The following is a 57671-nucleotide window of genomic DNA, read 5'->3' on the forward strand; positions in this document are numbered from 1 at the left end:
CTGCGGGTGGAAGGCATTATTGTCAACCACTATCAGGCTCGCGCCCGGTTGCCGGTGCGGATGGTCGAAGAACTTCGCGCCGAAGGATTGCCGGTGCTGGACGCTTTTCTGTCCGCTTCGATCAAGATCCGCGAATCGCACGCTCAGGCGCTGCCGATGATTCATCTTGATTCCAAACACAAGCTGAGCCGTGAATTCGAGGCGCTTTACCGTCTGTTGGCAGTCTGATTCAGCGCCTTCATTCTTTCCACGTTCTGCTATGAGACCACGCTCATGATGAAAGAACCCGATCCTGCCGTTGTTACCTCCATCGCCGATGAAATGCGCCGCGCCCGCCGTTTGCTGTTCATTACCGGCGCGGGCATTTCCGCGGATTCCGGCCTGCCGACCTATCGCGGGATCGGTGGGCTGTATAACGATAAGGCCACTGAGGAAAATTTTTCGATTGAAACCGCTCTGTCCGGAGGGATGCTGGAGGCCAATCCGGCGATCACCTGGAAATATCTACATCAGATTGAAAATTCCTGCCGGGGCGCCCGCTTCAATGACGCTCACGCCATTATCGCCGAATGGCAGGATCATTTCGATGTTTGCGTGCTGACCCAGAATATCGATGGGTTCCATCGGGATGCGGGCAGCCGAAATTTGATCGAGATGCATGGCGATATTCACGATCTGCTCTGCACCCGTTGTGATTATACGGTCACCGTACCTGACTATAGCGGACTGGAGATGCCGCCATCCTGCCCACAGTGCAAGGCCCTGGTGCGGCCACGGGTGGTGCTGTTTGGCGAGGCGCTACCTTCTCACGCCATCCAGCATCTTTACCGGGAGTTGGATCAGGGGTTTGATCTAGTATTCAGCATCGGCACCACCAGCGTATTTCCCTACATCGCTGGACCCGTGGCGCAAGCCAGCCAGATGGGCATTCCCACGGTAGAGATCAATCCCACTGATACGAATGTGACCCGTTTTATCGATTACAAACTGGCCTCGGGTGCAGCGGCTAGCTTGCAGGCGATTCGCGAAGCGTGTCGGTAGAGACTTTCAGAGGTCAGGGGTCAGGCCGGTTTTTCTCATTACCGGTTATCGGGGTCGGCGCGGCGGGGGGTTGACATATTGGGGGGATGGACGATCACGTCGCTCGACTCGCGCCGCGTTATTGTTGTTGTTATAGGTCAGGGCCTGCTCGACATCTTTTAGCCCACGCTCGATCTCTACGCCTACCGATGCGCTGGTCCGGCTGACCTGTTTGGTGAATTCTTCCATACCGCGGCGGATTTGTGTTGCAGCGCGTGCGGCGTCTTTTTGAAATTGCGTAATTGGATTAGCTGTTCGACGCGCCGGTTTTCTCGATGTGGCAGCATGTCGAACGGGCTTTGGCTGGGAACGCGCCGTACTGGCGACAGGGGTTGGTGCGGGGGTGGATCGCGAGCGCTGGACAGACGCCGTTGTTGATTTAGGATCGGTGCGACTGACAAGCTGAATGGGCGGCAACGTGGACGACGTGGATTGCTGGCGAGATGTCAGCTCAATCGGCGGTAGAGTGGGGCGCGCTGGCTGTGAACGGGCGGTCAGTTCAATAGGCGGCAACGTAGGCGGCGTGGACCGCGAACGGGATTTCAGTTCAATCGGCGGCAATGCTGGCGGTGCTGCCCGTTTCGAGCGTGGTTCGACACGCGCAACGGGCGCAGCCGGTGTAGCGACCGGCGTACGGGGTGTAGCAACAGGCGCGGGCCGGCTTGCGGGCGGAGAAGATGACGGAATCGTTTTAACGGCCTGATCGGTGCGCGCCGCGGGCTTGGCGATGCGCTCCTGACGCGGCTTAGGCGCTGCGACTTTAGCCGTAGTCGGCGACGAACGATGCATGACCGATGGCTCCGGTTCGGCAGGCGCGGCAGGCTTCGCTTGCGGTTTAGCAATAACCACCTGCTCCTGTTGCACCTGCTCTTCCGCGCGGGGGGGCGACGAGTCAAGGTTTTCTGCATCAGACAGAGTTTCCATATCGACTTCCGGCGGTTCCGGGGCTTCCAGGGTTTCTTCGTCGGTTACAAGGACAGGACGGGATTCAGCCGCAGAGGGCGGAGTATTCTCTACGGACAAGTCTTCGACAACCGGCTTGGAGGGTTCCGAAGTTTCCTGGGTGGCGATGGCGACGACGGGTTCAGGCGTTACCGGGAGCGGGGGGCTATCGAATGGACGAAGAGCGATGGCCCAGGCCAAAGCGCCCGCCAGGGCCAGAATGCCGACCAAGGTTTTTTTGGTTGGGCGTGAATAACCCGAGCGGTTTACCGCTGTCAGGCGGCGCGAACGCGGATTCGGTGGCAGGGTCAGCGGCGAAATATCCCAGTTGGGTTCATCGGCTGCAAGAACCGGTTTTGGCTCGTGGTTACAGGCAATCAGCTGACTGGCGCGCACCGCGTCCAGCACGGCGCGAATCTCCGTGGCGTTTTCAGGCCGGTCATCCGGGTTCCGGGCCAGTAACCGTGTGATCAGATCGGCGAGCAGGGTCGCCGTCCCACCCCCTGGTTGGGTCGAGACTGGAATCGTCCAGAACTCGATGGAGCGTTGTAACAGTTTGCGTTCCTGATCATTCAATTCCCCGAGTTCTTCGCAGCGCTGAGCCGCGCCTTCCTGACCGTGTTGCGCCAACAATTGACCCAGGCGCCGCTGGGCGGCGGTGGCGGGTTGATCGGTGAGAAGCGTGAACAGTAGCAGTCCCAGCGCGTAATAGTCAGCGCGCGGACCGACCGCGTATTCATAACCTTCCGCGCTGGTCGAGGCCGGTAGCGCCTGCTCCGGGGCCATAGTGGCGGGCGTACCGATGAAGGAACGGGTACTGTCGCCATCGTGGCGTTTAAGCGAACCAAAATCCGCCAGCTTGAGCAACGCGCCATCCTGATCAACCAGAATGTTGCTGAATTTCAGATCGCGGTACACAAAACCGGCGTCATGAATGACTTCCAAACCGCTCAGGATTTGCCCGGCCCAGTCGAGAATGCGCTCCAATGCCAGCGGCGGAGCGCTGTCCTGGCGTTTTTGCGCCAGCCATTGGCCAAGATTGGCGGACAATTGCTCCATCACCAGCACCGGTTGTCCATCGAGCTGGCCATGATCGAGCAGCGTAACGATATGGCGGGATTGTTCACTGCTCAGCCGGGACAGAAAGGCGATTTCGCGTTCCAGGTGAGCGCGCCAATGACCTTGCAGACTGGGATCAGCCTGCTCCATGGCCAGGGTATTGATCAGCTTGAGGGCAACAGGATATCCAACGGCGTCAGTCGCCGCCCACACTTGACCGTAGCTCCCGGCTCCAGTCGAGAGCACATTATCCAGTCGGTAATCTCGTCCATTGATGACAATATGTTCGCCGCTCTGCATGAAAAGGGTGGGCTGGTCTTACAAGTAATAAGTTTTCAGCGGTGGGAAACCGTTAAATTCGATGGAGCTATAGGAAGCAGTATACGCGCCGGTGGACAGCCAGTAAATCCGGTCGCCAATTTCCAGGGAGAGCGGCAGTTGGTATTTAAAATGTTCATAAATGATGTCCAGGCTGTCGCAGGTGGGTCCCGCCAGGATGACATCCCCGGTTTCGCCGCCTTTTTCCGTATAGGCTGGATACTTGATGGATTCATCAATCGTTTCCATCAGACCATTGAAAATGCCGACATCTGTGTAGACCCAGCGCTTCAGGTCGGTTTTGGATTTTTTGGAAATCAGCACGACCTCGCTGACCAGGATACCCGCTTCACCGGTCAGTCCGCGGCCTGGCTCCAGATAGATTTCCGGGATGGCGTCGCCGAAATGCAAATTCAGATAACGATTGATCTCTTCGGCGTAAACCGAAAGCGGATTGCTCTTTATCAGGTAATCTGCCGGGAAGCCACCACCCATATTGATGGCCCTCAGCGGAATCCGCTCTTTTTCTACCCATTCAAACAGGTGGCGCACCTGGGCGATCGCCGCATCCCACGCGGGAATTTCCCGTTGTTGTGAACCCACATGAAAGGAAACGCCATAGGGGTCCAGTCCCAAATCAGCAGCCAGGGAGACAAGTTCCATTAACATGCGCGGCTGACAACCAAATTTCCGCGACAGGGGCCAGTCGGAGTCGGAAGTCACCGCGTCCATCAGCAGGCGAAAAAACAGACGCGAACCGGGCGCTTCCCTGGCCAGGATGCGGACATCCGCCTCGCTGTCGGTGGCAAAGAGTCTCACGCCTTTGTCGTAGGCTGCGCGGATATGCTTGGCCTTTTTGATGGTGTTGCCGAAACTGACGCGGTCAGGCGATACGCCAAGCTGGAGGACGCGGTCTAGTTCGTAGATCGAAGCAATATCGAAATAGGACCCCAAGTCTCTCAGCAGAGTTAGAATTTCCTCGCCGGGGCTGGCTTTAACGGCGTAATAAATTTTTGCTGAGGGGAAATCCCGCCGAAACTCCTGAAATTTCCGCGCAACCCGGTCAAGGAGCACGACAAGGAAAGGCGTCTCTTTGGTTGCAGAAAAATCGACGATTTTTTTCCATTCAACAGGCGAGTAGTAACCACGATACATGCTATTCTCCCAGCTTGGAAAACAGAGGGATTCAGAACGATAGAAAAGGCCGTCCAGTCTCGAACAACCGGACAGCCTTTCATGGTTATTCCGTAGAGGGGTTACTTCTTCTTTTTATCCGATTTCCCCGACTTATCCTTATCCTTATCCTTATCCTTATCCTTATCCTTTGATTTCTTGGGTTCGACAGGCGGTTGGGGCCTTACCGCGATCATCGGGTTGGCTGCGGAAACCGTGACGGTTGCTGTCGATTCCGCTAACTCTTCTTCCAACGACCTGACCGCGCCATCGAACGACTCCTTGCCGCCCGGCTTGATTTCCTTGATATCCGTCGGCAGGCCAATCTTGTCCAGAATGGCAATGAACGGCTCTGGATCAAGCTCCTCGACATTGACCATCGTGTTTGCATCCCAGACACCTTGGGCAACCAGCATGGCGGCAGCCACCGGGGGCACGCCAGCAGTGTAGCTGATGCCTTGCGATTCGACTTCTTCAAAGCATTGCTTGTGATCGGAAACCTGATAAATAAACACTTCCCGCGCTTTACCGTCTTTCCAGCCCTTGACAAAGTTTCCGATGCAGGTCTTGCCGGTATAGCCAGCAGCCAGGGTCTGTGGATCGGGGAGGAGGGCCTTGACTACTTTCAGCGGCACCACTTCCTGACCCGTAGTCAGAGTCACCGGCAAATGGGAGAGAAAACCCAGGGTGCGCAGCACGGTGAAGACATTAATGTAGTGATCGCCGAAGCCCATCCAGAAGCGAATGCTGTTAGCGTCGATATTTTTCGATAACGAATGCAATTCATCGTGGCCGTTCAGGTAAATCGGGCAGGGGCCAACGACCGGGAAATCATAGATGCGCTTGACGGAATGCGTAGGGTACTCTTTCCATTGCCGGTCAATCCAGGTCCAGACCTTGATGAACTCGCGGAAGTTAATCTCTGGATCAAAATTCGTGGCGAAGTATTTTCCGTGACTACCCGCATTGACATCGAGGATGTCGATGGTATCGATCTTGTCGAAGTAACGCTTGACCGCTAATGCGCAATAGGCGTTGACCACGCCCGGATCAAATCCTGCGCCGAGAATCGCCGTCAAGCCCTTTTCAGTGCAGCGATCCTTGCGCTTCCATTCATAGTTGGCGTACCAGGGGGGATTCTCACAAACCTTGTCTGGCTCCTCGTGAATCGCAGTGTCGATATATGCAGCGCCAGTTGCCAGACAGGCTTCCAGGATCGACATATTCAGGAATGCGTTGCCCAGGTTAATGACGATTTGGGAACCGGTTTCCTCAATCAATTTCACGGTTGCGGGAATGTCGAGCGCATCAATTTGCCGTGAATACAATTTGTTTGCGGGATTCTGGATATGCCCTTTCCGTTTGACGCTTTCGATAATGCCATCGCATTTGGCCAGCGTTCGTGAAGCAAGACAGATATCGCCCAACAGATTGTTATTCATTGCGGCCTTGTGCGCGGCTACATGGGCGACGCCGCCTGCTCCAATAATCAGCACATTCTTCTTCATGGACATTTTTCCTGGCTCAGGAAAGGTTGTGTTTGAAATCCGGGTACCCGAAGGTGCGGACGACTTCCGTGGTTCCGTCCAGGCGCTGGACGACAATAGCAGGCATGGGAACACCATTAAACCAGTTCTTTTTGACCATCGTATATCCAGCCGCGTCGGCGATGCAGACTTCATCACCGATGTTCAATGGCGCCTTCAGGTGATATTCGCCAAAGACATCGCCGGCCAAACAGGTTCGCCCAGCGATCATAACCCGGTAGGCTCCTGGTTCGGGAAAAGCGATTTTCGCGGTGGTGCGATAGACCAAATGGTCGAGCGTATGGGCTTCAACGGATGCGTCGACAATCGCAATATCCATTTCGTTCTGGAGGACATCCAGCACGGTAGTGACCAGTTCCGCACACTCGGTGATCGCTGCTTCCCCAGGTTCGAGGTAAACCTGAACGCCGAATTTTTCGCTGAAATTTTTGAGTTTTTCGCAGAACCGGTCGACAGGGTAGCCTGCTTTGGTGAAGTACAGACCGCCGCCCAAGCTGACCCACTCCATCTTTTCCAGTAACGATCCATAGTCCTGGCCGATTCGGTCGATAGCTGTGGAAATGTTCTCGAAGTCGTCATTTTCACAGTTGAAATGAAACATTACTCCGCTTAACAACGGCGCTGCCTTCATCACTTCACGCTTATCGGAAACGCCGAGTCTGGAATATTTTCTCGCCGGGTCGGCAAGATCGAAATGCGAATAGCTGATGCCGGGATTGACTCTCAACCCCAGTTTCACGCCAGGGACATCACCGCGATACGCCATCAACTGGGAGATTGAATTAAAGATAATTTTGTCGGCGTATTGCCTGACTTCTTCAACATCGCTTTTGGAAAAAGCCACGCTATAAGCATGAACTTCTTTACCAAATTCCTCGTATCCCAGTCGCGCCTCATACAGCGAACTGCTGGTGGTTCCATCCAGATAGCGCCGCATCAGACCAAACACGCACCATGTGGAAAAACACTTCAGGGCCAGCACCGATTTCGCGCCGGAAGCCTCACGGATCTGTTGAATGATTTTCAGATTTTTTTCAAGTTTGCTTTCGTCAATCAAATAGTAGGGCGTGGTTAATTTTTTCATCGGCTCGCGGCTCACTCTTCCTCCAGCGCATCCTGGGCCAAGTCTTCCACTCGGATATGCCGCACATCCTTACCCTTGACCAGATAGATCAGATATTCCGCGATATTTTTGGCGTGATCGCCGATCCGCTCCAATGCCTTGATGATGAAAAGGACGTTAATAGCATGACCGATGGTGCGCGGATCTTCCATCATGTAAGTGATCAGTCGCCGCAGCGCCGATTGAAACTCCTGATCCAGTTCGTCATCGCCCCTAGCAACTTCAACGGCCTTTTCTACATCCAGTCGCGCCAGGGCGTCGAGACAGCCGTGCAACATGTCGATGGCCTGCTTCGCCATGGGCGTCACATCACGCAACAGCTTGGCGCTGGGCGGGCTACTGACGACATCGTAGGTCTTGACGGTCATCCGGGCGATTTTCTCGGCTTCATCCCCGATGCGCTCGAGATCGGTGACAATTTTGGAGAGCGACATGATCAGTCGCAGGTCGCTGCCCAAGGGTTGACGCAGGGCGACCAGACTCACGCTGTCTTCATCGGTTTTAACCTGCATGCCGTTGATAATCTGGTCGCGGGCGATTACTTCGCGGGCCGCTGAGACATCCTCATTATTCAATGCATTGATCGCATTGTGAATTTGATCCTCGACCAGCCCGCCCATTTCCAGCACCAGGTTGCGCAGGTTGGCGAGCTGCACGTCGAACTGCTTGACGGTATGGGCATCATGACTGATAGGCATCGTAAAACTCTCTGTAAGTCAGCGAAAAGGATATGGACTCGGTGCTTAACCAAAGCGGCCAGTAATGTAGTCTTCAGTCAGCTTGTGGCGGGGATTGGTGAAAATTTGATCCGTTTCACCGATTTCAATCAGATCGCCTAAATGGAAATAGGCGGTGCGCTGGGAGACGCGGGCGGCTTGCTGCATGGAGTGAGTCACGATGACGATCGTGTAATTTTCACGCAACTCGTCGATCAACTCCTCAATTTTGGCAGTAGCAATCGGATCGAGCGCTGAACAGGGTTCGTCCATCAGAATCACCTCGGGATTTACCGCGATCGCCCGAGCGATGCACAGCCGTTGCTGTTGGCCTCCGGACAGGCTGGTGCCCGGCTCGTCCATGCGACTCTCGACTTCTTTGAGCAGGCCCGCCCGTTCCAGACTGTCCTGCACTAATTCGTCCATTTCCGCCTTACTATTGACCATGCCATGAATGCGCGGCCCGTAGGCGACGTTTTCGTAAATGGATTTAGGGAAGGGATTGGGCTTCTGGAACACCATGCCGACCCGCGCCCGCAACTGCACGACATCAATACTTTTTTCGTAAATATCGTCCTGATCCAGTTTGATTTCGCCCAGCACCCGGCAGGCTGCGATTGTGTCATTCATCCGGTTCAGGCAGCGCAGAAAGGTCGATTTGCCACAGCCAGACGGGCCGATGAAGGCAATGACTTCATTAGCGCCGATGTCCAGGCTAACCTGTCTAATTGCCTGTTTTTCGCCGTAGTAAACATCGACATTGCGGCAGGTGATTTTGGGATTGCTGACAGTGATCTTGCCAACCGTCTGGCGGTGATCGTAATTAATGATCTGGGCGCTCGACAGTGGGGTTTCACGGGCCTCGGCGTTCAATCCGCCATTCAGAGCGGCCTTGACCTCAATTGTTGTGGTACTCATTCCAATGGTTCTCGAAGGTTGGAGGCAGACTACCAGCGCCGTTCAAAGCGTTTGCGGAGAATGATCGCCAGGCCATTCATCAGGAGCATGAAGGCCAGCAAGACCATAATCGCCGCCGAGGTGCGTTCGACAAACGCCCGTTCCGGCAAGTCAGCCCAGAGATAGATTTGCACTGGCAGCACCGTCGCCGGGTCGGTGAAACCCTGTGGCACGTCGACGATAAAGGCCACCATGCCGATCATCAGCAGTGGAGCCGATTCGCCCAGGGCGCGGGCCATGCCGATAATTGAACCGGTCAACATACCCGGCATGGCCAGCGGCAGAACGTGATGACCCACCATTTGCAATTTGGAGGCGCCCATGCCCAGCGCCGCTTCACGAATCGAAGGGGGAACCGAAGTCAAGGCCGCCCGGCCAGCGATAATAATTACTGGTAGCGTCATCAAACTCAAGACCAGACCGCCGACCAGCGGCGCGGAACGCGGCAGGCCGAAGAAGTTAATGAACACTGCCAACCCCAGTAGACCGAAGACGATAGAGGGTACCGCCGCCAGGTTATTAATGTTGACTTCGATTAGATCGGTCCAACGGTTCTTGGGGGCAAATTCCTCCAGATACACCGCAGTAGCCACGCCAATCGGGAAGGAGAGCAGAAAAGTCACCAGCAGGGTGTAGAACGACCCCATCAGCGCCCCACGAATACCCGCCTGTTCCGGCTCGCGGGAATCGCCTTGGGTGAACAGAATCGTATTGAAACGTTTTTCCAATTTGCCGGATGCGCGTAATTGATCGACCCAGGCGATTTCCTGATCCTTGATGGGGCGCAATGATTCATCAATATTGCGGTCGATATTGCCCTTGATGAAGGTATCCACATTAGCCGAGGCCAACACCCAGACGGACTGGCGGGTTCCGATTAACTCAGGATTGTTCAGTACTTCATTGCGCAGGCGATATGGCGCATTAGAACTGACGAGACCATACAGGGCGCGCAAGTTGCGGCGACCCTCGACCTCAGGAAACATCTCGCGAAGACTGGCGCGAATCAAGGCCGCGTAATCTGCATTCTCCAAAACTTGCGGGCCACGGCGGCCATCCGGGTCAATGACCGTCGGGTCGAACTGGATCGGCAACTCAATATAGGTCTGCCAGAAGGCCGGATAACCTTTGCCGATGATATTGACGAACATGAGCGCCACAAACGCCAACCCCAGGCTAATGGCGATCAGTCCATACCAGCGGAAGCGGCTCTCGGCAGCGTGCCGGCGCGCCAGACTGGCGTTGACAATGGTTTTAATGTCCCGTGGCGGTTTTGCCAGCTTGGGGGGCGATGAAGTCGATGGATTATTCATATTGTTCCCGGTACTTGCGCACGACCGTCAGGGCGATGATGTTGAGAATCAGCGTAACGATGAACAGCACCAGACCCAGCGCGAACGCCGCCAGAGTCTTGGCGCTGTCGAATTCCTGGTCGCCGGTGAGTAAAGTCACGATTTGCACGGTGACGGTGGTGACCGCTTGCAAGGGATTAGCGGTCAGATTCGCCGACAGACCGGCGGCCATGACCACGATCATCGTTTCGCCAATGGCGCGAGAGACCGCCAGCAGAATACTGCCAACAATGCCTGGCAAAGCAGCGGGCAACAGCACCCGTTTGATGGTTTCCGATTTGGTCGCACCCAAAGCGTAAGAACCATCACGCATTGACTGGGGTACGGCGTTAATGACATCGTCGGACAGCGAGGAGACAAAGGGAATGATCATGATGCCCATCACCAGACCGGCAGCCAGGGCGCTTTCCGAAGCGACTTGCAAACCCAGCGCCTGACCTGCATCCCGGATGAGCGGCGCAACGGTTAGGGCCGCGAAGAAACCGTAAACCACGGTGGGAATGCCGGCCAGTACTTCCAACGCGGGTTTAGCCGAAGCGCGGAATTTTGGACCGGCGTACTCGGACAGATAAAGCGCCGACATCAGGCCAATCGGTACCGCGACCAACATGCCAATACCCGAAATTAACAGGGTGCCAGTAAACAACGGGATCATGCCGAATGCGCCGGAGGAACCGGTCTGGTCAGCGCGGATCGCAGTCTGCGGACTCCAGTGCAGACCGAACAAAAATTCAGTGACCGGCACTTTGTGAAAAAACAGCACCGATTCAAAAAGCACCGACAATACAATGCCAATGGTGGTAAAAATCGCTACGGTCGAGCTGACGATAAGCAGCACATTGACCACCTGCTCCACCCGGTTACGGGCGCGCAGTTTGGGCGATATAGCCCGCCAAGCATAAGCGACGCCTGCGGTCGCCATCGTCAAAACCACCACCCACAGCGCCACATTGCCCATCATTTGCAGGTGGCGATAATGTGCAGCGGCGGCCAGGATCGTTGCATCCGGACGGCTGGAAACGATGTTGCCGCTGACCAGGTTCTTGATGTCGTTGACTACCAAATTCAGTCGCCCTGCCGGTAATTGTTGCAACTCGGGCGGCAAGCCGGCCACCACCAGTTCAATAATGACGCTGGGTTGCAACGCAGCCCAAATGGCAAACACAATCAACGCTGGCAATCCGCACCACAGCGCCGTGTAGGAACCATAGTAACTCGGCAGGGAATGCAGGTTACGGATCTGCTTTCCAGCAACGGCAAAGGCGCGTTTACGGCCCAGGTAGTAACCGCTCAAGCTCAATAATATAAGGGTCAGGAACAGATAGAACAGCATGGTGGGGTCATCAAGATGCGAAAAGCCGCCTGCAACATGGGGGTGTGTGCGGCGTATGTTGAGTGGATTCTGTGTAACTGTTCAGTTTCCCCCTTTAGCAAAGGGGGGCGAGGGGGGATTTTGGCCTCGTCGCCCGTGCGAAATCCCCTCCGGCCCCCCTTTTTCAAAGGGGGGAGATGAATGCTTACGATTCTGTTACCGGATCACAGGGGCTTCAGGTTCTTTGCGTCCATCGCAGACTGCTTGCGTTGGTCAGCAGGCAGCGGAATCAAACCTTTGTTGGCCAAATAGCCCTCATCGCCCATGGCCTTGTCGCTGACGTACTCAGCAACGAATTCCTTGATGCCGGGAATGACGCCGACATGCGCTTTCTTGACATAGATAAATAATGGCCGCGAGACTGGATATTTGCCACTGGCAATGTTGTCGAATTCCGGCTCGACGCCGTTGATCGGTTCGCCCTGAATTTTGTCCAGATTTTCTTCCAGAAAGCTGTAGCCGAAGATACCCAGCGCATTGGGGTTAGCCACCAGTTTATTGACGATCAGGTTGTCATTCTCACCGGCTTCGATGTACGCGCCGTCTTCACGGATCGTCTGGCAAACCGCTTTTGCATCCTTCTTGTCCAGCGCTTTGACTGCGGCGAACTCTTCGCAACCGACATCCATGACTAATTCAACAAAGGCGTCACGGGTGCCAGAGGTCGGCGGGGGACCCAGCACTTCGATTTTCTTCGCCGGTAATTCCGGGTTGACTTCCTTCCAGGTCTTGAACGGATTGGCAACCAGCTTGCCCGTACCCGGCTCCGGAACCTGCTTGGCTAGCGCCAACCACAGGTCTTTGGTAGTCAACGGCATGGGGGCATTCTTTTTGGAGGAAGCGACGACGATGCCATCGAAACCGATCTTGATCTCGACAATTTCCTTGACGCCGTTCTTGGCGCAGGTTTCGATTTCGGATTTCTTGATGGCGCGCGAGGCATTAGAAAGATCAGGGAATTCAACGCCAACGCCGCCACAGAACAACTTGAAGCCGCCGCCGGTGCCAGTGGATTCGACTTTGGGCGTCTTGAAGTTGGCGTTCGCTTTACCGAACTGCTCGGCCACGGCGGTCGTAAAAGGATAAACGGTAGACGAACCCACAATGCTGATGTAATCGCGAGCTGATTGGGCATGGGCGGCGCCGGCCAGTGTGAAAGTGGCCGCCACGGCGAATGCAAGCTTGTGCCTGATCACGGAAAACCTCCGATAAGCGATTGTTATACAGATGATTAAACAGAAAAAACCCTCATCCTCAAGGGCTGTGGTAAAAATATAACCTGTGATTACTACGAGATGACGGTCTTTATATTGCATTTATATTGCAGTTTTATGGCAATGAACCCTGAAAGAGGATGCCGGAGAAGAGAGTGCAACATAATCAACAGACAAATAGCGAGAGGGTCATCCTGATTACCGGTTGTTCTTCGGGCATTGGGTATTGTGTCGCCCATGGTCTGAAAGCGCACGGTTGGCGGGTATTCGCCACAACCCGGCAGGCCGTGGATGTCGAACGCCTGCAAGCCGAAGGGTTGGAAAGTTTATGTCTGGATGTGCGAGACCCCCTATCCATTCAGTCCACCGTGACGGAAATCCTGGCGCGGACTGATGGCCGGCTGGATGCGCTGTTCAATAACGCTGGCTATGGTCAACCCGGCGCGGTGGAGGATGTGAGTCGTGATGCGTTGCGTGAGCAGTTTGAAACCAATCTGTTCGGCGCGCTGGAAGTGACTAATCAGGTGATCCCGGTGATGCGCCGGCAGGGCGCAGGACGGATTCTGTACAATAGTTCAGTGTTGGGTTTAGTCGCATTTCCCTACCGGGGCGCTTACGTGGCCAGCAAGTTTGCCCTGGAGGGACTGGCGGATACCTTGCGTTTGGAGCTTGTGGATACCGGCATTCACGTTTGCCTGATTGAGCCAGGGCCGATTCTCAGCCGGTTTCGGGATAACGCCCATGCAGCCTATCAGCGGCATATTCAGGGCGAAAGCAGTCTGCATCGAAAAAAGTACGCGGCGATGGAAACCCGGTTGCTCAAGGAAGGCCCAGCCGCGCCGTTCACGCTGCCACCGGAAGCGGTGTTGAAGCGGGTGATTCATGCGCTGGAAAGTCCCCGGCCTCGCGCCCGCTATCCGGTGACGACGCCAACATACCTGTTTGCCATCCTAAAGCGATGGTTGCCCACTGCAATGTTGGATGCGATTCTGCGGCGGGCGGGCGGCGAAGGACGGCGGTAGGGAACGGTAGCTGCCTGGACTAAGGTTGCGCCAGGGCCTGTAACACCGAACGCAACTCCAGCCACCACTGTTCCAGCGGCCGCCGGTTGGCGATATCGACCATATCCGGCATCTGCTTGATCGGGAAGGTCGTCAGCTTACCTTCAGCCAGACCGACGAAGGCGCCTGCCGCTCCGCCGCGCCCCAGTTCCCCGGTCAGGAAGTCGATGCAGTGCGCGGCCAGCCGGGTCGCCAGAATGCGATCGAACGGCGAAGGATTACCGCCCTGTTGAACGTGGCCTAACACCGCCTGGCGCACGTCAAACAGGTGACTGCCTTCCTCTTCAAACAGCCGGGCCAGAAAATCGGTGGTGTATTGATCGTTGGCGTACTCGTTGCGAATCGTCAGGTAAAAGCGCCGCCCCTTGCCGAAGCTGTCGACCATGCGCTCCACATCGGCCTGCAAGTCCTTAAGCGTGATGCCCTCTTCAGGCAAATAAATCCGTTCCGCCCCGCTGGCCATCCCGCTCATCAACGCCAGATAACCACAATGCCGCCCCATGACCTCGACCACGAAACAACGCCGCGCCGCCATCGCCGATTGCTTGATGCGGTCGAGCGCCTCGACAATCACATTGAGCGCCGTATCAGCGCCGACGCTTAAATCCGATCCCGGCAGGTTGTTGTCGATGGTCGCCGGCAGGCAAATCATCGGCATTTTGAAGGCCGGATAACGCTCCCGCTCGCTGTAGAGCCAGTGCAGGGCCTGATAGGCTTTCCAACCGCCGATAATCAACAGACCATCGACGTCGTGCGTCTCCAGGGCGCGTGCAACGGTGTAGAGTTGTTCTGTGGTCGGGGTTTGCCGACTGGCGCCCAACTCCGCGCCGCCCAGCGCCGTCCAACCTTCGACATCACCCCAGGTAAGTTCTTCAATCCGGCCACCGATCAAACCGCCGAAGCTACCGCGCACTCCCAGCATGGTATGGCCGCGATCCCGGCCCAGGCGCACGGCGGCGCGGGCGGCGGTGTTCATGCCCGGCGCCAGTCCGCCGCCATGCAATACCGCGATGCGGCGCGGGCGGTCCACGGGCGTCACGCTGGGCAACGCCTCGGCCATCGCCCGGAAGGTTTTGGTCATTTCGTTGAAACTACCGCCGCGTAGCTCCACAGCCTTGGCGTAATCCTTTTCGGCAATGGTCCGCGCCACTGCGCGGGTTTGCTCGACGCATTGCATCAAGGGTAACCGCCGAACCCGGTTATAACGGACGCCAATGAGTTGCGGTTCACTGTCCGCCGTGGCCGCCAACACTTCCTGAACTGCGGCGTGGCCAACCAGGGTGCTCATCCAGCGGTCATAAGCGCTGGGCGTACCGCCGCGCTGGACATGCCCGAGGATCGTCACGCGGGTATCCTCGCCCAGCCGCTCTTCCAGAACCTGGCGGATATAGTCGGCGCTGATCCGGTTCCCGGCCCGGTCAGTAGCGCCTTCGGCCACCACCACAATACTGTCGCGCCGACCCGCCGCCCGGCCATGGCGCAACATCTCACACATGCGGTCTTCCCAGCCTTCCGCCGGCGGATATTCAGGGATAAGAACGTAGTCAGCGCCGCCGGCAATAGCGCTGGTCAACGCCAGGTAGCCGCAGTGCCGGCCCATCACCTCGACCACGAAACTGCGTTGGTGGCTGGCGGCGGTGCTGGTCAGCGCGTCAATCGCTTCGATGATCCGGTGCAGGGCGGAATCAGCGCCGATAGTCATATCGGTGCCGACCATGTCGTTGTCGATGGAGCCGACCAACCCGGCAATCATCAGCGCGGGATGGGCGCGGGCCGTTGCTTCGTCGATTTCGCCGCCTTGCACTAGTTCCGCCAGCAGTTCCGGCCATTCCTGGCGGAACAGATTGGCACCGGTCAGGCTGCCATCGCCGCCGATGATCACCAGGCGGTCAATACCGCATTGGAGCAGATTACGCGCGGCGCGCCGGCGGCCTTCGCGTTCCCGGAAGGCGGGACAGCGGGCAGTGCCGATGATCGTGCCGCCCCGGTGCAGGATGCTGCCAACGTCATCCCAGGCGAGTTGACGGACGCGATCGCCACCGTCCACCATGCCTTGATAGCCTTCGTAGATAGCGTAAACGGCTGCGCCTTCGTGAATGGCGGCGCGAACCACCGCGCGAACGGCGGCGTTCATGCCTTGGGCGTCGCCGCCACTGGTCAGAACGCCAATGCTGATCTGAGAATGAGACATAGAACAGGGTTTCCCTTGGCTGCTGAATGGATGGAAGATGGATGGAGGTAAGCTTAGCAGCAGTTTTTAAACAGGGGATTAAGGCTCTTCAAGCTCGAATCCTTCTGCCCTTTAGCAAAGAGAGCAGATAAATGCCTTTGCTGCCATCCTCCTCTTTAAAATAAGGAGGGCCGGGGGGATTGAGGCTACAACGATCTGGCAAGACGGAAACCTAGGAAGCTGTTACGAAGCGACGGCCAGTTCCAGTTGCGGTACGCCGAACGCACCCAAGCGGGAGAGTAGAACCAGGAGCCGCCCCGAATCACTTGGACGTCAGTTGTATAATTTATATTGCATATCTGCTCTTGTCCCGCATAAGGATTTTGCCAGAGTGAGCAAGTCCATTCCCAGACATTACCCAGCATGTCATACAAATCCCACCGGTTGGCCGTAAACAAACCGACCGGAGCCGTATAGGTATAACCATCATTACATTCATGGATCGTCCAGTCTGGATAGGTCTGCTGGAACGTCCAATCCGCCACATTGGCGTAGCTACAGGCTAAATCCGGATTCTCTCCCCAATAGCGTGCGGTCGTTGTTCCCGCTCGCGCCGCGTATTCCCATTCCGCTTCGGTCGGCAACCGATATGCCAAGCCCGTCTGCTGATTCAGCCACTGTGCGTAGGCCGTCGCATCGAACCAGTCCACATTGATCACCGGTCGCCGCCCCCGGCCCCAACCTTCGTCATCGGGCTTGATCCGGCCCGTCGCCTCGGCAAACTGGTCATATTCGTCAAAGGTCACTTCGTATTTGCCGATGGCGAAACTCGCGATTGTCACTGTGTGTTGCTGTTCATTGTCCCACCGGCCCACTTCGCTGGTCGGACTGCCCATCAGGAAGACGCCCCCCGGCAGGATGGCCATATCGGGTTCGATGAAGAAATCCGGGGAGGAGGAATGCGCCGTAATCCAATCCGCCAGATACGGCAAAATCTCGTGGCTGCTGTCCTCGACGTTCACTTCGGCTTTTAGGGCGCGGACGCCATTAAAGGTTTCATCATCCAGAAACTTGGGGGTGTGACTGAATCCCGGAAACACCGACTCATCGACTGCATTCCCTTCAAGATTCGCCTCGGTGGTGTCCAGCGCAATGACGTACTCACTCACCTTTGCACCCAAGCCGCCAAGCAGCTGCTGATCCCGGCGTAACGCCTGCTGCTTACGATCACTGGGTAGAAAACGCTGGCCCTCGAACGAGATCAGTCCATCGCCATCCGTTAGCGTAATCCTCTTATGGCGAGTGAAATTCTCCCAGTACGCCTTCACCGACGTCCGCAGGCCGATCAGCACTTGCACCGGCAAGTCCTTAACCAAAAACGGATGGCGGGTATCATCCTTTAGGGCGTCGATGATAGAGCCAGTCCTCAGTGACCACTGTGGCAGGTCTTCCACAAGATCATTCGCTCGTCCCGCTTGCACACAGGAAACCTGCTTACAGTATCTGATAAGGTCTCCCCCAATCCCGTCCACGCCCTCCGGGTAGTCAGCACTGTTACTGGCAAAGACGCCGCTATGCGGAGCGCCGACCGTGGTCAGGGAGGCGACCAGCGGGACATAGCTAACAGCTATATCCGCCAATCCTTGCAGATAAGTACGCGCGTAAATGCTCATTAACTGCAGGCGGGAACAATCAAGCCGCAGCAGCTTGGCGAATCAAATCCGTGAGCGGGGGGATCGTGTTTTGACCGGACACCCGATCGTACAGGTATTCCCAGAAGGAGAGACCGTGTTTAACGCAGGTCTTCTTGAGACTGAGGAAGGTGTCGCGACATCGTCGTCCGTCCTCGCTGCGGGTGCCGGCGCTGATCTTGCGTTTCTTCACCATATCCCGGATATCGTTCTCGCTGCGGTTGTTGTGCAGCGGTAATTCCGGGTAATCGAGCACCCGGAGCAACTCCTCCCGGTTGCGTTGGAAGCTCCGCAAAACATGGTTAAGCGGTTCACAGGCGGTGGCGGTCGCGCACAGTGTATCAAACTGGGCATTGATGGCGGCTTTCGCTGCCTGGGTGGGTGATAAGCGGTAGGTTGCCAAGTTCCGATAGATCGTCCAGATCTGTTCTTGCACGTCATCAATGGCGACCCGATCCGCTTCGTTCAGCGGGAGAATCTGTTGCAGAGGACGTTCCGCATGCACCCAGCACAAGGCGTGGGTGAACAGGGCAAATTGCCCGGCGTCATCGCTGAGCAAGCGCAGATCCAGCGGAAACCCCTGCGCGGCCAGCCCGCCGATGAGCGCGCCTTCCGTGACGAGGGTCATCGCCCGGGGGCTATCGACCCGGTTCCGCCGCAAATAGGCGGCCCACGCTTGGGGGTCGGTCGCGACGATCGGGCGTTGCGCCAGCCGTTCCCGGTGGCCGGCCGCCACGCCATGGTCGGCCATGTACGCTAGGGCCTCGGCATTGATTTCATAGCGGCGCTCGGTCTGCAAGACCTCCAGGAAGTTGATGCGACTCTTGGCATCGGTGCTGGCAAAGCAGGCAAACCACTCATTACCCAAGTACGTGCAGTAGCCGTTTTGCCCCTGATGGCGGGCGCCGGTATCGTCCGTTTGGACGTAGGACGAAACAGTCAAGCCGACTGCCTTGATTGCGTCCTTTTCCTGGTGAAAGTCGTCATAACCTTCCGTCAGCAGACGATTCAGTTGCCCCGACGAAATCTCAACCCCCCATTCCCGGACTTGGGCTAGCAAGACCGGTTGGGTCACATGGGCTTGATAATATTGATGCAAAACATAAGTCACGAACTGGGGGCCATAGTGCCCACCCCGCACCACGACCGGCACGGACGCCGTGACGTATTCGCCGGTAGGGAACCGCCATTGCTCCAACTCATAGCAGGTATTATGGAGTTCAATAACGACATCCTGGACGACATACCGCCGGTAGCCTTGGAACCGCGCCCCGAGCGGGAGGTCCTCCAGGATCACCCGACGGGTTTCATGAATGACGAGTTCGGCGGTCTTGGCCCGCTGGGGACCTCGACGAGGCGGTTCCTCCGTCCCGGGATTGAGCGCCGCCTTGACGGCGGCTTGCAGCGTGTTCGGCTTTAACTGCGGACGGGGGGGACCGCCCTGCAACCGCCGCAGTTCATCCTCTAAGCGTTGAATATGCGCTTGCTGCTCGCCAATCACCTGCAACAGACTCCGCACGACCGGGGTCTGGTCGCTTTCAGCGATCTCGGGTAGCGTTAGGGTGAAGGAGCGGTTTTGCATAGTGATTAGTGTAGCTTATTCAACAGCTATGTCATAGAACTACCTGCAACTAATGAGTATTTACGTACGCGCCAGCAGACCTCCAAAGGAATGTGCGACCAGATGCACATTCTTGCTGGTCTTAGTTTTAATCAACGCGACCGCATGAAACAGGTCCACAGCCACATCTTCAAAGCGGGCATTGGTGCGCCAGCGGAATTCAAACGGCAGAATTTTCGGTTGGCTGACGCTACCGCCCATCCGCGTTTGTAATTCTGTGAACATCCGATTCCAGGTGGTATCGTCTGATCCAGAGCCACCCCCCAGACTATCCCCCAAGTTAAAGCCGTGTATGAACAGCACCGGCTGAGCATCGTGCGCTAGCTCCGCACTCCCTAGGGCGTAGGCCGCACACAACACCGAGGCCGCTTGATAAATCAGGGTGATGGACTCTTCTCCAGCGGGAATTTCCAGCGTTTCTTCCGCTAGCAAATGACGCGATACGCGCGCGCCGTCGTAACCAAATCCCTTGATAAAAAAGCCCTTGGTCGATTGCCAACGGCGTGGCGCATCCTCTGAACAATTTTGATCCGCACTGGCCAGCACCGCATAAGGTTCCGCTTCGGCCACAGACGCCGCCGTGGAGAATGCGATCAACGCGCTGGTATTCAGACGCACCGTGCGGCCTTCCGCCAAGGGCGCAGACAGCGTCAACGTGATCATCAGATCGCCGTCCGCCGTCGTCCCGGTGCGCAAGACCGCATCGGCCCCCATCGGTAACGCATCCCCGTCAATCTCCACCAGATCGCCCAGCGTAATCAGGCTCACCCCATTGGAGGTTGCCGTCTCTACCTGTTGCGCCGCGACCAATTCCAGGCTACCCGTCACATCGAATGTCGCAGCCCCGGACGTGACGCGCATCTGGAAGGGCTTCGATCCGGTCAGAACCCCACCCGGCGGCTGGTAACGGAGCGCGCCGGTGTCGCTGTTGACTGTCAATCCTGTTGGGCCGGACAGTAGCGTAAATCTCAGGGTCATCTGCGACCCTTCGGAAAACACCACCTGCGCCGGACCAGTGGTCAGCGCCTGACCCACGAACAGATCGTAGCGGTTCTCGCCATCCGCACCGTCCAACTGCACCGTGCGAATCTCCGCAAGACTCACCCCGCCATCCACCACCGCCCCATCCAGCCCCGGATTCGCCGCCAGCCATGCTACCGCCTTGGTCGGTGTGATCGCGCCATTCGCATCCGCTGCAATGAAAGCGATAAACGCCTGGAGCGCGGCTTTACGAATCGGGTTACTGTCCTGGTTTTCCGGCGTATTGGCAAAGTTCGCCAGCACCGTCCCCCGTGAATCGCCTACATCCAGGCGACTCACCCAGTAATCCAAGCCTCCCAGATCTGGCGACCGGCCCAGCATGTTTTCATACAAGGCCGTCACGAATTGTTCATCCGTCAATGACACCGGGTATTTCGCCTCAAACTCGTCCGACGCTACGAAGAAATCAGCGATGGCATTGACATTGCTTTGGAACTGCTCGAAACCCGCGCCCCCGTCCAGATAAACATCAGTCCAGAAGGTGAGTCCGGTAATGTCACCGTAGTTGGGCAAGATCGAATTAGGCAACGGCGAGCGGCCAAACGCGGCGGCGTAGAACCAGGCAATTGTCGAAGCCGCCGGGGCACTAAAGGCCGCTAAGACCGGGCGTGACGCTATCTCCGCCAGCAACCCCAGCAGCGTCAACAGAATGAATAAGAAACGAATTGAGCGCGTCATGAGGCGTATTCCTCTATATCTAGGATGGATAAAATATAGGGGAAGGGTTGACGGCTACAACATTCAAATCCCCCCCGGCCCCCCTGTTTTTTCAAAGGGGGGAGAAATCTTCTATCTTTATTCAAGAGGGGAGTTTATTGCTCTGGCGGTTCAATCGTGATGCGGAATGTGCGGATGGTATCGCCTTCTACCACTGTGCATTGCGTGGTGACCGGTGCGGTGAAAGGCGGAGCGATATGGACTAAAGGAGATTCTGACGCCGGTTCCGGTTCCGGTTCCGGTTCAGGAGCCGGGTCAGGCGCAATGATCGGGAGCGTTGCGACTTCCGCAACCTCCGGTTCTTTCCCTGCAACCGGGGGTGTTCCGGTTTCCCCGGTCAACCAGCGCATACCGGCATTCGCTTCCATGCGCATACCGGGCGTGATCGCCGCAGCCACCAGAAAGAGATGTTCCTCAGTGACCGGCAATTCACGTTCGCGCAATGCTTCTTCCGCGATAGCCAGGCTGTCAGGCGCCTGTTCCAGTGGACTGCCAACGCAAGGCTCCAGCTGCAATTGTTCAGCGGCGATTTTGACTACAGCGGAATCGGGTTGGTGCGGCGCGTGGCCGAAATAACCCAGGATGGAGCGCCCATAACCCGGATCGATCCGCACCCAGCGCCCGTGCAATACATTACTCAGGGCCTGCGCCCAATAATGTTGACCGCCAGGCATTGCGCTGGTCCAGGCGCCGCCGGTTTGCGCCACAATCGGAAATTCGGCCAGTACGTCAGCATAACGATCCAGAAGACCGGCGCTGGCCACACCCTCAAGCATAGCGGCGACTGCATCCCCCGGCAGAGGGAATTGAACCACCCGAGCGTCAGGCGCGGCGGCGACCGGATTCAAGGCATAGTCCCGAAGTCCGTCGATCAAGCCCTGTTCCAGGTCGTCGACCTTGCTAGGATCGATCTCCAGCAAATAGCCGGTGTCTTTGAGCGCCTGCGTCATCGAACGCACATCCGGTTGCGCAGCGCCGGAAGCGAGTGGCCGCACGGACAGGTCAATGCCATCCACGCCGCCGGCAATGCCCGCCATGTAACAAGCGACCGCCAGCGACGCCGTGTCGCAGGTGTGCATGGACAACGGAATCTCGGGGGGCAGGATTTTCTTCAAGCCCTTCGCTGTTTCATAGCAGGTGTGTGGAGTCGTTGTGCCGGTCGCGTCATGCATGCAAATAGAGTCAAAATGCAGACCGGATTCCAGCAGCTTCTGCACCAGACGCACATAGAATTCCGGGGTGTGCGCCTCATTGGAAGGGTAGGGTGTTCCCATCATCGCCAAGCACACTTGATGATGCAGTCCGGCATCGACGATCAGCTTGCCAGTCTTGACCAGATTGTCGACGTTATTCATGAAATCGACATTGCGGGCCATCGCAACGCCATGCTTTTTCAGCAACCGGGCCTGTATTTCCAACAGAGTAAGTCGCTGCGGAATCAGGGTCAGGCCACAGATCGAGCGGGTCAGAATTTGTATGCCAATATCTGGACCTGTCGCTTTGCGCACCTGCTGCATGTTGACGAACGGATCCTCGCCTGCCTGGACATAGGGCGCCTGGTAATGACCGCCGTCAAGCTCGATATGACGCACCCCCATTGCAACAGCGGCTTGCAAGGAGGGGAGCAGGTTTTTAACAGGAACCTGACCGCCGAACAGGCTTCGCAAGCCGTCGCTGAAAGCAGTCAATGTGACGTGAATATTTTTCGGAGTAGGGGCAAAGATCATGGTGACTCCCTCTGATTTAGAGTTCTTCTTCGATTTGGATAATCCGCGCACCGGGAGCGATAGCGTTGACAGCGGAGGCGATGGCAACCGCAACCGCCGCGTCAATGGTCGGTGGTTGTGCCGGCGCAGCGGCAGCTCTGTCCGCCAGGGGTGGCTCTTCCAGCAAAGGCGGTTTCATTAATTCGCGCCAAGCGCCGCTTCGCCTGACGAACGGAACAATAACTGCTGTCAGGATGCCGAAACAGATCAACAGAACAAGCAAATTTTCCATACAGGATTCCTTGTGACGCCGGATATCGCATTCAAAAGCGCATCTCGAAGGAAATTGTAGGAAAATTATAACTGAGTATCCAGGTTATTTAGCATCAATAACTTAGCAACGTAGCATCCTCATGCCCGCCATCCTGCTTGCAACCCTGAATGCCCGTTACTTTCACTCTTCGCTGGGTTTGCGTTATCTGTACGCTAACCTCGGGGAGTTGCAGGAAGCGGCGGCCATCCGTGAGTTCATCATCAGCCAGCGACCGCTGGACATCGTCGAGTCGTTGTTGACCGAACAGCCGCGCATCATCGGCTTGGGCGTGTATGTCTGGAATGTGATGGAGATCACGCAGGTCGTCGGATTACTTAAACAGGCGCGGCCCGAGGTGTGGATTGTGCTGGGCGGCCCGGAGGTCAGTCATGCGTGGGAACAACAGCCCGTGGCGGCGCTGGCCGATTATGTGATGGCCGGTCAGGCTGATCTGGCCTTTGCCCAACTGTGCCGGCGGTTGCTGGCCCACGATCCGCCGGCTGAAAAGGTCACGGTCGTTGAACCGCCGCCCCTGGAAGCGCTGGCGTCGCCTTACCCGTTTTATCGGGATGAGGACATTGCACATCGGTTGATTTACGTGGAAGCCTCGCGGGGTTGTCCTTTCAAGTGTGAGTTCTGTCTGTCGGCGTTGGATCGCAAGGTCTGGCCGTTTCCGCTCGAACCCTTCCTGGCGGAACTGGGGCAGCTTTATCAGCGCGGGGTGCGTCATTTTAAATTCGTTGATCGCACCTTTAATCTGGATGCCAAAACGGGAGCGCGCATTCTGGATTTTTTTCTGGAGCGACTGGATAAGGGATTGTTTCTGCATTTTGAACTGATCCCCGACCATCTGCCGGATGCGCTAAAGAGCCGGATCGTGCGCTTTCCAGTAGGTTCGTTGCAGTTCGAGATCGGTATTCAGACTTTTAATCCCGCCGTTCAAGCTTGCATTAGCCGCAAGCAGAATGATCGGAAGACCGAAGAAAATTTGACCTGGTTGCGTCAACAAACCGGTGTCTATCTGCATACCGATTTGATCGCGGGTCTGCCCGGCGAAGACTTGGCCAGCTTTGCCGCCAGCTTCGACCGGTTGGCGGCGCTGGACCCGCATGAAATTCAGGTCGGCATTCTCAAGCGCTTGCGCGGCGCGCCGATTGACCGGCATACCTTGGCCTTTGATTGCCGCTACAACCCGTATCCGCCCTATAACCTGTTGTCTTCAAACGTGCTGGATTTTGCGACCCTGCGGCGTCTGGAACGGTTTGCGCGTTATTGGGATTTAATCGGCAATTCCGGACGCTTCGCGCAAACCCGACCGTTGTTGCTAGGAAATGCGCCGTTTCAACGCTTCATGGTGTTAAGCGACTGGTTGTTCGCCACGACCGGCCAAACGCATGAGTTGGCCTTGGGGCGATTGTTCGATTTGCTATACCGGGGACTGACGGAGGCGCTAGAGATTGATGCAGCGAGGGCACGTCAGGCGTTGGCTGCGGATTACCAGGTCAGTGGCGCGAAAGGCTGTCCGGCGTTTCTGCGGGCGGACTCGTCCGCCCCAGTTAAACCCGTTACATCGCCCCGAACTACTGGCGGCGGCGCTGCGCCTGATCGCCAGGCCCGGCGATTGCCGCCCTCTTGAATCACTCGAATGGATTGGTTATTTCGGTGGTTCGATGCCCATTTTCCCGCAGTCGCGCCATGAGTTGTATGACTTGCTGTTCCGCCTGGTTGGCGCGTTGACGCTCCTGCTCGGTGCGTTGACGTTCCTGCTCGGCTTGGCTCTCAGCATTCAGGGCGCGTTGGCGTTCCTGCTCAGCATACTGCTCGGCGGTCAAGATGCGTTGACGCTCCTGCTCGGCTTGCTCGGTCCGGGTGGGAATCAGCCGTCCAGTTGTGTCAGTCCAGCGCAACCATAACGCTTCCATTTCCTCATATTCTCCCTGCCACAAGCGCAGCCCCAGACCAACTCCCTGCAGCAGGCCCCCCGCCTGTTCCAAATAGCCCTGACCAGTCAGTTGATAGATGCGCAACACCCGATTGGACAGTTGCCGCCAAGGATCGAAAATCACGTAATACTCCACCCGGGCAATGGCGTACTTGCGCAATTTTTCGCTGTCTTCGCCAGCTTCGCGGTTCGAGACCACTTCGATAGCTACGACCGGCGGCTTGCCACCCTGCTTCCAGACAAAGTAGGAGCGATTGGCTTTCAGGCTGAGGTCGGCGCCGGGACCGGGCACATCCAGGGCCAGCATCATGTCGGGAACCAGAGGCGGTTCACGCAGCGCGTAAAACAGGCCGACATTGGCCAGCGCCAGAAAACGGCGATGTCCCGGCGTACACAGGGCGGGTCCCGGCCAAGCGCCGTAGAGGGGTTCAGTCAGCAGACATTGCTGTTTTTCCGACAGGATATTGTCCACGGGCGTGTCGTCCTCGGTGACCAGGTTTTCCATTTCACGCTCGATATCCGCACCGATTTCCGCCAGTTCCTGTTCCCAGTTCGGCGCCTGCCCGGTTTCACGGGGGTTGATGATTGCGTTCATGGTCGGGAAGAGCCTCTATGACAGAGTAACCTGTTGAATAATTTAGGGTGACTCATAACAAATTTTCCCCCTCATAAATCCGCCAGCATGGCGCTCAAATCAACCAGGTTGATTGCTTGAACATGGGCGCTGACCCGGAAACGCTCAGCGCCAGAATACACGATAAAACACTGTTCAGGCTCCAAGTCGGCGCAAGCGCTGTGGAAACCGCGTTCCAATTTCGGGGCAAGACTGCGCTTGATCTCAATAGCCCACACTCGGCTGGCAGGTAGGGTCAGGACCAGATCAACTTCAGCGCCAGCCGCCGTTCGGTAAAAATTCGCCTCGGTTCCCCAGGGCGCTATCCGCAGTAGTGTTTCGACCACGAAACCTTCCCAACTGAAACCGATAACCGGATGTCCCAATACGGCCTCCTTATCCGGCAACCCCAGCAGGGCGTGCAGGATGCCACTGTCGCGCACATACACTTTGGGCGACTTGATCAGTCGCTTGCCCATATTGACATGCCAAGGCGGCAGGCGACGCACCAGCAGCAAATCGACCAGCAGATCGAGATAGCGGGCTACGGTTTTGCCATCCACGCCCAGACCGCGCGCCAGTTCAGCCGCGTTGAACAAGCCCCCCTGATGATGCGCCAGCATGGTCCAGAACCGGCGAAGGGTTTCGGCTGGAATACGGGGTCCCAGCTGTGGAATATCTCGCTCCAGATAGGTCCGGATGAAGTTCCGTCGCCATTGCAGGCTCAGGGTCGCGTCAGTGGCCAACAGACTGTCGGGGAAACCACCGCGAATCCATAGCGTATCCAAGTCGGCGCGATTGATTTCCAGAGCGTCGATAGGATCAAGCTCGATATAGGCAATCCGTCCTGCGAGGGTTTCGCCCGATTGTTTGAGGAGATCAATGGCGGCGGAACCCAGCAGCAGAAAGCGGCCGGTTCGGTGGCCACGCTGACGGCCACGATCAATCAGACCACGCAGATTCTGGAACAGACCAGGGAGGCGGTGAACTTCGTCCAGAATAACCAGTTTATCTTCATGGTCAGCCAGATACAGATCGGGATCAGTGAGCTTGGCGTGGTCTGCCGCCGATTCCAAGTCGAGATAAATGGATGGACGAGTGGCAGCGATGACCTGCGCTAGCGTGGTTTTGCCGACTTGTCTAGCTCCCAGCAAGGCTACAGCAGGATATTGATCGAGATGCTGATTTAGCACGGCTTGAAGACGACGAGGTATCATCCTTGCAATTATGGAATGTTATTCCTGAATTGCAAGGTTGTTCTCGCGTATTCTCAAGATCTGAACTTACCACCTATCAGTTCCTCATTGCGGAGCAAATCTGATAGCTCGTAACTCGCAGTAGCCCAGATGGAGCATAGCGAAATCCGGGCTACAACGGCTGCGCCCCACTGCGTTCTGACAGGGTGCTGTCTTGCCAGCGTTGAATGAACGGGGCCAGAGCGGCGTGCATGGTCATTGTGCAGCGTTCCAAGAAAAAACCCGCCGGAGCGGGTTGGTTTGGCGCTTCAATTGGTGGAGGCGGGGGGAATCGAACCCCCGTCCGCAGATCCTCTGCCTTTGGCCCTACATGCTTAGCCTGATCTTTAATTTAACCTTTCGCAACCCGACCGGCAGGGCGGCGAACGGCGGTTCCGGTGAGTTTTAGCCCCTCCCCCCCGGACAGGTTCGGTGGCGATCTTGTGTTAGTCGACCCCTGAAGCGCCCCGAAAGGCTCCGAACCTCACAAGCAAGTTTCGGTCAGGGGCTAGCGGGCTTTAGGCCGCCAGAGCGTAGCTGTCGTCGTTGGCAACTATATTTTACAGCCAGTTTAACGAGGCGAGCTGCATCCTCGACATGCGCCTTGGGTTTTGCAATCCACGTCGAAACCCGGAATCGCCCCCATTGGGTAAGAAAGTAGGATCACTGGCTAGTGGGAAAGTTCCAGCCATTCAGGGTCATTGCAAACGACTGCGCACCAGGAGAGTGGCGATACTCAGCGTCACCAGAGCGGTCAACGCCATCGGCCAGGCTTGGGCGGCAACCTCCGCTGCCGGCAATGTTTTCACGAACGTACCCTGAACGATGATCAGGAAGTGGGTCAACGGGATGACCTCTGCCACCCATTGTAAGACCATCGGCATATTTTCCACCGGGGTGGCGAATCCAGACATCAGAATCATCGGCACCCCGGTTGCAAAAGCGCCCAGAATAGCCTGTTGCTGGGTAGCGCAGATCGAAGAAATCATCAATCCTAACCCCACGATGGACAGAATGAACAGCAGCATGGTCAGGAACAGCAGCCCCAGGGAACCGGTGAAGGGAACGCCAAAGGCAAATACGCCCGCCCCCACCATCAGCATCCCCAGCGTCGTGCCGATGACCAGCGCCGGCGCGGCTTTAGCCACGATAATTTCCGCAGGCGTGGTAGGCGAAACCAGCAACTGGTCGAAGGTGCCGAGTTCGCGTTCGCGTGCAATGGATAGCGCTGTAACGATGAGGGAGGTGAACATCGCCAGAGTGCCGGCGAGGCTGGGCACAATGAACCATTGATAAATGAGATTCGGGTTAAACCAGTGCCGAACGGCTACCCGGTCGTTGTTCCCGGAACTTTCAGGCTGCATCGTCGCGCCCAGATTGCCAGCGATGCTTTCTACATAGCGGAGCGCGACCTGCCCAGAGTTGGCCCGGCGACCATCGACGATGACTTGCAGCGGCGCGGGACGACCTGCCGCCACATCGCGCGAAAAGGTTTCCGGTATGTCAATGGCCAGCAGCACTTGGCGCTGCTCGATCGCCGCTTGTAGTTGCTCCGGACTTTGCATCGTCGCCACGCTGCCAACGAAGGTAGCAGCGCTGACGCGGGCAACTAGCTCTTGCGACCCGCGTCCGCCATCACGATCGTAAATGGCGATGGCAACATTGCGCACTTCCAGCGTGGCGGCAAAGGAAAAGATCAGCAATTGTATCAATGGCGGCCCGATGAGCAGGGCGCGCGCGCGCCGGTCGCGCAGGATGCTGAGCAGTTCTTTGATAATCTGTGCGCGCAGTCGCGGCGAAAGCAGCGCCATATCAGGTATCCAGGCTTTTGCGGGTCTTGAACTTAGCCAAGGTAAAGAACAGCGCGCCAATCGCCAGCATCGCCGCCATGTTCGGCAGCATCACTGCCCATACATCGCCAGCCAGGAAGACGGTCTGCAAAGAGGCCACAAAGTGACGGGCGGGAACAATAGAGGTGATCAGACGGATGGGTGTTGGCATCGAGTCAATCTCGAACAGGAAGCCCGAGAGCAGGAAGGCGGGCAAAAAGCCGGAGAAGAGCGCGGCTTGTGCAGCAATGAACTGGTTTTTCGCCAGCGCCGAAATGACCAGACCCTGACCCAGCGCCGGCACGAGGAAAACGGCGGAAAGCAGTAACAAGGTAAACCACGAGCCGCGCAACGGGACATCGAAAACGAAAACGGCCAGCAGGGCAGAACCCAGCGTGGCCAGCAGTCCCAATACAAAGTACGGTAACAATTTGCCGATCAAAATTTCAACGACTCGCGCCGGTGTGGACAACAAGGCTTCCATCGTCCCGCGCTCCCACTCCCGGGCAACGACCAGCGCCGTGAGCAACGTGCCGATCATCGTCATGATAATAGCGATGGCCCCAGGTACCAGGAACCGGCGGCTTTCAATTTCCGGGTTGAACCAGAAGCGCGAACGCACATCGATCACAGGCGGCGTGCTTTGCCCAACCTGGCCAGCCAGCCACTGAGCAATCACGCCTTGCGCATACCCGGCGACAAAACCGGCAGTGTTCGGTTGCGAGCCATCGGTGATGACTTGTACCAGGGCACTTTCTGTGTTCGTCGCCAGCCGGCGTTCGAAATCCTGGGGGATGACGACGTAACCCTTGAGTCGGCTGGCGATGACTTCACCGGCGACCTCCCGCCGATCCCGCGCCGGTGTGACCTGAAAGTAGTGCGTTCCACTGAACGCCGCGGCGAGCGACTGAGCGGCTGCGCCATCGGACTCCAACACGACGCCAATCGCCACCTTACGGATATCCAGCGAAACAGCGTAGGCGAACAGGAACAACAGAATGACCGGCAGCACGAAGGCAATCAGAAAAGTCGAGGGATCACGAATGACCTGAAGACTTTCCTTGCGCACTAGCGCAATGAGTCGCCGCAGGTTCATGCAGATTCCCGCATCGATGAAGCCGCATCCTGAGCGTCCACCTCCTGGATAAGATGGATAAAGGCATCTTCCATGGTCGGTTCCTGGTCACCGCTGATGGTAACCCGAGCCTTGAGCACATCTGGCGTATCGAGCGCGATGAGCTTGGCCCGATACATCAACGCCACCCGGTCGCAGTACTCGGCTTCGTCCATGAAATGCGTGGTGACCATAATGGTGACGCTCTTATGCGCCAAGCCGTTAATGTGCGTCCAGAACTCGCGTCGGGTGATGGGATCGACGCCGGAAGTGGGTTCGTCGAGGAACAGTACCAGCGGACGGTGCATCAGCGCGCAGGCCAGCGCCAGGCGCTGTTTGAAGCCGAGCGGCAGTTCATCCGGCGCGCTCTTGAGATATTTCCCAAGCTGAAAAGTTTGGATCATTTCCTCGATGCGTTCGCGTTTCAACGCCCCCTCCAGGCCGTAAACCCCGGCGGAGAATTCCAGGTTTTGCTGAACCGATAACAAGCCATAGAGCGAGAACTTCTGCGCCATGTAACCCAGTTGCCGCTTGGCTTGGCTGCCGGCAACGCGCAGATCCAGACCGACCACCCGCGCTTCGCCAGCGGTTGGGCGCAGCAGCCCGCACAGCATCTTGAACGTGGTGGACTTGCCCGCGCCGTTGGGACCGAGCAGTCCGAAAATTTCGCCCTTGCGCACCTGGAAACTGACGTGATCGGTCGCCGTGAACGCGCCGAAGCGGCGGGTCAGGTTACGACACTCCACGACGTTGTCATCGTCCAGAATAACGGGTGCCATCTTCTGCGCAAGAGCGGATATTCCACCTGGGCCGCCGCCCAGGAGATCGACGAAAGCATCCTCGAAACGCGGCGTGACCGGTTGCAGCTCCGCCCCGACCTGTGCGGCAAAGGCGGCGACCGCCTCATGCTGACCATCCGGGCGCAAGACGATGCGAATCGAGTTGCCCTGGATAACGCCATCACTCACCGAGGTCAATTCCAGGATTTCTGACAGCAGTTCGCGTCGGTCGCGCCGGTGATTCAACAACCGAAAACTACGGTCTTTCAAACGGCTCGTGAGTTCGCTGGGCGCACCGGCAAATTTGAGCTGGCCTTCATTGAGCAGGAACACGGCGGCACAGCGCTCCGCTTCGTCGAGATAAGCGGTGGCCCACACGACCGCCATGCCGTCATCGGTCAGCGCCTGCACCATGCGCCACAAATCCTGCCGGCTGACCGGGTCGACGCCCACGCCCGGTTCATCCAGCAGCAGCACTTTAGGCGTGGCCATCAGCGCACAGGCCAGACCCAGTTTTTGCTTCATTCCACCGGAGAGCTTTCCCGCCAATCGCGTTGTGAAAGGACCAAGCCGGGTGAACTCCAGCAGTCGTTCGAAGGTATCACGGTGGGTTCGCCGCTCGAGTCCGCGTAATTCCGCGTAGAGCCGCAGGTTCTCCATCACCGACAGGTCTTCATAGAGACCGAAACGCTGCGGCATATAGCCGATGCGGTCCGACAGCGCCGTGCTGTCGCGCACCGAGTCCAGACCCGCCACCGTGATGCGGCCTGCAGTGGGCGCCATCAGACCGGCCATGAGCCGCATGAGCGTAGTCTTGCCCGCGCCATCCGGCCCGACCAGCCCGGTCAAGCAACCAGGCAAGATACGTCCATGGATACCGCGCAGGGCTTCGAGTGCGCCAAAGCGCTTGACCACGCCATCAAGTTCAACCGCGATTGACGGCGCGGCGTCCACAGAATTCATGACTCAATCCTGCCCGGCGGATGCAGTCGCAACCGTGACCGTCACGGGCATACCTTGATGCAACCATGAATCGGCGTCGGTGACGACAATGCGCAAGCGGTAGACCAGGTCGGTGCGTAGATCCGTCGTTTCAACTGACTTTGGCGTGAATTCCGCGCGCGGCGAGATGAAACCAATATGCCCTTGATAAACCTTCTTGGAAGAATCGGTGCGCACACTCACCGGGGTTCCCGACGCGATGCGGCCCAGTTCGGGTTCGCTGACATAAGCGCGTACGTATACCGGGTTTCGCAACGACAACGTGTAAACGGCGGCGTGACTGTCCACCATGCTTCCGGGTTCACGCACCCGACTCAGCACGACCGCATCCGCCGGGGCGATGAGTTGCGTATCATCCAGCGCCGTCTGCGCCTGGGCGCGAGCTGCTTCGGCACTGGCCAGCCGCGCTTGCGCCGCGGCAATATCTTCCTGTCGAAAACCTTCCTGTTGCAGGGATAAGGCTTGTTGCGCGGAAGCCAGGGCGGCGATCGCTTCATCCCGGGCGGCCCGCGCAGCGTCAAGAATTTGTTGACTGGCGGCCCCGGTGCTGGCGAGTTCACTTTGTCGGCGAAACTCACTGTCCACCTTGCGGAAGACCGCTTCCGCCTGGCGGACGGACTCCTCAGCGCGTTTGATTTCCTGGGGACGATTGCCGTGTTGGAGTTTATCGAGCTCCGCCTGAGCGCGCTGGACCTCGGCTTCCGCTGCGGCCAGCGCATCTCGATACGGCTGTGCGTCCAGTTCCGCGACGACATCGCCTGTCTTGACGGTTGCGCCTTCGTCGACCGCCATCCGCAACAGGCGGCCCGGTTGACGAAAAGCCAGCTCGACTTCGCGAATGTCGACATTACCGTAGAGCGTCAGCACGCCCTCCGTTGGATGATCCTGACCCTGCCGCCAGTAGGCCGTTCCCACACCAAGAATCAGCAACACGAGGACAACAACACGAAGTTTGTTTTTCATTCGTCAGTATCCATTTCGTGGATGACGCCTGCATTTGCGAGAAAACCTGGCTTACCGTTCTCGCATCAGCCGCTGTTTATCACGCTCCCAGTCACGATCCTTTTCAGTCGCCCGCTTGTCGTAATCCTTCTTGCCTTTCGCCAGACCGATGTCCAGCTTGGCCCGGTTGTTCTTCCAATACAATGCCAGCGGAATCAGCGTATAACCTTTGCGCTCGACCGAACCGATCAGCCGGCTGATTTCCTCTCGGTGCAGCAGCAATCTGCGGGTGCGGGTCGGGTCGGCGTCGACGTGGGTCGAAGCCGAGGTCAGCGGCGAAATATGGCAACCGAACAGAAACGCCTCGCCATCGCGCAACAGCACATAGCTTTCCTTGAGATGGGCGCGACCGGCCCGCAGGCTTTTGACCTCCCAACCCTGAAGAGATAACCCAGCCTCGAAATGTTCCTCGATGAAATAATCGTGATACGCCTTCTTATTGCCCGCAATCTGGTTGTTCGGGGCCGATTTTTTCTTGGTCATGGGGCAATCCTGGTTTCTTCGTGAATGTAGCGCGAATGGCCGTAGTCGGTTTCCTCACCTCCTGCTAATAGAAAGAGGTATTTAGAGCAAGGAATAATCGTTGTCTGACCGTCGCTGATCAACAGCGTTCCTCACCGCATTCTACAATTCCAACAAGGCAAGCATTCACCTCCCCCCTTTGAAAAAGGGGGGCCGGGGGGGATTTCGCACGGGCGATAGGGTCAAAATCCCCCCTCACCCCCTTTTGCCAAAGGTGGAGACTGAACGGTTACCCAAAAAGAAAAGTCACCGATTGACCGTTGCAAAATCGGGCAAGTTTGTCAAACTTGGTCTGACTCACCAAAGTACAGGTTATCCATGATGGACTGCATCGCTCTCTTCCGAGTCATATCATGAACCGATCTTCCTGCTTTAATCCATTGCACATGTTTTCCTTTCTATTGATCAGCCTGGTGGTTTTGCTATTACCGCCGGGCGTTTTCGCCGCCGGGCTGTTGGCGGGCGGGGGCACGCACTCGCTGGCGATCAGTCCCGGCAATGCCTTTGGTTATGCCTGGGGCGCAAACCGGGACGGACAGATGGGCAATGAGGGCACCGGGCGCAACTAACCGTACCCCTCCCACTGGCCACCCTTTGCGGCGGCGAGTTCCTCAGTGGGGTGCAGGCAGCGGATGACGCGCCGGTACAAGTAGCCAGCGGCAGCCGGCACAGCCTGGCCTTGCGCAGCGACGGCACGGTGTGGGCGTGGGGGCTGAATGGCTCCGGGCAACTGGGCGATGGCACGACGACCAGCCGGCCAGTCCCGATTCAAGTCCCAGGTTTGCGGGAGGTGGTGGCGATTGCCGCCGGGAAGACGCACAGCCTGGCGGTCACACAGGACGGCACGGTGTGGGCGTCACCCAACGTGTGATCGCCCACGGCGCCAGCCACCCCGGAAGAAAGCCTCCGCGAGACCCTTGCTGAATTTCCAACGCCAACGCAAAAAACATTGTTATTAAACAAAGCTTCTCTTAACTTAATGGCAGTGAGGCGCTGGCTGGCTAAAATAATGTGATTTCAGCGCGCTGCCGTCAGCGCCTGCTCCAGATCAGCAAGAATGTCGTCAATATGTTCGATGCCAATCGACAGCCGCACCAAATCTTCGCTGACGCCCGCCCGGGCCATTTCATCCGGCGATAACTGTCGATGCGTTGTAGTCGCTGGGTGACAAGCCAGCGATTTCGCATCGCCGATGTTGACCAACCGGGTCACCAATTTCAATGCATCGATGAACTTGGCGCCAGAGTCACGTCCGCCCTTGATGCCGAAACTGAGAATGCTCGAGCCGCGCCCGCCCATGTATTTGTCGACCAGCGGTTTCTCCGGGTTGTCAGTCAGCGCTGGGTATTTAACCCATTCGACCTGCGCGTGACCACGTAAGTATTCCGCCGCTTTGACTGCATTTTCGCAGTGGCGGTCCATGCGCACCGGCAAGGTCTCGATACCCTGCAAAATCAGGAAGCTGTTGAATGGCGAAATCGCCGCGCCGGTATTGCGCAACGGCACCACCCGCGCTCGCCCGATGAATGCCGCTGGCCCTAGCGCTTCAACATACACCACGCCGTGATAAGAAGGATCGGGTTCGTTTAGCCGCGGGAAGCGGGCCTTGTGCTGATCCCAGGGGAAAAGTCCGGAGTCAACAATAACGCCGCCCAGGCTGGTGCCGTGGCCGCCCATGTACTTGGTCAAGGAGTGGACGACAATGTCAGCGCCATGTTCAAACGGCCGACAGAGATAGGGCGTGGGCACGGTGTTATCGACGATCAGGGGTACGCCATGCGCATGCGCCACTGCCGCCAGCGCGCCAAAATCGACCACATTCGCTGCCGGATTGCCAATCGATTCGCAAAACACCGCCTTAGTCTTTTCATCGATCAGGCGAGCCATGCCTTCGATGTCGCGATAGTCGGCAAAGCGCGCCTCAATGCCAAAGCGCGGCAACGTATGGGCAAACAAATTATAGGTGCCGCCATATAGAGTGGAGGTGGTGACGATATTGTCGCCGACTTCCGCAATCGTCATTAGCGCGTAGGTAATCGCTGCGGAACCCGCGGATACGGCCAGCGCGCCGACTCCGCCTTCCATGGCCGCTACCCGCTGTTCCAATACCGCCGTTGTGGGGTTCATAATCCGGGTGTAGATGTTGCCCGGCACTTTCAGATCAAACAGGTCGGCCCCATGCTGAGTATCGTCGAAAGCGTAAGACGTCGTCTGGTAGATGGGAACAGCAACGGCTTTAGTGGTAGGTTCAGGCTGATAGCCGCCGTGAATGGCGATCGTTTCGATTTTCATTGGATCAGGTTCCATGGTGGTCGGAGAAAACAGCTAAAGTCTGGACGCTGAGATCGGCAAATGTCCAGTGAGAGGCGAGGCAAGTTTCATGATGAAGAGACGCTTTCCCGCGCGGGCGCCCGCTATAATGTTCTCAATTTTTGATTCATGGGCCGTATTCCCTTAATCTTATCCGGGGAGCTTAACGCGCCAGCCCGATCCGCAAGGGAACCTGGCGCATTTTTGGCCCTCCGTCGTCCCGGATTTCAGTGGCCGAACGAAAAAACCATTTAACAACCAACGATATAATCAGGAGAAACCCATGAGGTCTGTTCATTCCCATATTGGAGGGTTCGCATCATGGCAGCGATAGGATTGATTATCGCATTGCTCTGCGCGGTCGGCGCACTCATCTACGGCGTCCAGTCGGTCAAATGGGTGTTGGCCAAGGACGCTGGCAACGCCCGTATGCAGGAAATCGCCTCCGCCGTGCAGGAAGGCGCCAGAGCCTATCTGAACCGGCAATACACCAGCATCGCCATTGTTGGCGTAGCGATCGGCGTGGTGATCTTTTTCACCCTGGGCGCGCTGTCGGCGGTTGGCTTCGCCATCGGCGCTATCTGTTCCGGTGTGGCCGGCTACATTGGCATGTATGTATCCGTGCGCGCTAATGTTCGCACCGCCCAGGCGGCGCATGATGGCTTGAATGCAGCGCTGGAAGTCGCCTTTCGCGGCGGTGCGATCACTGGCTTGCTGGTGGTCGGTCTCGGTCTGCTGGGCGTGGCCGGTTATTATGTGTTGCTGTATCTGGCCGCAGGCCAGGTGCCTGATCTCGGTCCGCTGGTCGGCCTGGCCTTTGGCAGTTCGCTGATCTCCATCTTCGCTCGTCTCGGCGGCGGCATTTTCACCAAGGGCGCAGACGTTGGTGCTGACCTGGTCGGCAAGGTGGAAGCCGGTATTCCCGAAGACGACCCGCGCAATCCAGCGGTCATCGCCGATAACGTGGGCGACAATGTCGGCGACTGCGCTGGCATGGCCGCTGACCTGTTCGAGACTTATGCGGTGACGATCATCGCCACCATGCTGGTCGGCAGTCTGATGTTCACCGGCGACGCGATCCAGGGCGCGGTTGTCCTGCCGCTGCTGATGGGTGGCGTGTCAATCATCGCTTCGATTATCGGTTGCGGCTTTGTCAAGGCTAAGGAAGGCGAAAAGATTATGAACGCCCTGTATCGTGGGCTGGCGGTGGCCGGCGGTATCTCCGCAGTCGCTTTCCTGCCCGCCATTTTCGTACTGTTAGGCGATCAGAATCCCTGGGGGCTTTACGGTTCCGCACTGGTCGGACTGGGCCTGACCGCGGCCATGGTGGTCTTCACCGAATACTACACTGCGACTGAATTCAGCCCGGTGCAAAAACTCGCGGAAGCCTGCACCACCGGTCACGCCACTAATATCATTGCTGGTCTGGCGGTATCGATGAAAGCGACTGCTCTGCCGGTGTTGGCCGTCTGCCTCAGTATCGGCCTGTCCTACCATTGGGCGGAGCTGTACGGCGTCGCTATTGCCGCGACTTCGATGCTGTCCATGGCGGGCATCATCGTGGCTCTGGATGCTTATGGCCCCATCACCGACAACGCGGGCGGCATTGCCGAGATGGCGGAAATGGACGAAAAGATTCGCGGCATTACCGACCCGTTGGATGCGGTGGGCAACACCACCAAGGCGGTGACCAAGGGTTACGCGATTGGCTCGGCAGCGCTGGCGGCGCTGGTGCTGTTTGCTGATTTCGAGCATAAACTGACGCTGGCGCATATTAAAGTCGAATTTTCGTTGACGGACCCGGTGGTGATCATTGGCTTGTTCATCGGCGGCATGATTCCGTTCCTGTTCGGGGCGATGGCGATGGAAGCCGTAGGTCGCGCGGCGGGCGCCGTGGTGCGCGAAGTGCGTCGTCAGTTCCAGGAAATGCCGGGCATCATGGACGGCACTACCCGCCCCGATTATTCACGGGCGGTGGATATGCTGACGAAATCGGCGATCAAGGAAATGATTGTTCCTTCACTATTGCCGGTGCTCACGCCGATTGCCGTCGCCTTTGGCATGGCGTGGCTGATGGGCGCCGACGCCGGTCCTAAAGCCTTGGGCGGTTTGCTGATGGGCACTATCATCACCGGTCTGTTCGTGGCGATTTCCATGACCGCTGGCGGCGGCGCCTGGGACAACGCCAAGAAGTACATCGAGGATGGCAACTTCGGCGGCAAGGGTTCGGAAGCGCATAAGGCTTCGGTGACGGGCGACACTGTCGGCGATCCCTACAAGGATACGGCGGGTCCAGCGGTGAATCCGCTGATCAAGATCATTAACATTGTGGCCTTGCTGATCGTCCCCTTATTGGCAAGCATGTAGGATGATGCAATACGGGCTTCACAGCGAGTCCGTATTGCACAGCCCCTTATAACGGGCAGGATGCCCGTTCTACACTTCCTCTATGTCTCTGACTCACTTCAACGCCGCTGGCGAAGCCCTTATGGTCGATATCGGCGACAAAGCATCTACCCACCGGATTGCGGTCGCCGAAGGCTCCATTCTTATGCAAGCCGCCACGCTGGAACGGGTGATAGCGGGCGTTCAGGCCAAGGGCGATGTGCTGGGCGTAGCGCGCATTGCCGGAATTATGGGTGCCAAACGTACTGCCGACTTGATTCCGCTCTGTCATCCGCTGGCCCTGACCCGGGTGGCGGTGGACTTTGAACCGTTGCCCGAGCGTAACGCTATCCGTTGCCAAGCGACCGTGGAAACCCGGGGTTCTACCGGCGTGGAAATGGAGGCGCTAACAGCGGTGCAAGTTGCGCTGCTGACCATTTACGATATGTGCAAGGCCATGGATCGCGGCATGACCTTGACCGATATCCGCCTGTTGGAAAAAACCGGCGGTCAATCGGGGCGCTGGCAGCGTGATTCAACAAAATAAATGAGCGACCTGCTCTACATCGTTGACCAGCCCGCGCTTATTGAATTCTGCGCCGGATTAAACGGCGCATCCTGGCTCGCGCTCGACACCGAATTCATCCGCGAACAGACCTTTTATCCACAACTCTGCCTGATCCAGATCGCCAGCGCTGACTATCTGGCCTGCATTGATCCCATCGCGTTACCCTCTCTGGAACCGTTGCTAACGGTGTTGTGCAACCCGGCGATCACCAAGATTCTCCATGCGGCCTATCAGGATTTGGAGATTTTCCATCATTTGCATGGCGAGGTTCCAGCACCCGTTTTCGATACGCAACTGGCCGCGCTGGTGCTGGGGTATGGAAACCAGGTCGGGTATGCGAACCTGGTGGAGCAGATGCTGGGTGTGACGCTCGACAAAGAACACACGCGGGCTGACTGGCGGCGGCGGCCGCTGCCGCCAGAATGGTTGGCTTACGCGATTGACGATGTGCGCTATTTGCCGGAACTGTACCGACGACAGCAAGCGATGCTGGCGGAGCGGGGTTGGCAAATGGCGTTGAACGAGGATTTCATGGCGTTGACCGATCCTGCGCGCTATCGCTCCGATCCTCGGGAAGCCTGGCGGCGTGTGCGGGATCACCAACGACTGCGCGGTGTGCAACGGGCGGTTCTGCGAGCGCTGGCGGCCTGGCGGGAAGAACAGGCCAATCGCCATGATCGTCCGCGCCGCTGGATTTTGAGTGACGCCATCCTGTTGAACCTAGCGCAGAGGATGCCTGGCAATCTGGAGGATTTAGCGCGCATTCCTGGGTTGCCGTCGTCCACCTTGCGCCAGCATGGCGCGGCCTTTCTGGAATACATTGCAGCAGCGCGCGCTGAGCCGCCCGAACAGTGGCCAGCGCCTCAGCCACGCCGACTGCGCTTGACCGCTAAACAAGCGGCGCGGGTTGATGATCTTCTGCAATGGATCGCGGATCGCGCCAGTGAATGCAGCATACCTCCCCAGGCTTTGGCGAACCGGCGGGATGTGGAACAGTGGCTGACGGGCCTGGATTCTCCATTACGGCATGGCTGGCGAGCTGCAGTGCTCGGACCCCACTGGGGAAGCCCATAACACCTATTCAGGAGAGATTCACCTTGCCAATGAAATACTGCGTTCCATGCATTGGGGATGTTGGTGGGTTTTGAGGGCGGCGCTGTCGCTAGGGCGCTGTGCATAAGCGACTGCCGCCTGCTTTTTTCCAATCGCCCTGTCGAACAATTCTGGAGAAATCCTATGTCGATGCCACTGAAACTCATGGTTCTGACCGCTGCGCTGGGTCTGATGACAGCGTGTGCGACGCCGCCGCCACGAGGCGCTCCGCCCAACTACCATACGACGGGCGGCGCGCTGATGGGCGCAGCGGCGGGCGCCGCGATTGGACATGCCATCGATCCCACTGGCGGCGCGTTAACTGGTGCGCTGGGTGGGGCGCTGATCGGCGGCGCTGTTGGCAATCAGATGGATTATCAGGAACAAAGAATCCGTCGCTTGCAGCGTCAACGCAGTTATGATCCTGGACCGCCGCCTGGTTATTACCGTCGTTACAGACGCCCACCCGCCTATTACGACGATCCGCCTCCTTATTGATTGCAATGTAGGGCGAGTTCATCATCTGTCAGTTCCGACTTGGCAAGTCCCATAGCCCGTAGCCTGTATGAAGCGTGAGCGCCATCTAGACCACTAAAGAACACAAAGTGGAAGCCTGCTTGCAAGCGATTTTGCAGATTATCGCCTGCAAGCGGGTTTCCTGCCTGTCAAAGTTGGGTATTACGCATTGGCCAGCGCTTCATTCAGCGGAATGCCCAGCGCTTCCGCCACGCCCTGCCCGTAAGCCGGATCGGCGGCATGACAATGACAGATGTGGCGCAATTGAATCGGGCGCTCGGTGCCGCCGATGGAGCGCGCGGTGTTCTCGAACAATCGTCGCTGCTCACCAGGCCGCATAATGCGAAACAGATCACCGGCCTGTGAGAAGTAGTCGGCGTCGTCTTCCCGATAATTCCAGCGGTCGGCGTCGCCGTTTAGCTTCAAAGGCGGCTCGCGAAAATCCGGCTGTTCCTGCAAGGCTCCATAGCTGTTCGGCTCATAGCCCACTTCACTGCCCTTGTTGTCATCAACCCGCATGAATCCATCGCGATGAAAAGTGCGGAATGGGCACTTGGGCGCATTAACCGGAACTTGATAATGGTTCACACCCAATCGGTAGCGCTGGGCGTCGCCGTAGGAAAACAGCCGACCCTGCAACATCTTGTCCGGTGAAAAACCGATACCTGGCACGATATTGGTCGGATTGAACGCTGCCTGCTCCACGTCGCGGAAGTAATTCTCCGGATTGCGATTCAACTCCAGAATGCCCACATCAATTAATGGATAATCCTGATGCGGCCAGACTTTGGTCAGATCGAAAGGATGAATCCGGTAGGTATTGGCGTCCGCTTCCGGCATGATCTGCACATAGAAGCGCCACTTGGGAAAGTCGCTGCTTTTGATAGCCTCGAACAAGTCGCGCTGAAAACTCTCGCGATCCTTGCCGACCACCTCTTCGGCTTCCTGGTCGGTCAGGTACTGAATACCTTGCAGCGTCTTGAAATGGAACTTCACCCAGAATCGCTCATTAGCGGCGTTGATGAAGCTATAGGTATGGCTGCCATAGCCGTTCATGTGGCGATAACTGCACGGCAAACCCCGGTCGCTCATGGTGATAGTCACTTGGTGCAACGCCTCAGGCAGCAACGTCCAGAAATCCCAGTTGTTATTGGCACTGCGCAGGTTAGTGCAAGGGTCGCGCTTGACCGCGTGATTAAGGTCAGGAAATTTCAGCGGGTCACGCAGGAAAAATACGGGCGTATTGTTTCCGACCATATCCCAATTGCCTTCCTCGGTATAGAACTTGACCGCAAAGCCACGAATATCCCGTTCGGCGTCCGCCGCGCCGCGCTCGCCGGCCACAGTGGAGAAGCGCGCAAACACCTCCGTCTTTTTACCGACTTCAGACAAGAACCGGGCGCGGGTGTATTGTGAGATATCATGGGTTACGGTGAATGCGCCGAACGCGCCAGAGCCTTTGGCGTGCATCCGCCGTTCTGGAATCACTTCACGATCGAAATGCGCCAGCTTTTCCATCAGCCAGACATCTTGCATTAACAAGGGGCCGCGCCGCCCGGCGCTCAAGCTGTTCTGATTATCGGCAACCGGCGCGCCAGCAGCGGTGGTTAAATGAGTTTTCATCTCGGACATGCTCAAACTCCTGCCAGTCATGCAGGCGACATTGCCTGTACCATTACTATGGCAAAAACTCAGTTTTTAGAAAAATTGAATATAACAAAACAATGGATAGCTTATATCTATTAAGACATCGGCCATCGCCATGTCTTCCCGGTTAACGGCGCGCGCCTTTCGCCGGCGCGTACTCCGTCCAGCGGAAGGAGTATTTCTCTTCCATCCCCGCATGTTGCAGCGTCTGGTTCGTCGCCATCTGGGCGAAGGATCATCAAATCTGGCGATTCCGTTGCTTCGCCACTATCTGATGCCCCGGAAGATTTTCCGGATCGGTCTGGAGGATGAGAATCCCGATGTATTGTCGGTGATCGAGGGACTGAATCTGCCGAGCTGGGTGATTCTGTTGCCGGCGCCATCCTCCCAGGAATTAGCTGTCGGCGCACCCGAACATTGGCTACGCGATTACTGGGGACGCCGGTTCGAGGCCGAGGTGGCGCGCGCCTGGCAGGTGGCGCGTCATGATAATCAGGACCAAGAGGCGTTTGGCGCTCAGGGATTGGCGCAACGCATCGGCGAACGCGGGTTCCGCGAAGCGCGTACCCTGCTCGAACAGGATCGCCGGGTGGCGCTGGGTTTGGATGATGAAACCCTGTGTCGCCAATGGGTCGGCTTTATCACTTACCTGCGTTATTTTATCCCAGGCGCTCGGGCCTATTTTTTTCCAGTCATCCAAGACTGGGCGGCGCTGGATCGCTGGCTGAAAGACAGTGGCCTGGACCTGCCACAGCCTCGGCACGGCAGTCGTTGGCCACATTTGTTGACTCGGAGTCGCCCCTCTGGCTTTAATGACGCTCCCGATTACGAGCCGGAATTACCTCTTTATCTGCCATTTGGTCACAATGATCCCGACCTGGCTGAGGGCGCTAATACTGTCCTGCCGCTGCTGGCAAAACCGTTCTCCTCAGGCAAGCTATCGGCTGCCAGCGCCCATCCGCCCGACCACCGGATCACGCCACACCTTGCATCCTGTTGCCAAGAAGCCCTGCGGCAAGCGTCCACCCTGACGCGGAAACCCAGCGGGCTTGCCGTGTTTTGGCGTAATCTGGCCGGATATCTGACGCCTTTCGTTCTGCCTTTGGCCCTGCTGTTCGATCGCTGGCCTGTTGCATCTGATCGCCAGGCGGCGGCTAGATTGGCGACAGCCATTCGCTTGCAGGGATTCCGCCATGCTGTCCAAAGCGCTTTTCGGGCAGAGATGGCTGGGCGCTATGGGACGGCGCTTCACGATTTGTGCCGGGCCGTTGACCAGTACCGGCAAATGGCCGGTCATGCTCTCCCGACAAGTAAAGAAATGGAGTTTCCGCTGTGGGAGAGTGGGCTTGAGAGAGACGCCGTGATGCGAACTTTGCGCGAGCGTCAGGAGGAAATCATTGAAGCGCTTGCCCATAATCTTGCCGCAACTTGGAAGCTGGACGCGCAATGTACGCGAGTCCTGGAGCATTTGATCGAGCGCTTACTGGACGAGCCGGCCACGGCGTGCGCATCCAGTCCGTATTCCCTCTTGTTGCATGATTTGGAGCACATTTTCCTGGAGGGGCGGACCAATTATTACCGGTTGCAACCGTTGGTTAGGCTGTGGAGTCGCCGCCGGCAACCTCTCCAACTGGGTTTGCCTTTCCAGGGTTCACTGAAAGCCCTGCGCGCCCTGAATGCGGCGAGAACGCGCCTTGGTCAATCATCGTGGTCCGGGGCCGAAGTGGCTTATTTCAGCGCGCCCTTGCAGATTCTGGGTAGTCAGATCAGCCAACGGCTTCGCCAACAGTTACAGCCACGCTTGCGCGAATTGTTCGATGTCGCTGGCTTTCTCCCCAGCGATGCCCATCAGCGGATAGCGCGAAATATTCTTGAGGAAGAATTATTTAAGATCATCTTGCAGCGTTGGCATTTACGTTTCACTGACCTGCGGGACGCGGTGGCGCGCAATGAATTGCGCCTGCCGGATATGGGTTGGCGTGAACTGTTGCTCGGGGACCGATTGGCGCGTTTCGATCGCCGGGCCAGAGTGGCGTTGCCCGGAGTTTATCAACCCGGCGAGTTTTATCTGCAAGGATTGCAGCAATTGAGCGCTCCATTGTTTGGCGCGGCGATAGGCCGCTGGATTACCCGCTTTCTGTTGCTGCCGTTCAGCAGCGCTTTCATCGGCCTGGAAGCTCTGGGTTACGTGTTGAGCATGATGCCGGCGCTGGAAGGTCCAATACGGCTGGTGAATTTCGGGTCGGTGCTGGGGGTGGGTCTGGGGTTGATCTTCATACTTTACACTCGCCAAGGACGGAGTATAGTCGCCACCGTTGCTCGTAGTTGGCGCTGGTTGTTCGTGGAATTCTTGTACCAGCGATTGACGCAGTGGTTGTACTGGGGACGGGCAGCCCGCTGGTTGCGTTATCCCCTGGTTCGGAAGGGTTCGCGCTACTTGCTGGAACCGCTGCTGATCGGCCTGATCCTAGCGCTGCCGCTGGTCGCCATTACTCACGATCTGGATTTGCCTATCGAGGGTTTGCCAGCTTTTCTGCTGACGCTTGGTTTCATTCTCGGCAGCATTCTGCGTAACAGTCCGTTTGGACGCCGGATTCTGGATGGCGTTATTACTTACCTCGCCGGTTTTTGGCGTCGGGTCCACCACACTTTGCTGGTTGATCTGTTTCATTGGGTGATGGATCTGTTTAATCGCTTGATGCATGGCGTGGAACAGCGCCTGCATCGGGTCGACGAGCTGGTCAGTCATCATCGTGACGAAAGACAGAGCGTCATGGTAATCAAGGCGGCGGTTGGGCCAGTCTGGCGAGTGTGCAGCTATTTGATTCACTTCTACGCAGCGGTGCTGGTGGAGCCACAGGTGAATCCGATCAAACATGTCCCGGTCGTCCTGGTGGCTGACAAGCTGATGATACCGTTTTTTCCCGTGATGACGGTGGCGTTGCTGGCGCTGCTGAATCCGGTTTTGCCCGTGTTCATCAGTCTGCCGCTGGCCACGGTGACGGTATTTTTGTCGCCTGGCCTGTTTGGATTTCTGGGCTGGGAACTGAAGGAAAACTGGAAGCTGTACCGTGCGAATCACCCGGATCGGGTGCAACCAGCGTGCTTCGGGCCACAGGGAGAAACGCTGTACAGTCTGCTGCGACCAGGGTTTCATTCCGGCACGCTGCCGCAGGCGTTTGCTGATCTCAGACAGGTTATTAGCCTGGAAAACGACCAGCAACATCCATATCCTCAACGCTTGCGTCAGGCCGAGGCGCGCTTGAGCGAGATTCTGGAAGCGCTTTCGGCATTTGTGAACCGTGAATGGGCGTTCGCCCTCATGGAGCGATGTCGGGAAGCTGGTTATGCGCGCGCCGAGGTTGTGGTGACGAAGTGGACGGCGGCTACCGCTGCGCTCATGATCCAGGTCGCGCTATATCCCGATGGTCGAGAGGGGACCGTTATTGAACCGATTATGCTCGATCTCGATGTTGACCTGCGGGGTGATCGCCTCCACGGCGCAATGCATTTAACAGGCTCCATCGAAGTGCTGGGCGATGCGGAAGAAACTTGGCTGAAAACGGAAGCAGCGCGCTTTCTACGGCGGGCGGCCTGTCCGAATTGAGGATGTTGAAACGAGGTCCATTTCAGGCTGTTTCATTTTGCAATGCGCGTCATTTATCTGTATTGTGGTTTTTTCAGGTGTCAATAATCAGGCCAGTGCGCGCATTAATCATGACATGCAAGAGCGTCTCATCCTCCCGCCAAGCAACGATTTGCCAGCACAAGGTTCCATCTTCGTCAGTGTAGAGCGAAGCTGAATCGGGTTCGATAAACGAGGCGTTGGCGCGCGCATTCAGGGTTTCCAGGGCAATTGGCATTATCGTATCGAGATCGCATAGCCAGGGACCCAGCCGCAAGGGCGAGCGTAGCAGAGAATCCGTCTGCATGGACTGCCATTCACTTTCGTCAGCGGCTTGTTCAGACTCCCGCTCCATAGCCGTGACTGTCATCAGTCTGGCATCCGAGTCAAGCATGACATCGAAGCCGCGCAGCCGGCGAATACGCCGCGTGTCATGGTAGAGAATACTGCGGAATGAGTAACTGAACTCACAGGGAACTATAACTCCAGCCGCATCGCGATCCAGTTCCACTGTTACGCTTTCCAGTACGGCGCCAGGATCGGTGTGCTGAGCCAGCGACCGGACAATGTTATAGCCAACCCCAACGGTAGTGACCGGGCCGATTTCCGACGGAATAGGCTGGCGATCAACCACAATCGAGATAGCGCCGCCGCTGAACTCATTGGCGTCAATGCCGTGTTCGGCCAGCAGCTGGCGGGAACGATGGTCAGCAGCGCGCAGATATAAGCTGGCGAGTGGCCAAGCCTGTCGCCAGACTCCAGCCAGCGCTCCCCAAAAACGCACACGGACCTGGTTCTGGCCAACAACCGGCTGCATCCATCCCTGTTGGATCAATGCTTGCGTTTCGCGAATATAATTATTGGCCAGTATGCTCGCTGGATCCTGGGCTGCCTGCTTGAGCCTGGCGTATTTGACCGCTTGCGGCAGAGAGGCCACCAACTGGCGATGCACCACATAGAGCGCGCGCGGATCTCGAATATCCTTGAGTTGCAAGCGGGCCAAGTAGGCAGGCGCTGGCAGACTATAGGGCAAATTGAGGTTATTGGTGGTCAACATCCGATCATCGTCGAAATCGGTTGAGAATTCGACGAATTGACGGCAAGGCGGCCTACCCTTCCTGAATTCGACGTAGGCGATCATTGCCCCGATGCCTTGTTCGGATTGGGTCAGCAGCCGCAGCCACAACGCCGCATTCAGGATTGTCTTATCACAGCGGAAATCGCCCTGGCGGATAAAGCCATCAACCGCCAGCGCGTCAGTCGCATCGGTCAGGGCAATCCAGGCGGCATCAGGCAGATCTGCTTCGCGCAGTGGGACTAAATCAGGGCGCATGGGCTGCCGGAGGCGCAGCGCCAAGGGAACGCCGATCAGTATTTGTATCAGTAAGGCAGGCGGCGCGATTAGCCACTTAATCAGGCGAATCAGTAGCACGAGCAGGTAGGAGGGCAGTAGCACGATTACGCGCAATAGCGATAGCAGGGATGGGCGCACGGGTGATCCTTGGGATTCAGGTTTCGTCATTCAATCGGCCAAGGCTGAAGAATTGCCCCTGACTCCAGACTCCATAAATACGATCGCCAGCAATGGACTGTTCTTCGCCTAATTCCGCCAATTCGACAAAAACCGCCCGACTTAACAGTGCGCGCAGCCGGCCGCGGATATGGAGATAAGGCGCGGGTTCGCCACCGGAAACGCGGTATTCGACGTTGAGTGGATGGTCCGGGCCAGCGGTCACGACATCGCCCACATTCGTGGTGAACGTCAGGCACTGATGAGCGCCAGTCCCGGTTGCGTCCAGCCGAATAGCGAGGAATGGCGCGTCATCGACCCGGATCCGCCATTTTTCAACGGGCGTTACCAGATAATATTGTCCATCCTCATCCCGGCGCAGGATCGAGGCAAACAGGCGAACCAGGTTTTCACGCTGAATTTGGATGCCTTCGTGACGCCAGACGCCATCGCGGGCGATGCGCAGGTCCATATCGCCAAGCAGGGGAGGGTTCCAGCGATCGACGGGCGGCAGAGAGCGAGAGTTTAGTTGAGCCGCTAGCGTGTCGGGATCAGGATCAAGGTGGGGCATGAAATTGGATCACAGTCAGTGGTTGGATTCATAATTATAGTGAATTCCAACTACCGCGACGGATCCGTAAATCAACAGGACTTTCGCGCTATGAGACGTCTGAACGGGCAAGATGCCCGTTCTCCCTCTACAGTTCTTCAGCCTTCGACCGTAATCCGCTTTAGATCACGGTAGATGCGGATGACTCGGTCTGGGAATGACGAGCGCGAACCCAAGCTTCCGTTATAGCGCAGCAACGCCCGGCGCAGATTGCCGGAATCGATGTTAAGGTAATTCACCAGAATCCGCGAACCGACGCGGATATTCTTGGCCGGATCGAATAACTGTTGAGAACCACCAATTTCCCTGACTTTGCGGGTGTGTGAGCCGGGCATGACCTGCATCAAACCACGAGCGCCAACCCGGCTGACCGCTCGCTCCTTGAACGTGGATTCGACCGCGATGACGGCCAGGATCAGTTCCGGGTCCAACTGGTGCTGTTCAGCGTTACGAATCGCTTCGCGCACGATATTTTTAGCCTTGTTTTCAGAAACCTGATACTCGCGTTGAATATGCCCGGAGAGACGGGTGATTTTCCGCTGCTCAGCGGGCGAGGCGGCAGTGGAGCTGGCGGCGGTGTCTTCCGCTTCCACGGCCGTAGCGACATCAATGGACTCATCGCTACGGACCATCTCCGGCGATTGAGCCAGCGTTGTGGCGGGCATGAGCATGACCGCGCACAGCAGACCTGACTTAAGGGTCAGAGCAAGTCTTTCCTTGACGCATTCGGTGAATTCCATAAAGACCTCCGTCGTTAATCAGCACGAACTGATAGTGCTCGATGGACTCGTGTTCCCTGTCAATGAGAACTCCTCCCTGGATCGAGCTGGATTACTCCAGTCGTCCCCCAAGTCCGACCTAAGCAACTCCGGTTTGGGGCGCCAGACCCAGCAACCGGTGTCGCCTGACGTTCCTGAGCCGGAGTCTCAATAGAGCCGGCTCATGGCAGGAACATACTGCAATACAGCATTGCGGCTTTATGAAAGCACAGACGAAAATTGTTTTGCAAGTATTTAATTGCCTAATGAATACTTCAAAATGATTTCAGAAATAATTTCCAATCATTAGTTATTTAATTTTTTATATTTAAAATCAGTTTATTAAATAAAAAAAGCGCTTTTCAGTATTAAATTAAAAATTAATTTATAAACAACAAGTTAAAAATTTTTATGTTTTTTTGGCAAATTGAGACATTTTGGCCTTGTTGGAAGTCCAGAGGTGTCACTGACATTTTTTCTGGACGATACGCGGTAAAATTTAAATTTTATATGATTATCAGTCATTTATTATATAAAAGAGAGATATATTAACTTATTGAATTTTATCTGTAATGTCTTGTAGAAAGCTGAATCTTCAAACGAAGAGACAAGCGAGAATTGGTTGCCGAATGGAAGAGTAAGTTGCTGCTAACCAGCAAGGTAGATGAATTTGAGAGAAAGAGACTTCGCAGTCGGATTGGGAGGAGTACAATATGGATGGTAGCAAGTGTGCCAAGATGCACAATAAACCGATTAAGTTACTGATTTTATTTATTCAGGAAGAGTAGCATGGGCAATCGACTTTCCAAAATCTATACCCGAACCGGTGATCAGGGCACAACCGGGCTGGGCGACGGCGGCCGGGTAGCCAAGGACTGCCCGCGCATCGAAGCGATTGGCGCGGTGGATGAGTTAAACTGCGCCATTGGACGGGTGTTGGCGCATGACTTGCGAGGACCGGTGCGCGATTGCTTGCAGGACGTTCAGCACCGGTTGTTTGACCTGGGTGGCGAGCTGAGCATTCCCGGCTATCAAGCCGTGAAGGATGAGGATGTGGCTGCACTGGAAATGATGTTAAACAGCTTCAACGAACAACTTCCTTCCTTAAAGGAATTTATTCTGCCCGGCGGCGGACGGGGAGCTGCAGATTGCCATATCGCAAGGGCCATCTGCCGGCGCGCTGAACGACGGGTCGTTTCACTGGCGCGTGAAGAAACGATCAATGAACCGGCCCGGGTTTACCTGAACCGGTTATCAGACCTGCTATTCGTGCTGTGCCGGGTCATTGTCCGCGACGAAGGCGGTCTCGAAGTGCTATGGCGCAATCCTGGCCGGAGCTAACATCTTAAAATTCAAAATCTTCAATCCAGCCCCAGTTTTTTGAGCCGATAACGCAACGCCCGGAAACTGATGCCCAATTTCTCCGCAGCAGCGGTCTTGTTATAACGAGTGGCTTCCAGCGCGCGCATGATGGCCGCTTTTTCCAAACTCTCCAGATAGCCCTCCAGATCGCTGACGACTGGCGCCGAGGGGTAAGGCACGGTCTTTGGTTCAAAGTCAACCGGCGCGGGCAAATCGCGCAATGGTTCGGCGGGAACAGGTTCTGGAGCAGGCGCGCTGGCCGGCGAAGAATGCGGGGAAGTCGGTTCCCTAGCCGGCAACAGCAGGTCGCTCGCCTGGATCACATCGCCTTCACACAACGTAAAGGCTCGCTCCAAAATATTTTCCAACTCGCGGATATTCCCTGGGAATGAATAGGTGCGCAGTGCCGCCAGCGCGGTCGGCGCCAGTTTCGGCGGCGCATCGCCGATATCCTGACTCAACCGGACGAGAATCGACGCGGCCAATTCCGGAATATCATCGGGATGCTCGCGTAAACTGGGCAGCCGCATCTGAATTACATTCAGGCGGTAAAACAGGTCTTGACGAAAAACGCCGTCCTGCACCAGCGCTGTCAGATTCTTATGTGTAGCGCTCAGAATGCGCACATCGGTTGAGACTTCAACCTGGGCGCCCACCGCGCGCACCGCGCGCTCCTGAATCGCTCGCAACAGCTTCACCTGCATGTGAGCCGGCAGTTCCGCAACCTCATCCAGGAACAGGGTGCCACCCTGTGCGGCTTGGAACAACCCGCCCTTGTCCTGGGTCGCGCCGGTGAAACTGCCCTTTTTATAACCGAAGAACTCGCTTTCCATCAGATGTTCAGGAATCGCCCCGCAATTCACCGGCACAAATGGTTTATCCGCGCGCGGCCCCGACAAGTGAATCAGTCGGGCGGCCAGTTCCTTGCCAGTGCCTGACTCGCCATTAATCATAATCGGCGCTTGACTACGCGCCAGCTTGGCAATCAATGCGCGGACTTCAGCCATGATCGACGATTGACCTAGCAGAACCGGGCGATTATCACCAGGACGGCCCTCACCACTGCGATTGAGTCGCAATGCAGTCGATACCATGCTGCGCAATACTGCGAGTTCAAAGGGTTTTGATACAAAATCGAAGGCGCCAAGTTTAAGCGCCTCTACCGCGCTTTCGACATTGCCATGTGCAGTGATGACCGCCACGGGCAGGCTGGCATAGTGCTTTTGAATATGCGCCACCAGTTCCAGTCCGCTGCCGTCTGGCAACCGCAAATCGGTAATGCAGAAGTTAAACGGCTGGCGTTTGAGGAGCGCGCGCGCCTCGTTCAGGTTTTCCGCCAACAGGCAAGTGACGCCGAGTGGCAGCAGAGTCATTTCGATCAATTCGCGGATGTCGGCTTCGTCATCCACAATCAAAGCATTGCAGGCATCCATCAGTCCTTCTCCGATGCGGAATGGGTGGGAGCGAAGTTGATGCGAAAACAACTGCCGCCCTCGGCGATAGGCAGGTATTGTAATTGGGCGCGATTGGCTTCGCACAACTCCCGGGCCAGATACAGGCCCAAACCGGTGCCCTTGGCCCGAGTGGTGAAAAAAGGTTCAAAGAGGTGGGAAATATTTTCTGGCGCGATCCCAGGCCCCGCATCGCGCACTTCTACAAACGGTCGTCCATGACTGTTTTCGCGGCCAGCCCGTAGCTCAATGCGTGGAATTTGATCCGACCGCACACCGTGTTGGCAAGCGTTAGTGCAAAGATTCCAGAGCACCTGCCGCAGTTGATGGGGGTCGAAGACCACAACCAGGTCAGCCGGATCGACCTGTTGGCGCCACTGGGGCGAGGGGCCGTCAACGCTGCGCAAAAGTTCTTCACTGAAAGTGTCCAGCCAGGGTTCTAGCGCTAGCCGTTCCGGTTTAATCCGATCGCGCCGAGCCAGGTCAAGGACATCATTAATAATGCGGTTAGCGCGTTTGACGTTATCATGGGCGATCTGCGCCAGCCGTTGATCGCTGGCGCTGGCGCTGGCGCTGGTTGATTCCTCCAACAACTGGACAGCGTGACTGATTGCCGCCAGTGGATTGCGGATTTCATGAGCGATGCCGGCTGTTAAACGCCCTAGCGCCGCCAGCTTGATCTGCTGCAACTGCGCAGCCGTCTGGTCCGAGTCCTCGAGCAGAATCAGGATGCTGGCAGCCTGATGACCGCTGAGGCGCGTAAAGCGGGGAATCAGTTCCGGGCGATATTCAGCAGGTCGAAACGGAGAGACGTCAGGATTGCCTTGACGCAGCCAAAGCTCTAAGCGCTGGGCTAATGGCAACGATAATTCGTGTAATGGCATACCTGGCGCGACGTCCGGTATGTCGAGCCATTCGCGAGCTGTGTCGTTTAATAGTTGGACTTGACCCACGGCATCGACCACCACCACTCCGTTTTGCAGGTGACGGATAATTCCCTGATTCAACTCGGCGATTTCCAACAGCTCCCAGGTCCGCTGTCGCGCCAACGCCTCGCCGCGCCGGGCGCGCTCGGCCAGTGCGTGAGTCAAGCCGGCAGCGATGAACAGCACGGAACCCAGAACCCCCAGGCGCACCCAGTCGTCGCTGGTATTGCTCAAGCCGTTCCAAAAATCGATCCAGGAATCAGGTTCGCGTCCCAGGCGAACCAAAGTCTTGGCAGCTTGCCAGCGATCCACCAGCCAGGAAGCGGTTAGCAGGAAGAAACCCATCGCGGCGGCCAACAGCGCCGAAATGAGCGGCAGCAGAATAGCGCTGGCCGCCACCGCTGCAATGAGCAGGCTATTCAAACTGCTGGATAAACCGCCCGAGGCGTTGATCATAATGGTCAGCGCTGTCAGGTCAATGAGCAGTTGCAGGTGGGCCTGTATCGAAAGACGGGGGCGCCGCCAGTAACTACCCGCGATCGCCACCATCGCCACTATCATATAAACTGCCGCCGTACTCAAAAACAACCGCGGCTCCTGCTTGCCAAACAAGCGGTTTTGTTCGTCCAGCGCAAACGCCGCCAGTAACAGCGCCGCCAGGATTAGCCGATAGATATTGGTAGCGCGAAACACCCGCCACAGATGGCGGCGATCCATGAAACGGTCGGTCTGGAAACTAGCGAGTGGGTTGGATAAGGTCATGACAAAATGGCGCGCAGCAGCGACTCTCCAGTAAAGTAACGATACAACAGTTATTCTAATCGCTACAGACCAGCGATGGATTGATTTTCGCTAGTCTCGCGCTGGCGGATCGATAATCTTGCAATCAAGATTATGGAGATTGGGGTTTTTCAGGATACAATGCTGGCTTCAACACAAGAGGGGGATGTACTCCATCATGAACCTGCACGAATACCAAGCAAAAGAACTTCTCCAGCAATTTGGCGTGGCGATTCCCAAAGGCATCAAGGTCACTTCCCAACAGGAAGCGATCGAAGCCGCCAAGGAAATCCAGCCCAACGGACCGTGGGTCGTCAAGGCCCAGGTTCACGCCGGCGGCCGCGGTAAGGCAGGCGGCGTCAAGTTTGTCACCACTCTTCAGGACGTTGAAGCGCAGGCGGGCCGGTTGCTCGGCTCGACGCTGCATACCCATCAGACCGGGCCGGAGGGCGTTAAGGTCCACCAGCTGCTGATCCAGGATGGCGTGGACATTGCTAAGGAATATTATTTGAGCTGCCTGGTGGATCGCAGCAAGAAGCGCGTTATCTTGATTGGCTCTTCCGAAGGCGGCATGGACATCGAAGAAGTCGCCGCCAAGACGCCGGAAAAAATTCTGACCCTGACCATTGATCCCACCGCTGGCATTCAGCCCTATCAGGCCCGCGACCTGGGTTTCAAGATGGGCATGGGCAAGAAGGAAGTGGACCAGCTGGTCAAGGTAGTGAGCGGCATTTACAACCTGTTCGTCCAGAAAGACTGCAGCATGGTCGAGATCAACCCGTTGATCGTGACCGCCGACGGCCAGGTGATGGCGCTAGACGCCAAAGTCAGCCTGGACGACAACGCGCTGTACCGGCACAAGGATACTGCAGAAATGCGCGATCCTACCCAGGAAGACGAGCGCGAACATATCGCCCACGAAATCGGCCTGAACTATGTCGCCCTGGACGGCAATATCGGCTGCATGGTCAATGGCGCTGGCTTGGCGATGGCGACCATGGACGTCATCAAGCTGCATGGCGGCGAACCGGCCAATTTCCTGGATGTAGGCGGCGGCGCGACCGCGGACCGTGTGGCCCGCGCGTTCAAGCTGATCCTGTCTTCTTCCAAGGTCAAAGCGATCCTGGTCAACATTTTTGGCGGCATCGTCCGCTGCGACACGATTGCTGAAGGCATTATCACTGCGGTCAAGGAAGTCGGTTTGACCCTGCCGGTGGTAGTGCGTCTACAAGGCACCAATGTGGAAGCGGGCCGCGAGATGTTGGCCAAGTCCGGCATGAATATCATGGCCGCCGACGATCTGACCGACGCCGCCAAGCAGGCAGTCGCCTCTGCGCAGTAATCCAGCGCGCCTCCGGTTTCCACGAACAGAGAGAATAAGACGACCATGAGTATCCTGATTAATAAAGACACCAAGGTGATCTGCCAGGGCTTCACCGGCTCGCAAGGCACTTTCCATGCTGAACAAGCGATCGCTTACGGCACCAACCTGGTGGGCGGCATCAGTCCCGGCAAGGGCGGCAGCGCCCATCTGGGCAAGCCGGTGTTCAACACCGTGTATGAAGCGGTCGCCGCCACTGGCGCCGAAGCCAGCATGATCTATGTCCCCGCGCCTTTTGCTGGCGATGCGATCCTGGAAGCGGCGGACGCTGGCATCAAGGTTATCGCCTGTATTACCGAAGGCATTCCCGTCACAGACATGCTAAAGGTCAAGGCAGTGCTGACCAGCAATTACCCGGATGTCTACCTGATCGGCCCGAACTGCCCCGGCGTCATCACTCCGGGCGGCTGCAAGATGGGTATCATGCCTGGCCATATCCATTTGCCCGGCAAGATCGGCATCGTCTCCCGCTCCGGTACGTTGACCTACGAAGCCGTTTGGCAGACGACTCAGGCGGGCTTGGGTCAGAGCACCTGTGTGGGCATCGGCGGCGATCCGATTCACGGGATGAGCTTTGTCGACGTGCTAAGGCTGTTCAAGGATGACCCACAGACCGAGGGTATTGTAATGGTTGGCGAAATCGGCGGTTCCGCGGAAGAGGAAGGCGCTGAATTCATCAAAGCCAATATTAAGAAGCCAGTGGTGGCTTATATCGCGGGCGTCACTGCGCCGCCTGGCAAGCGCATGGGTCATGCCGGCGCTATCATCATGGGTGGCAAAGGTACGGCGGCGGACAAGTTTGCGGCCCTGGAAGCCGCCGGCGCCAAAATTGTGCGCTCTCCGGCGGACATCGGCGCGGCGATGAAGGTTTTTTTTAGCTAACAGCCGTTGTTGAAAGTTCAGCGCGGGATACGATAATGAAAGCGTATTGTGTCCCGCGCTTTTTTATTGCAATGGATGTTAGCGGCAATTGTCTCTCTCCCGCATTGGGAGATAGAAATGGCCTATAACCGATTTACCATAGAGTCCATTAAAAAGAACTTTGGCGTAAGGATTATCGGCGATGTTTCCCTGTTTGAACCGATTGTTCCGGTAGAACCGAGCGATATTCTGGCTCGGTTTCTTGAACGCTATTTACCATTGGGCAGCGCGATTGGCACAGAAAAAGCGCGATCGGAATTTATTATTGCGCCAATTTTGGCCGAAATTACCGAACTCACTCATCACACCGTCAGCCTGTTTTCCGGGGTGGAATTCGATGTCGATGAGGAAAAGGGTTTGACGGGAAGATGTGGCTTTATCTTTAGCGCTTCACCGGTTCGATATACTGTGGAAGTCCCCGTCCTGGCCGTCGTTGAGGCTAAAAATGATAATATCAACAGCGGATTGGGCCAGTGCATGGCTGAAATGATCGCTGTGCGACTCTTCAACGAACAGGAAGGGCATGCATTTGATGTTTCTTATGGCGTCGTCACCACAGGCAGTGTGTGGCGATTTTTAAAATTGCAAAATAATGATATTTTTATCGACAGGCAGGAATATTTTATCGATAACCTGAGAAACTTGTTGGGCATTTTGATGGAGATTGTTTCAAAGCATACCTCCTGTTTATCCTCTGCTTCCGGTAAAAACCAATGACTGATCGGGATTCACCCTTCCGGGTCGTTATGGCCCAACTGGATTTTCTGGTCGGTGACCTTGCAGGCAATACCGACAAAATCATCATCGCCGCTGCTGAGGCTCGTGACCGGTTAAACGCCGACTTGATTGTATTTCCCGAACTGACACTGACCGGTTATCCCCCCGAAGATTTGTTGCTGCGCCCGAGTTTTATCCGCCAGGTAGAGCCGGCGTTGCAGCGACTGTCTAATGAAATTCATGGCATTGCCGCTGTGGTCGGTTGTCCATTCTCAACCCCGGAAGGGTTGCGCAATGCCGCTGTGGTTCTGGCGAATGGCGCGATTCAGGCCCGCTACTTCAAGCAATGGCTGCCCAACTACAGCGTATTTGATGAAAAGCGTTATTTTACGCCTGGCGAGGATCCTGTGGTGTTTGCAGTCGCTGGAATGCGTGTGGGCGTTACAATCTGCGAAGATGTCTGGTTGCCGGGACCCGTTGCCCAAGCTGCCGGAGCCGGAGCGCAACTGCTGATTAATCTCAATGCTTCGCCCTATCACGCCGGCAAGGGCGAGCAACGGCTGGCGGCTCTGCGGCAGCGGGTGCGCGAGGGCTGTATCCCCATTGTTTACGTCAATCTGGTCGGTGGTCAGGACGAACTGGTTTTTGATGGCGGTTCGCTGGTGGTGGGCGCAGATGGCGTCTTGACCCAACGCACGCCCTTCTTTGCCGAAGGACTGTATCCGGTAGACTTTGAGTTATCCGCCACCGGGGTGAAGCCTGTATCGGCTGAAGTGGCTGGCGAACCGGGAACGGAAGAAGGCGTCTATCAGGCGCTAGTCCTGGGGGTACGGGATTATGTCAACAAGAACGGCTTTCCCGGCGCGGTGCTGGGTTTGTCCGGCGGCATCGACTCGGCATTGACCCTGGCGATCGCCGTCGATGCGCTGGGCGCGGAGCGGGTTGAAGCGGTGCTAATGCCCTCGCGCTACACAGCGGAGATGAGCAATAGCGACGCGGAGCAGGAAGCTCGAACTCTTGGCGTGAAATATCACATCATGCCGATTGAACCGGCGTTTCAGTCTTTTCTACAAATTTTGCAGCCGGTGCTGGCCGGATTGCCGCCCGATACGACCGAGGAAAATATCCAGGCGCGTTGCCGGGGCGTACTGCTGATGGCGATTTCCAACAAGACCGGCAAGCTGGTGTTGACAACGGGCAATAAGAGCGAAACGGCGGTTGGCTATTCTACGCTGTATGGAGATATGGCGGGCGGTTTCGCACCGATCAAGGATGTGTTGAAAACCATGGTTTACCGACTGGCGGTCTGGCGGAACCAGCAGTCGCCCGTCATTCCACAACGAGTGATCGACCGGCCGCCCTCGGCGGAACTGCGCCCGGATCAGACGGATCAAGACAGCCTGCCGCCTTATGATCTGCTGGATACTATCCTGCATGGTTATGTGGAGCAGGATCATTCGATTGATGAACTGGTGGATGCGGGTTTTGACCAAGCTATCGTTGAACGGGTCGCGCGTTTGGTGATCCTGAACGAATATAAACGTCGTCAGGCCGCGCCAGGCGTGCGCATTACTCCGCGCGCTTTTGGGCGGGACCGACGCTATCCGATCACTTCGGGATTCCGGCGCTGAGTGGTAAGGCGTCTCTAGCCTTTCTTAGCCTCAAGATGGGGTTGCATCTCCTGCAACAGTCCCTTGAACACCTTGGGATTGCCGGCCACGATGTCGCCTGACTTCATAAACTCGTTGCCGCCGGTGAAATCACTGACCAATCCACCCGCTTCCTGCACCAGCAATACCCCCGCGCCGATATCCCAGGGTTTCAGATTCATTTCCCAGAAACCGTCCAGACGCCCCGATGCGACATAGGACAAATCCAATGACGCAGCGCCGGCGCGGCGA

44 protein-coding genes, 1 other RNA gene and 1 pseudogene (2 of these 46 only partly in view) are annotated in these 57671 nt (G+C 56.9%); 15 read left to right on the forward strand and 31 right to left on the reverse strand.

Features of this window, described 5'->3' with window-relative positions:
• Positions 1 to 228: the end of a ParA family protein gene (locus H6973_14405; protein MCP5126779.1), read on the forward strand. The gene continues 537 nt to the left of window position 1, outside the view; only the last 228 of its 765 coding nucleotides appear in the window; its start codon lies off the left edge, out of view; its stop codon occupies positions 226 to 228.
• 45 nt (positions 229 to 273) lie between these two features.
• A complete protein-coding gene (locus H6973_14410; GenBank protein MCP5126780.1) occupies positions 274 to 1041 on the forward strand; it encodes an NAD-dependent protein deacylase in 768 nt (255 codons plus the stop codon).
• Positions 1042 to 1086: 45 nt separating this feature from the next.
• Here the strand turns inward: H6973_14410 and H6973_14415 are convergent, their stop codons facing one another.
• From H6973_14415 to H6973_14455, 9 genes are all read right to left on the reverse strand, one after another.
• On the reverse strand, positions 1087 to 3381 hold the full coding sequence (locus H6973_14415) for a protein kinase (protein MCP5126781.1): 2295 nt from the start codon (positions 3379 to 3381) through the stop codon (positions 1087 to 1089).
• A gap of 18 nt (positions 3382 to 3399) precedes the next feature.
• Complete coding sequence (locus tag H6973_14420) at positions 3400 to 4554, reverse strand: type III PLP-dependent enzyme (GenBank protein MCP5126782.1); 1155 nt, start codon at positions 4552 to 4554, stop codon at positions 3400 to 3402.
• Between the two features lie 101 nt (positions 4555 to 4655).
• Complete coding sequence (locus H6973_14425) at positions 4656 to 6080, reverse strand: saccharopine dehydrogenase family protein (protein ID MCP5126783.1); 1425 nt, start codon at positions 6078 to 6080, stop codon at positions 4656 to 4658.
• 16 nt (positions 6081 to 6096) lie between these two features.
• Positions 6097 to 7203 (reverse strand): carboxynorspermidine decarboxylase, encoded by a 1107-nt coding sequence (gene nspC, locus H6973_14430; GenBank protein MCP5126784.1) that lies wholly within the window; start codon positions 7201 to 7203, stop codon positions 6097 to 6099.
• An 11-nt stretch (positions 7204 to 7214) separates the two neighbouring features.
• Entirely contained in the window at positions 7215 to 7940 is a 726-nt protein-coding gene (phoU, locus tag H6973_14435) for a phosphate signaling complex protein PhoU (GenBank protein ID MCP5126785.1), read from the reverse strand.
• 45 nt (positions 7941 to 7985) lie between these two features.
• Positions 7986 to 8876, reverse strand: a complete 891-nt coding sequence (locus H6973_14440) for a phosphate ABC transporter ATP-binding protein (GenBank protein ID MCP5126786.1) — start codon at positions 8874 to 8876, stop codon at positions 7986 to 7988.
• Between the two features lie 29 nt (positions 8877 to 8905).
• The gene (gene pstA, locus H6973_14445) at positions 8906 to 10228 is read right to left on the reverse strand and encodes a phosphate ABC transporter permease PstA (GenBank protein ID MCP5126787.1); all 1323 of its coding nucleotides are present in this window, start codon (positions 10226 to 10228) and stop codon (positions 8906 to 8908) included.
• Complete coding sequence (gene pstC / locus H6973_14450) at positions 10221 to 11600, reverse strand: phosphate ABC transporter permease subunit PstC (protein MCP5126788.1); 1380 nt, start codon at positions 11598 to 11600, stop codon at positions 10221 to 10223. Before pstC ends, pstA begins: the two co-directional genes overlap by 8 nt.
• 203 nt (positions 11601 to 11803) lie before the next feature.
• Positions 11804 to 12955, reverse strand: a complete 1152-nt coding sequence (locus H6973_14455) for a PstS family phosphate ABC transporter substrate-binding protein (protein ID MCP5126789.1) — start codon at positions 12953 to 12955, stop codon at positions 11804 to 11806.
• A gap of 38 nt (positions 12956 to 12993) precedes the next feature.
• On the opposite strand from H6973_14455, the gene H6973_14460 reads away from it, so the two are divergent.
• On the forward strand, positions 12994 to 13875 hold the full coding sequence (locus tag H6973_14460) for an SDR family oxidoreductase (GenBank protein ID MCP5126790.1): 882 nt from the start codon (positions 12994 to 12996) through the stop codon (positions 13873 to 13875).
• A 19-nt stretch (positions 13876 to 13894) separates the two neighbouring features.
• Here the strand turns inward: H6973_14460 and H6973_14465 are convergent, their stop codons facing one another.
• The 6 genes from H6973_14465 to H6973_14490 form a co-directional block, all read right to left on the reverse strand.
• On the reverse strand, positions 13895 to 16105 hold the full coding sequence (locus tag H6973_14465; GenBank protein ID MCP5126791.1) for a 6-phosphofructokinase: 2211 nt from the start codon (positions 16103 to 16105) through the stop codon (positions 13895 to 13897).
• A gap of 185 nt (positions 16106 to 16290) precedes the next feature.
• The gene (locus H6973_14470) at positions 16291 to 17757 is read right to left on the reverse strand and encodes a formylglycine-generating enzyme family protein (protein ID MCP5126792.1); all 1467 of its coding nucleotides are present in this window, start codon (positions 17755 to 17757) and stop codon (positions 16291 to 16293) included.
• Between the two features lie 19 nt (positions 17758 to 17776).
• Complete coding sequence (locus tag H6973_14475) at positions 17777 to 19069, reverse strand: transposase (protein MCP5126793.1); 1293 nt, start codon at positions 19067 to 19069, stop codon at positions 17777 to 17779.
• A 348-nt stretch (positions 19070 to 19417) separates the two neighbouring features.
• Positions 19418 to 21115, reverse strand: coding sequence for a DUF4214 domain-containing protein (locus H6973_14480; GenBank protein MCP5126794.1), 1698 nt, complete (start codon positions 21113 to 21115; stop codon positions 19418 to 19420).
• 134 nt (positions 21116 to 21249) lie between these two features.
• On the reverse strand, positions 21250 to 22881 hold the full coding sequence (locus tag H6973_14485) for a hypothetical protein (GenBank protein MCP5126795.1): 1632 nt from the start codon (positions 22879 to 22881) through the stop codon (positions 21250 to 21252).
• A 16-nt stretch (positions 22882 to 22897) separates the two neighbouring features.
• Positions 22898 to 23152: a hypothetical protein gene (locus tag H6973_14490; GenBank protein ID MCP5126796.1), complete on the reverse strand. Its 255-nt coding sequence runs from the start codon at positions 23150 to 23152 to the stop codon at positions 22898 to 22900.
• A gap of 121 nt (positions 23153 to 23273) precedes the next feature.
• Between H6973_14490 and H6973_14495 the strand changes: the two genes are divergently transcribed.
• Complete coding sequence (locus H6973_14495) at positions 23274 to 24809, forward strand: DUF4080 domain-containing protein (protein MCP5126797.1); 1536 nt, start codon at positions 23274 to 23276, stop codon at positions 24807 to 24809.
• Position 24810: 1 nt separating this feature from the next.
• Here the strand turns inward: H6973_14495 and H6973_14500 are convergent, their stop codons facing one another.
• The 8 genes from H6973_14500 to smpB form a co-directional block, all read right to left on the reverse strand.
• Entirely contained in the window at positions 24811 to 25710 is a 900-nt protein-coding gene (locus tag H6973_14500) for a Uma2 family endonuclease (GenBank protein MCP5126798.1), read from the reverse strand.
• Positions 25711 to 25781: 71 nt separating this feature from the next.
• Complete coding sequence (locus H6973_14505) at positions 25782 to 26945, reverse strand: ATP-binding protein (GenBank protein MCP5126799.1); 1164 nt, start codon at positions 26943 to 26945, stop codon at positions 25782 to 25784.
• Positions 26946 to 27237: 292 nt separating this feature from the next.
• Positions 27238 to 27607: a transfer-messenger RNA gene (ssrA, locus tag H6973_14510) on the reverse strand.
• Positions 27608 to 27661: 54 nt separating this feature from the next.
• Complete coding sequence (locus H6973_14515; protein MCP5126800.1) at positions 27662 to 28774, reverse strand: ABC transporter permease; 1113 nt, start codon at positions 28772 to 28774, stop codon at positions 27662 to 27664.
• Between the two features lies 1 nt (position 28775).
• Positions 28776 to 29888, reverse strand: coding sequence for an ABC transporter permease (locus H6973_14520; GenBank protein ID MCP5126801.1), 1113 nt, complete (start codon positions 29886 to 29888; stop codon positions 28776 to 28778).
• Entirely contained in the window at positions 29885 to 31648 is a 1764-nt protein-coding gene (locus H6973_14525; protein MCP5126802.1) for an ABC transporter ATP-binding protein, read from the reverse strand. Before H6973_14525 ends, H6973_14520 begins: the two co-directional genes overlap by 4 nt.
• Before the next feature lie 3 nt (positions 31649 to 31651).
• Positions 31652 to 32650, reverse strand: coding sequence for a secretion protein HlyD (hlyD, locus tag H6973_14530; protein ID MCP5126803.1), 999 nt, complete (start codon positions 32648 to 32650; stop codon positions 31652 to 31654).
• Between the two features lie 51 nt (positions 32651 to 32701).
• Entirely contained in the window at positions 32702 to 33172 is a 471-nt protein-coding gene (gene smpB / locus H6973_14535; GenBank protein ID MCP5126804.1) for an SsrA-binding protein SmpB, read from the reverse strand.
• A gap of 392 nt (positions 33173 to 33564) precedes the next feature.
• Between smpB and H6973_14540 the strand changes: the two are divergent.
• Positions 33565 to 34082: pseudogene (locus H6973_14540) on the forward strand (hypothetical protein).
• A 146-nt stretch (positions 34083 to 34228) separates the two neighbouring features.
• Here H6973_14540 and H6973_14545 read toward each other — a convergent pair.
• The gene (locus H6973_14545; protein MCP5126805.1) at positions 34229 to 35503 is read right to left on the reverse strand and encodes an aminotransferase class I/II-fold pyridoxal phosphate-dependent enzyme; all 1275 of its coding nucleotides are present in this window, start codon (positions 35501 to 35503) and stop codon (positions 34229 to 34231) included.
• Positions 35504 to 35842: 339 nt separating this feature from the next.
• On the opposite strand from H6973_14545, the gene H6973_14550 reads away from it, so the two are divergent.
• The 4 genes from H6973_14550 to H6973_14565 all read left to right on the forward strand — a co-directional run bounded on the left by H6973_14550 (position 35843) and on the right by H6973_14565 (position 40064).
• Positions 35843 to 37888 carry a sodium-translocating pyrophosphatase gene (locus H6973_14550; protein MCP5126806.1) on the forward strand — a complete coding sequence of 682 codons (2046 nt, stop codon included), beginning with the start codon at positions 35843 to 35845 and terminating at the stop codon, positions 37886 to 37888.
• Between the two features lie 82 nt (positions 37889 to 37970).
• Positions 37971 to 38453: a cyclic pyranopterin monophosphate synthase MoaC gene (gene moaC, locus H6973_14555; GenBank protein MCP5126807.1), complete on the forward strand. Its 483-nt coding sequence runs from the start codon at positions 37971 to 37973 to the stop codon at positions 38451 to 38453.
• On the forward strand, positions 38454 to 39548 hold the full coding sequence (rnd, locus tag H6973_14560; GenBank protein MCP5126808.1) for a ribonuclease D: 1095 nt from the start codon (positions 38454 to 38456) through the stop codon (positions 39546 to 39548).
• 183 nt (positions 39549 to 39731) lie between these two features.
• A complete protein-coding gene (locus tag H6973_14565) occupies positions 39732 to 40064 on the forward strand; it encodes a glycine zipper 2TM domain-containing protein (protein MCP5126809.1) in 333 nt (110 codons plus the stop codon).
• A 180-nt stretch (positions 40065 to 40244) separates the two neighbouring features.
• On the opposite strand, the gene H6973_14570 is transcribed toward H6973_14565, so the two are convergent.
• On the reverse strand, positions 40245 to 41714 hold the full coding sequence (locus H6973_14570; GenBank protein MCP5126810.1) for a catalase: 1470 nt from the start codon (positions 41712 to 41714) through the stop codon (positions 40245 to 40247).
• Positions 41715 to 41844: 130 nt separating this feature from the next.
• Between H6973_14570 and H6973_14575 the strand changes: the two genes are divergently transcribed.
• The gene (locus tag H6973_14575) at positions 41845 to 45336 is read left to right on the forward strand and encodes a sulfite exporter TauE/SafE family protein (GenBank protein MCP5126811.1); all 3492 of its coding nucleotides are present in this window, start codon (positions 41845 to 41847) and stop codon (positions 45334 to 45336) included.
• A 73-nt stretch (positions 45337 to 45409) separates the two neighbouring features.
• Here the strand turns inward: H6973_14575 and H6973_14580 are convergent, their stop codons facing one another.
• The 3 genes from H6973_14580 to H6973_14590 form a co-directional block, all read right to left on the reverse strand.
• The gene (locus tag H6973_14580) at positions 45410 to 46846 is read right to left on the reverse strand and encodes a hypothetical protein (protein MCP5126812.1); all 1437 of its coding nucleotides are present in this window, start codon (positions 46844 to 46846) and stop codon (positions 45410 to 45412) included.
• A 16-nt stretch (positions 46847 to 46862) separates the two neighbouring features.
• Complete coding sequence (locus H6973_14585; protein ID MCP5126813.1) at positions 46863 to 47435, reverse strand: DUF1285 domain-containing protein; 573 nt, start codon at positions 47433 to 47435, stop codon at positions 46863 to 46865.
• Between the two features lie 137 nt (positions 47436 to 47572).
• Positions 47573 to 48145: a transglycosylase SLT domain-containing protein gene (locus H6973_14590; GenBank protein ID MCP5126814.1), complete on the reverse strand. Its 573-nt coding sequence runs from the start codon at positions 48143 to 48145 to the stop codon at positions 47573 to 47575.
• 876 nt (positions 48146 to 49021) lie between these two features.
• Between H6973_14590 and H6973_14595 the strand changes: the two genes are divergently transcribed.
• The gene (locus H6973_14595; protein MCP5126815.1) at positions 49022 to 49573 is read left to right on the forward strand and encodes a cob(I)yrinic acid a,c-diamide adenosyltransferase; all 552 of its coding nucleotides are present in this window, start codon (positions 49022 to 49024) and stop codon (positions 49571 to 49573) included.
• 20 nt (positions 49574 to 49593) lie between these two features.
• On the opposite strand, the gene H6973_14600 is transcribed toward H6973_14595, so the two are convergent.
• Both H6973_14600 and H6973_14605 read right to left on the reverse strand, forming a co-directional pair.
• Positions 49594 to 51027, reverse strand: a complete 1434-nt coding sequence (locus H6973_14600; GenBank protein MCP5126816.1) for a sigma-54-dependent Fis family transcriptional regulator — start codon at positions 51025 to 51027, stop codon at positions 49594 to 49596.
• Positions 51027 to 52733: a hypothetical protein gene (locus tag H6973_14605; GenBank protein ID MCP5126817.1), complete on the reverse strand. Its 1707-nt coding sequence runs from the start codon at positions 52731 to 52733 to the stop codon at positions 51027 to 51029. Before H6973_14605 ends, H6973_14600 begins: the two co-directional genes overlap by 1 nt.
• Positions 52734 to 52929: 196 nt before the next feature.
• Between H6973_14605 and sucC the strand changes: the two genes are divergently transcribed.
• The 4 genes from sucC (at position 52930) to H6973_14625 (ending at position 57401) form a co-directional block, all read left to right on the forward strand.
• Positions 52930 to 54093, forward strand: coding sequence for an ADP-forming succinate--CoA ligase subunit beta (gene sucC / locus H6973_14610; protein MCP5126818.1), 1164 nt, complete (start codon positions 52930 to 52932; stop codon positions 54091 to 54093).
• 45 nt (positions 54094 to 54138) lie between these two features.
• Positions 54139 to 55014: a succinate--CoA ligase subunit alpha gene (gene sucD / locus H6973_14615; protein MCP5126819.1), complete on the forward strand. Its 876-nt coding sequence runs from the start codon at positions 54139 to 54141 to the stop codon at positions 55012 to 55014.
• Between the two features lie 117 nt (positions 55015 to 55131).
• Complete coding sequence (locus H6973_14620; protein ID MCP5126820.1) at positions 55132 to 55770, forward strand: hypothetical protein; 639 nt, start codon at positions 55132 to 55134, stop codon at positions 55768 to 55770.
• A complete protein-coding gene (locus H6973_14625; GenBank protein ID MCP5126821.1) occupies positions 55767 to 57401 on the forward strand; it encodes an NAD+ synthase in 1635 nt (544 codons plus the stop codon). Before H6973_14620 ends, H6973_14625 begins: the two co-directional genes overlap by 4 nt.
• Positions 57402 to 57415: 14 nt before the next feature.
• Here H6973_14625 and H6973_14630 read toward each other — a convergent pair whose 3' ends face one another.
• Positions 57416 to 57671, reverse strand: partial view of an inositol monophosphatase gene (locus tag H6973_14630; GenBank protein MCP5126822.1) — the 3' end only. Its footprint extends 542 nt past the window's final position; 256 of the gene's 798 nt are visible here — the last part of the coding sequence; its start codon lies beyond the right edge, outside the window — the gene reads right to left on this strand; the stop codon is at positions 57416 to 57418.

This window comes from Gammaproteobacteria bacterium (assembly GCA_024235095.1).
Taxonomy (GTDB): domain Bacteria; phylum Pseudomonadota; class Gammaproteobacteria; order Competibacterales; family Competibacteraceae; genus UBA2383.

Coding starts and splice junctions, on each gene's coding strand:
- H6973_14410 (MCP5126780.1), top strand. CDS start 274: ATGATGAAAGAACCCGATCCTGCCGTTGTTACCTCCATCGCCGATGAA.
- H6973_14415 (MCP5126781.1), bottom strand. CDS start 3,381: ATGCAGAGCGGCGAACATATTGTCATCAATGGACGAGATTACCGACTG.
- H6973_14420 (MCP5126782.1), bottom strand. CDS start 4,554: ATGTATCGTGGTTACTACTCGCCTGTTGAATGGAAAAAAATCGTCGAT.
- H6973_14425 (MCP5126783.1), bottom strand. CDS start 6,080: ATGAAGAAGAATGTGCTGATTATTGGAGCAGGCGGCGTCGCCCATGTA.
- nspC (MCP5126784.1), bottom strand. CDS start 7,203: ATGAAAAAATTAACCACGCCCTACTATTTGATTGACGAAAGCAAACTT.
- phoU (MCP5126785.1), bottom strand. CDS start 7,940: ATGCCTATCAGTCATGATGCCCATACCGTCAAGCAGTTCGACGTGCAG.
- H6973_14440 (MCP5126786.1), bottom strand. CDS start 8,876: ATGAGTACCACAACAATTGAGGTCAAGGCCGCTCTGAATGGCGGATTG.
- pstA (MCP5126787.1), bottom strand. CDS start 10,228: ATGAATAATCCATCGACTTCATCGCCCCCCAAGCTGGCAAAACCGCCA.
- pstC (MCP5126788.1), bottom strand. CDS start 11,600: ATGCTGTTCTATCTGTTCCTGACCCTTATATTATTGAGCTTGAGCGGT.
- H6973_14455 (MCP5126789.1), bottom strand. CDS start 12,955: ATGCAATATAAAGACCGTCATCTCGTAGTAATCACAGGTTATATTTTT.
- H6973_14460 (MCP5126790.1), top strand. CDS start 12,994: ATGCCGGAGAAGAGAGTGCAACATAATCAACAGACAAATAGCGAGAGG.
- H6973_14465 (MCP5126791.1), bottom strand. CDS start 16,105: ATGTCTCATTCTCAGATCAGCATTGGCGTTCTGACCAGTGGCGGCGAC.
- H6973_14470 (MCP5126792.1), bottom strand. CDS start 17,757: ATGAGCATTTACGCGCGTACTTATCTGCAAGGATTGGCGGATATAGCT.
- H6973_14480 (MCP5126794.1), bottom strand. CDS start 21,115: ATGACGCGCTCAATTCGTTTCTTATTCATTCTGTTGACGCTGCTGGGG.
- H6973_14485 (MCP5126795.1), bottom strand. CDS start 22,881: ATGATCTTTGCCCCTACTCCGAAAAATATTCACGTCACATTGACTGCT.
- H6973_14490 (MCP5126796.1), bottom strand. CDS start 23,152: ATGGAAAATTTGCTTGTTCTGTTGATCTGTTTCGGCATCCTGACAGCA.
- H6973_14495 (MCP5126797.1), top strand. CDS start 23,274: ATGCCCGCCATCCTGCTTGCAACCCTGAATGCCCGTTACTTTCACTCT.
- H6973_14500 (MCP5126798.1), bottom strand. CDS start 25,710: ATGAACGCAATCATCAACCCCCGTGAAACCGGGCAGGCGCCGAACTGG.
- H6973_14505 (MCP5126799.1), bottom strand. CDS start 26,945: ATGATACCTCGTCGTCTTCAAGCCGTGCTAAATCAGCATCTCGATCAA.
- H6973_14515 (MCP5126800.1), bottom strand. CDS start 28,774: ATGGCGCTGCTTTCGCCGCGACTGCGCGCACAGATTATCAAAGAACTG.
- H6973_14520 (MCP5126801.1), bottom strand. CDS start 29,888: ATGAACCTGCGGCGACTCATTGCGCTAGTGCGCAAGGAAAGTCTTCAG.
- H6973_14525 (MCP5126802.1), bottom strand. CDS start 31,648: ATGAATTCTGTGGACGCCGCGCCGTCAATCGCGGTTGAACTTGATGGC.
- hlyD (MCP5126803.1), bottom strand. CDS start 32,650: ATGAAAAACAAACTTCGTGTTGTTGTCCTCGTGTTGCTGATTCTTGGT.
- smpB (MCP5126804.1), bottom strand. CDS start 33,172: ATGACCAAGAAAAAATCGGCCCCGAACAACCAGATTGCGGGCAATAAG.
- H6973_14545 (MCP5126805.1), bottom strand. CDS start 35,503: ATGAAAATCGAAACGATCGCCATTCACGGCGGCTATCAGCCTGAACCT.
- H6973_14550 (MCP5126806.1), top strand. CDS start 35,843: ATGGCAGCGATAGGATTGATTATCGCATTGCTCTGCGCGGTCGGCGCA.
- moaC (MCP5126807.1), top strand. CDS start 37,971: ATGTCTCTGACTCACTTCAACGCCGCTGGCGAAGCCCTTATGGTCGAT.
- rnd (MCP5126808.1), top strand. CDS start 38,454: ATGAGCGACCTGCTCTACATCGTTGACCAGCCCGCGCTTATTGAATTC.
- H6973_14565 (MCP5126809.1), top strand. CDS start 39,732: ATGGTTCTGACCGCTGCGCTGGGTCTGATGACAGCGTGTGCGACGCCG.
- H6973_14570 (MCP5126810.1), bottom strand. CDS start 41,714: ATGTCCGAGATGAAAACTCATTTAACCACCGCTGCTGGCGCGCCGGTT.
- H6973_14575 (MCP5126811.1), top strand. CDS start 41,845: ATGTCTTCCCGGTTAACGGCGCGCGCCTTTCGCCGGCGCGTACTCCGT.
- H6973_14585 (MCP5126813.1), bottom strand. CDS start 47,435: ATGCCCCACCTTGATCCTGATCCCGACACGCTAGCGGCTCAACTAAAC.
- H6973_14590 (MCP5126814.1), bottom strand. CDS start 48,145: ATGCTCATGCCCGCCACAACGCTGGCTCAATCGCCGGAGATGGTCCGT.
- H6973_14595 (MCP5126815.1), top strand. CDS start 49,022: ATGGGCAATCGACTTTCCAAAATCTATACCCGAACCGGTGATCAGGGC.
- H6973_14600 (MCP5126816.1), bottom strand. CDS start 51,027: ATGGATGCCTGCAATGCTTTGATTGTGGATGACGAAGCCGACATCCGC.
- H6973_14605 (MCP5126817.1), bottom strand. CDS start 52,733: ATGACCTTATCCAACCCACTCGCTAGTTTCCAGACCGACCGTTTCATG.
- sucC (MCP5126818.1), top strand. CDS start 52,930: ATGAACCTGCACGAATACCAAGCAAAAGAACTTCTCCAGCAATTTGGC.
- sucD (MCP5126819.1), top strand. CDS start 54,139: ATGAGTATCCTGATTAATAAAGACACCAAGGTGATCTGCCAGGGCTTC.
- H6973_14620 (MCP5126820.1), top strand. CDS start 55,132: ATGGCCTATAACCGATTTACCATAGAGTCCATTAAAAAGAACTTTGGC.
- H6973_14625 (MCP5126821.1), top strand. CDS start 55,767: ATGACTGATCGGGATTCACCCTTCCGGGTCGTTATGGCCCAACTGGAT.